44 protein-coding genes and 1 tRNA gene (2 of these 45 running past the window's edge) are annotated in these 57671 nt (G+C 53.2%); 27 read left to right on the top strand and 18 right to left on the bottom strand.

The window, feature by feature from the left end:
* On the top strand, positions 1 to 360 hold the final stretch of the coding sequence (locus BM040_RS08070; protein ID WP_092099987.1) for a TIGR03915 family putative DNA repair protein. 417 nt of this gene lie to the left of the window's left edge; the window shows 360 of its 777 coding nt (coding positions 418–777); its start codon lies beyond the left edge, outside the window; its stop codon occupies positions 358 to 360.
* 167 nt (positions 361 to 527) lie between these two features.
* On the top strand, positions 528 to 896 hold the full coding sequence (locus BM040_RS08065) for a hypothetical protein (RefSeq protein ID WP_245756139.1): 369 nt from the start codon (positions 528 to 530) through the stop codon (positions 894 to 896).
* A 65-nt stretch (positions 897 to 961) separates the two neighbouring features.
* Here the strand turns inward: BM040_RS08065 and BM040_RS08060 are convergent, their stop codons facing one another.
* Positions 962 to 1657, bottom strand: coding sequence for a hypothetical protein (locus BM040_RS08060; protein WP_092099985.1), 696 nt, complete (start codon positions 1655 to 1657; stop codon positions 962 to 964).
* Positions 1658 to 1928: 271 nt separating this feature from the next.
* On the opposite strand from BM040_RS08060, the gene BM040_RS08055 reads away from it, so the two are divergent.
* From BM040_RS08055 to sigZ, 7 genes are all read left to right on the top strand, one after another.
* A complete protein-coding gene (locus tag BM040_RS08055; RefSeq protein ID WP_175491018.1) occupies positions 1929 to 3911 on the top strand; it encodes a DUF3857 domain-containing protein in 1983 nt (660 codons plus the stop codon).
* A gap of 84 nt (positions 3912 to 3995) precedes the next feature.
* A complete protein-coding gene (locus tag BM040_RS08050) occupies positions 3996 to 5915 on the top strand; it encodes a DUF3857 domain-containing protein (protein ID WP_092099983.1) in 1920 nt (639 codons plus the stop codon).
* A 21-nt stretch (positions 5916 to 5936) separates the two neighbouring features.
* Entirely contained in the window at positions 5937 to 6530 is a 594-nt protein-coding gene (locus BM040_RS08045) for a hypothetical protein (RefSeq protein ID WP_092099982.1), read from the top strand.
* A gap of 79 nt (positions 6531 to 6609) precedes the next feature.
* Positions 6610 to 7146: a hypothetical protein gene (locus tag BM040_RS08040; RefSeq protein ID WP_092099981.1), complete on the top strand. Its 537-nt coding sequence runs from the start codon at positions 6610 to 6612 to the stop codon at positions 7144 to 7146.
* Between the two features lie 225 nt (positions 7147 to 7371).
* Positions 7372 to 7788 (top strand): ArsI/CadI family heavy metal resistance metalloenzyme, encoded by a 417-nt coding sequence (locus BM040_RS08035; protein ID WP_092100341.1) that lies wholly within the window; start codon positions 7372 to 7374, stop codon positions 7786 to 7788.
* 86 nt (positions 7789 to 7874) lie between these two features.
* Positions 7875 to 8390, top strand: a complete 516-nt coding sequence (locus BM040_RS08030) for a GNAT family N-acetyltransferase (RefSeq protein WP_092100339.1) — start codon at positions 7875 to 7877, stop codon at positions 8388 to 8390.
* A 2-nt stretch (positions 8391 to 8392) separates the two neighbouring features.
* On the top strand, positions 8393 to 9016 hold the full coding sequence (gene sigZ, locus BM040_RS08025) for an RNA polymerase sigma factor SigZ (protein ID WP_092099980.1): 624 nt from the start codon (positions 8393 to 8395) through the stop codon (positions 9014 to 9016).
* A gap of 660 nt (positions 9017 to 9676) precedes the next feature.
* Here sigZ and BM040_RS08020 read toward each other — a convergent pair.
* Together BM040_RS08020 and BM040_RS08015 are read right to left on the bottom strand one after the other, a co-directional pair.
* Positions 9677 to 11767 (bottom strand): ComEA family DNA-binding protein, encoded by a 2091-nt coding sequence (locus tag BM040_RS08020; protein WP_092099979.1) that lies wholly within the window; start codon positions 11765 to 11767, stop codon positions 9677 to 9679.
* Positions 11768 to 11902: 135 nt separating this feature from the next.
* Positions 11903 to 12736 carry a PorV/PorQ family protein gene (locus BM040_RS08015; protein ID WP_092099978.1) on the bottom strand — a complete coding sequence of 278 codons (834 nt, stop codon included), beginning with the start codon at positions 12734 to 12736 and terminating at the stop codon, positions 11903 to 11905.
* Between the two features lie 304 nt (positions 12737 to 13040).
* Here BM040_RS08015 and BM040_RS08010 point away from each other — a divergent pair, with 304 nt between their 5' ends.
* From BM040_RS08010 to BM040_RS07985, 6 genes are all read left to right on the top strand, one after another.
* Complete coding sequence (locus BM040_RS08010) at positions 13041 to 16181, top strand: SusC/RagA family TonB-linked outer membrane protein (protein WP_092099977.1); 3141 nt, start codon at positions 13041 to 13043, stop codon at positions 16179 to 16181.
* 21 nt (positions 16182 to 16202) lie between these two features.
* Positions 16203 to 17684 (top strand): SusD/RagB family nutrient-binding outer membrane lipoprotein, encoded by a 1482-nt coding sequence (locus BM040_RS08005; protein WP_092099976.1) that lies wholly within the window; start codon positions 16203 to 16205, stop codon positions 17682 to 17684.
* A 24-nt stretch (positions 17685 to 17708) separates the two neighbouring features.
* On the top strand, positions 17709 to 18353 hold the full coding sequence (locus BM040_RS08000; protein ID WP_092099975.1) for an immunoglobulin-like domain-containing protein: 645 nt from the start codon (positions 17709 to 17711) through the stop codon (positions 18351 to 18353).
* 12 nt (positions 18354 to 18365) lie between these two features.
* Complete coding sequence (locus BM040_RS07995; protein ID WP_092099974.1) at positions 18366 to 18878, top strand: lipid-binding protein; 513 nt, start codon at positions 18366 to 18368, stop codon at positions 18876 to 18878.
* A 117-nt stretch (positions 18879 to 18995) separates the two neighbouring features.
* A complete protein-coding gene (locus tag BM040_RS07990; RefSeq protein ID WP_092099973.1) occupies positions 18996 to 21380 on the top strand; it encodes a TonB-dependent receptor in 2385 nt (794 codons plus the stop codon).
* A 6-nt stretch (positions 21381 to 21386) separates the two neighbouring features.
* Positions 21387 to 22433, top strand: a complete 1047-nt coding sequence (locus tag BM040_RS07985; RefSeq protein ID WP_092099972.1) for a DUF4249 domain-containing protein — start codon at positions 21387 to 21389, stop codon at positions 22431 to 22433.
* Positions 22434 to 22520: 87 nt separating this feature from the next.
* Here BM040_RS07985 and BM040_RS07980 read toward each other — a convergent pair whose 3' ends face one another.
* Both BM040_RS07980 and BM040_RS07975 read right to left on the bottom strand, forming a co-directional pair.
* Positions 22521 to 24857 (bottom strand): glycoside hydrolase family 20 protein, encoded by a 2337-nt coding sequence (locus BM040_RS07980; RefSeq protein WP_092099971.1) that lies wholly within the window; start codon positions 24855 to 24857, stop codon positions 22521 to 22523.
* Positions 24858 to 25695: 838 nt separating this feature from the next.
* Positions 25696 to 28029, bottom strand: a complete 2334-nt coding sequence (locus BM040_RS07975) for a S46 family peptidase (RefSeq protein ID WP_245756138.1) — start codon at positions 28027 to 28029, stop codon at positions 25696 to 25698.
* A 94-nt stretch (positions 28030 to 28123) separates the two neighbouring features.
* On the opposite strand from BM040_RS07975, the gene yidD reads away from it, so the two are divergent.
* The 3 genes from yidD (at position 28124) to BM040_RS07960 (ending at position 31446) form a co-directional block, all read left to right on the top strand.
* Positions 28124 to 28345, top strand: coding sequence for a membrane protein insertion efficiency factor YidD (yidD, locus tag BM040_RS07970; RefSeq protein ID WP_092099969.1), 222 nt, complete (start codon positions 28124 to 28126; stop codon positions 28343 to 28345).
* 908 nt (positions 28346 to 29253) lie between these two features.
* Positions 29254 to 30729, top strand: coding sequence for a DUF5687 family protein (locus tag BM040_RS07965; RefSeq protein ID WP_092099968.1), 1476 nt, complete (start codon positions 29254 to 29256; stop codon positions 30727 to 30729).
* A 21-nt stretch (positions 30730 to 30750) separates the two neighbouring features.
* A complete protein-coding gene (locus BM040_RS07960) occupies positions 30751 to 31446 on the top strand; it encodes an ABC transporter ATP-binding protein (RefSeq protein ID WP_092099967.1) in 696 nt (231 codons plus the stop codon).
* A 488-nt stretch (positions 31447 to 31934) separates the two neighbouring features.
* Here BM040_RS07960 and BM040_RS07955 read toward each other — a convergent pair whose 3' ends face one another.
* The 3 genes from BM040_RS07955 to BM040_RS07945 form a co-directional block, all read right to left on the bottom strand.
* Positions 31935 to 32507 (bottom strand): sugar O-acetyltransferase, encoded by a 573-nt coding sequence (locus BM040_RS07955; protein ID WP_092099966.1) that lies wholly within the window; start codon positions 32505 to 32507, stop codon positions 31935 to 31937.
* A 128-nt stretch (positions 32508 to 32635) separates the two neighbouring features.
* Complete coding sequence (locus BM040_RS07950; protein WP_175491017.1) at positions 32636 to 33649, bottom strand: serine hydrolase domain-containing protein; 1014 nt, start codon at positions 33647 to 33649, stop codon at positions 32636 to 32638.
* Between the two features lie 197 nt (positions 33650 to 33846).
* Positions 33847 to 34233 (bottom strand): DUF6334 family protein, encoded by a 387-nt coding sequence (locus BM040_RS07945; RefSeq protein WP_139217781.1) that lies wholly within the window; start codon positions 34231 to 34233, stop codon positions 33847 to 33849.
* A gap of 91 nt (positions 34234 to 34324) precedes the next feature.
* On the opposite strand from BM040_RS07945, the gene BM040_RS07940 reads away from it, so the two are divergent.
* Both BM040_RS07940 and BM040_RS07935 read left to right on the top strand, forming a co-directional pair.
* Positions 34325 to 35347, top strand: a complete 1023-nt coding sequence (locus BM040_RS07940; RefSeq protein ID WP_092099963.1) for an AraC family transcriptional regulator — start codon at positions 34325 to 34327, stop codon at positions 35345 to 35347.
* Between the two features lie 169 nt (positions 35348 to 35516).
* Positions 35517 to 36449, top strand: coding sequence for a DUF1684 domain-containing protein (locus BM040_RS07935; protein ID WP_092099962.1), 933 nt, complete (start codon positions 35517 to 35519; stop codon positions 36447 to 36449).
* Positions 36450 to 36963: 514 nt separating this feature from the next.
* On the opposite strand, the gene BM040_RS07930 is transcribed toward BM040_RS07935, so the two are convergent.
* On the bottom strand, positions 36964 to 37932 hold the full coding sequence (locus BM040_RS07930; RefSeq protein ID WP_092099961.1) for an NAD-dependent epimerase/dehydratase family protein: 969 nt from the start codon (positions 37930 to 37932) through the stop codon (positions 36964 to 36966).
* A 200-nt stretch (positions 37933 to 38132) separates the two neighbouring features.
* Here BM040_RS07930 and BM040_RS07925 point away from each other — a divergent pair, with 200 nt between their 5' ends.
* Complete coding sequence (locus BM040_RS07925) at positions 38133 to 38795, top strand: thioredoxin family protein (RefSeq protein ID WP_092100337.1); 663 nt, start codon at positions 38133 to 38135, stop codon at positions 38793 to 38795.
* Between the two features lie 58 nt (positions 38796 to 38853).
* On the opposite strand, the gene BM040_RS07920 is transcribed toward BM040_RS07925, so the two are convergent.
* Both BM040_RS07920 and BM040_RS07915 read right to left on the bottom strand, forming a co-directional pair.
* Complete coding sequence (locus BM040_RS07920) at positions 38854 to 39273, bottom strand: VOC family protein (RefSeq protein ID WP_092099960.1); 420 nt, start codon at positions 39271 to 39273, stop codon at positions 38854 to 38856.
* A 17-nt stretch (positions 39274 to 39290) separates the two neighbouring features.
* Positions 39291 to 41279: a peptidylprolyl isomerase gene (locus tag BM040_RS07915; RefSeq protein WP_092099959.1), complete on the bottom strand. Its 1989-nt coding sequence runs from the start codon at positions 41277 to 41279 to the stop codon at positions 39291 to 39293.
* Positions 41280 to 41656: 377 nt separating this feature from the next.
* Between BM040_RS07915 and BM040_RS07905 the strand changes: the two genes are divergently transcribed.
* From BM040_RS07905 to cysK, 5 genes are all read left to right on the top strand, one after another.
* A complete protein-coding gene (locus tag BM040_RS07905) occupies positions 41657 to 42157 on the top strand; it encodes a hypothetical protein (RefSeq protein ID WP_092099957.1) in 501 nt (166 codons plus the stop codon).
* A gap of 168 nt (positions 42158 to 42325) precedes the next feature.
* A complete protein-coding gene (locus tag BM040_RS07900; protein ID WP_092099956.1) occupies positions 42326 to 43498 on the top strand; it encodes an MFS transporter in 1173 nt (390 codons plus the stop codon).
* A 322-nt stretch (positions 43499 to 43820) separates the two neighbouring features.
* Positions 43821 to 44519 carry a hypothetical protein gene (locus BM040_RS07895; RefSeq protein ID WP_092099955.1) on the top strand — a complete coding sequence of 233 codons (699 nt, stop codon included), beginning with the start codon at positions 43821 to 43823 and terminating at the stop codon, positions 44517 to 44519.
* A gap of 134 nt (positions 44520 to 44653) precedes the next feature.
* Entirely contained in the window at positions 44654 to 45487 is an 834-nt protein-coding gene (epsC, locus tag BM040_RS07890; protein WP_092099954.1) for a serine O-acetyltransferase EpsC, read from the top strand.
* 38 nt (positions 45488 to 45525) lie between these two features.
* Entirely contained in the window at positions 45526 to 46443 is a 918-nt protein-coding gene (gene cysK, locus BM040_RS07885) for a cysteine synthase A (RefSeq protein WP_092099953.1), read from the top strand.
* A 71-nt stretch (positions 46444 to 46514) separates the two neighbouring features.
* Here cysK and BM040_RS07880 read toward each other — a convergent pair whose 3' ends face one another.
* Together BM040_RS07880 and BM040_RS07875 are read right to left on the bottom strand one after the other, a co-directional pair.
* Complete coding sequence (locus BM040_RS07880; RefSeq protein WP_139217780.1) at positions 46515 to 47303, bottom strand: hypothetical protein; 789 nt, start codon at positions 47301 to 47303, stop codon at positions 46515 to 46517.
* 93 nt (positions 47304 to 47396) lie between these two features.
* Positions 47397 to 47831, bottom strand: coding sequence for a DUF2267 domain-containing protein (locus tag BM040_RS07875; protein ID WP_092099951.1), 435 nt, complete (start codon positions 47829 to 47831; stop codon positions 47397 to 47399).
* A gap of 311 nt (positions 47832 to 48142) precedes the next feature.
* Between BM040_RS07875 and BM040_RS07870 the strand changes: the two genes are divergently transcribed.
* Positions 48143 to 48664 (top strand): hypothetical protein, encoded by a 522-nt coding sequence (locus tag BM040_RS07870; RefSeq protein ID WP_092099950.1) that lies wholly within the window; start codon positions 48143 to 48145, stop codon positions 48662 to 48664.
* Positions 48665 to 48822: 158 nt separating this feature from the next.
* Here BM040_RS07870 and BM040_RS07865 read toward each other — a convergent pair whose 3' ends face one another.
* The 5 genes from BM040_RS07865 to BM040_RS07845 form a co-directional block, all read right to left on the bottom strand.
* On the bottom strand, positions 48823 to 49791 hold the full coding sequence (locus tag BM040_RS07865) for a DNA adenine methylase (RefSeq protein WP_092099949.1): 969 nt from the start codon (positions 49789 to 49791) through the stop codon (positions 48823 to 48825).
* Between the two features lie 182 nt (positions 49792 to 49973).
* Positions 49974 to 50047 (bottom strand) — tRNA-Ala (locus BM040_RS07860).
* A 118-nt stretch (positions 50048 to 50165) separates the two neighbouring features.
* On the bottom strand, positions 50166 to 53627 hold the full coding sequence (locus BM040_RS07855) for a TonB-dependent receptor (protein ID WP_245756137.1): 3462 nt from the start codon (positions 53625 to 53627) through the stop codon (positions 50166 to 50168).
* A gap of 214 nt (positions 53628 to 53841) precedes the next feature.
* A complete protein-coding gene (locus tag BM040_RS07850) occupies positions 53842 to 56955 on the bottom strand; it encodes a TonB-dependent receptor (protein ID WP_092099948.1) in 3114 nt (1037 codons plus the stop codon).
* A 135-nt stretch (positions 56956 to 57090) separates the two neighbouring features.
* A protein-coding gene (locus tag BM040_RS07845) for a C40 family peptidase (RefSeq protein ID WP_245756136.1) crosses the window boundary here: on the bottom strand, positions 57091 to 57671 show its 3' portion. 46 nt of this gene lie beyond the right edge of the window; 581 of the gene's 627 nt are visible here — the last part of the coding sequence; its start codon lies beyond the right edge, outside the window — the gene reads right to left on this strand; the stop codon is at positions 57091 to 57093.

Here is a 57671-nt window from a genome sequence, read left to right as displayed (position 1 = left end):
GGCCTGTACTACGCCACCATCTCCCCAGACTTTAACGTGCTGCCCCTTATCGTGCGCCACTTCGAGAAGCGCTACGCCGACCAGCGCTGGGTAATATATGACACCAACCGCCGCTACGGCGCCTACTACGATTTAAGCCAGGTGGCGCTGGTGAACCTGGAGGTGCCGCCGCACCAGCGCAGCATGCCACTAGCGCCGGAGGCCAGGGACGCGCAGGAAGACAGCTACCAACAACTCTGGCAAGTATACTTCAGCAGCGTCAACATACCGGAGCGCAAAAACCCGAAGCTGCACTTGCGGCACATGCCCAAACGCTACTGGAAGTACCTTTCTGAAAAGCAGCCCCGCGCGCTACGGTAGCAGTTCCCGGCAAGTATAGCCGCCTTCGGGTAAAACTCCCCTGCCATGCAACCTTTATGGCCTAAAATACGTTATAAGGTATATATATTGTTTTTTCAAAGTATAGTGGGCGTGCCGGATTGTTTGCTTTTGCTTGGCTGCCCGCTTCATCCCTACCTTATATTCCAATGAATTCACGCGTACGAAAGAAACTCATTCAAGTAGCTCGCGGCAGAGCGCATCTCATGTCCTACCAGAACCTTATTTATGAAGCCGAGCTAGGCCTGAACCTGGAGAACCCCCACGAAAAATCCATGTTGTCGGAGGTTATTAACGAGATTTCGGAGAGAGAGTATCGAGAGGGAAGACCGCTCCTTAGCTCGCTGGTGCAGGTAAAAGGACAGAAAAACCAAGGTGATAACTTCTTCAGGATGTGCGAGCGCCTGGGCTACGGCAACTGGAAAGAGCTTAAGAAAGACTCCAATTTTATAGAGCAGCAGCGCGAGGCCTGCCGTGAGTTCTGGTCTGAGCAAGATAATTTTGACCAATACCTGTAAGTACAGGCACGTATAAAAGTATAAACCTGGAGGCCGTTGTAAACTTACAGCGGCCTCCAGGTTTTTTATTTGCTGAGCGTGACGTCCTTAAATTCCCCCACCGACGTTACTTCTCCCTCTACCACCATCTTGTACACCAGCGGGAAAATCACTCCAAGCCCCACAGGCTCGTAGACTAGCTCATCGGCAAAGTAGGGGTAACGGCCTTCGCTATCGGAGCGGCTGGAGGTTAGCACCTGGCCGTTTTGCTGATCGATGAACAGGTCTAAGGTCAGCGGATTCTGCGTGGCTCGCTCCTCCACCCGGACAATGTCCACCGGGCGGCCCTGGTAGGTGCCTGCGCGCAGGAACGTATACTGCAGCTGCCTGTTCTGCAGCATGGGTATAAAGTTGAAGAAGAAGGTGCGTTGCAGCGCCGCTGCCTCCTGCGCTGATAGCTCCTCCCGTTTGCCGTTTATACTTTTCCAGTTGCTGGTGGCGTCTATACTTCTCACCTCGGTGCCGGAGGCGGTTTGGGTGCTGGTGCGGATGTGGCGCTTTTCCAGATCCAAAGTATAAAGGGTGTGGCTGGTGTCGCCGCTTGCCGTGGTGCGCACCAACGTATAGCTAAGGTGCCTTGCCTGCCCAAGGGCCTGCTCCCCGCCAAAGGCCTGCACCATGCGGGCTCTGGCCGCCTCGCCTTTCTGTAGGGCATCTGCCGACTGCCCCGGCGCCAAAGTATAACACAAGGAGTACAGCAGGCAAAGTATGGCTTTCTTCATAGTTTTCCGGTAGGTAGTTTATTGGGATAATGATAAACAGGGACGAGGCGCAAATATGCAAAATAGCTTTAGAAGCTGCTACAGCACCTATCTGACTAAATTTTATGATTTCTTTTGATTATATATAGAAATATACTTTTCTTTATAGCAAATTTCAGCGAGAGGTGAGGCTATGAGGCTGACCTGAAAAGTGTTACACCATTCTTTCTGAAGTTTTATGCGCTCTTTAAATTGTACACCAACTTATATTTCGTTCATTTTTTTATTGCCTATGAAAGCAATCTTTACAAAACTGTTCGCATTGGCGCTGGCCTTTGCATCCATTTCTCATTTTGCCTCTGCGCAGGCCGTTAAATTCGGGAAGGTAACCGAGGATGAGCTCAAACTGAGCACTTACGACAAGGATACTTCCGCTGCTGCCGTTATACTTTCCGATTATGGCTTTGCCCGCTTTGAGTACATGGGCGAGCTGAAGCTGGTGGTGGAGCGGCAAATGCGCATCAAAATCTTCAAGAAATCCGCCTACGATCTGGCCGACTTCGTGGTGCCCTACTACCAGCGGGGTTCCGGCAAGGAGCGGGTAGGTTCGATAAAGGGCTTCACCTACAACCTGGAAAACGGCAAGATTAAGAAAGACAAGCTGGAAGGCAGCAGCATCTTCGATGAGAAGACATCAGAATACTGGTACGCCAAGAAGTTTACGATGCCGAACGTGAAGGAGGGCTCTGTGATAGACGTGTCCTATACCGTTACCTCCGACTTCATCTATGCCCTCCGCGACTGGGAGTTTCAGCACAAAGTACCGGTTGCCTGGAGCGAGTTCCGCGCCCGCATCCCGGAGTACTTCGACTACAAGTTCCTGGTGCAGGGCTACCACGGGCTGCACAAGAACGAGCAACTGAAGGAGACCGCCACCGGTTCGGCCAAATCCTCCCCGGACATGCTCAACAACGCCTATGTGTGGATTATGAAGGATGTGCCGGCCCTGAAGGAGGAGAAATACATCACCACCGTGCGCGACTACCAGTCTAAGATTGAATTTGAGCTGCAGCGCGTGCAGTTCCCGGGCCAAACAGCCCGCATCATGACCGGCGACTGGGCCAAGGTAACCTCAGACCTGCTGACAGAAGATAAGTTTGGGGTGCAGCTAAACCGCAGCGCTTTCTTTAAAGAGCAGCTTGCCGGCATCCAGGGCAAGTATAAAACGCAGCCGGAGCAGCTGGCCGCTATTTTCGATCTGGTGAAGAGCCGCTTGAAGTGGAACGGCAGGAACAGTTACTACGCCAACACCACCATCCGCAAGGCCTGGGACGAGCGAGCCGGCAACTCTGCCGACATTAACCTGCTGCTGACATCCATGCTGCTGGAGGCCGGCTTTGATGCGGCGCCTGTGCTGGTAAGCACGCGCAACAATGGTCGTATCAACCCCGCCATGTCGCCGATGATAACCAAGTTTAACTACGTGATAACGCATGTGAAGCTGGATGACAAGGAGTACCTGCTGGATGCTACCGACCCGCTGGTGCCAATTGGCGTACTGCCAGGCCGCTGCCTGAACGGCCAGGGGCGCCTGATAAAGAAAGGAGCTGACCGTTGGGTGAACCTCACGCCGGTAACAAACTATACCAAACTGGTTAGCGCCGACCTGGCTATGAACGCGCAGGGCGAGATTGTGGGCACAGGCCGCGAGTCGTTGGGCGGCTACGGAGCCATTAACATGCGCAGAACCATACTGGACGAGGGCGAGAGCAAGTATACCGAGCGTTTGGCCAAGGAGGTTGGCGACTTCAAACTAACCAAGCCGGAAGTAAAGAACCTGGAGGACCTGAGCAACACGCTGGACATCACCTACAACATCAATGTGAATGGTAGCGGCAGCAACAACAGCATCATTTACCTGAACCCGATGCTGGGCCGTGGGGAGAAGGAAAACCCGTTCAAGCTGGAGGAGCGCCTTTACCCGGTAGACTTTGGAACGCCAATAGACGAGACCTTTGTGTGCAGGCTGGCTATACCTGAAGGCTACGAAATTGAGGAGATGCCGCAAAGTATTGCCGTTAACCTTCCGGAAAACGGGGGCCGCTTTACGTACATGGTGCAGCAGGAGGGCAATACCCTGCAGGTGCTCAGCAGGCTGAACATCAACAAGCCGGTGTTCTACGCGCAGGAGTATGCTTACCTGAAGGAGTTCTACAACCGCATCATTGCCAAGCATGCCGAGCAGATTGTGTTAAAGAAGATAGCAGCTAAATAAGCTTTTAAGAAAGTATAACTGCCGGGCAGCGCTATTCTGGCGCTTGCCCGGCAGTTATTTCATAAACTTTTTAACCAGTCGGCTATGCTACAAACAAACCCAACCTATAAATGGCTGTGCAGCCTGATGTGCCTGCTGCTGCTGCTGGCCCCGCAGGCATTTGCTTCGGATATCACCTCACTGAAAGAGCTGAGCAAGGAGGCCAACGCCATTATCCGTTCCGAAGAGACAGTTTTTACGGTAAACTCTATTAACAGCGGCACGCTCCGCTTTAAAACCACCATCACCATCCTCAACGAAAACGGGGATCACAAAGCCACGCTCTACGTGCCTTACAACAAAATGAGTAAGGTAACCAACATCTCCGGCACCTCTTACGACCGCTTCGGCAAGCGGATAAAGAAGCTCAAGAGCAGCGACATCAAGGACGTGAGCGCCATCAGCAGCATTTCGGTGTATGAAGACAGCCGCGTGAAGATAGCCAGCCTGGAGTACAGCGTATACCCTTATACCGTGGAGTTCGAGTATGAGGTATCGGAGTCTAACATGATGTTTTACCCCAGTTTATACCCGCAGGACGAGGAAAAGCTGGCCGTAGAGAAAGCCTCGCTGCAGGTGCTGGTGCCTCAGGGCTCCAAGCTGCGCTACCTGGAGAACAGCCACGCCCCGAAAGCAAAAGTAACGCAGACGGCCACCCACCAGGCTTATACCTGGGAGGTGAGCAACCTGAAGCCCGTAAGCCGTGAACCCTACGGACCCGCCTTTTCCGAAATGGTACCCATGGTACTAACAGCCCCCAACGAGTTTGAGGTGGACGGTTACCGCGGCAGTATGGAAACCTGGAAAGACTTCGGCCTCTGGATAAACAAGCTGAACAACGGGCGCGACAAACTGCCTGCCGAAACGGTGGCCAAACTGCAGCAGCTTACGGCCAACGCCAAGAGCACCGAGGAAAAAATCAGGCTGGTGTATGATTACATGCAGGGCAAGACGCGCTATGTGTCCATTCAGTTGGGCATTGGCAGCTGGCAGCCTTTCGAGGCCAGCTTCGTGGACAGCAAGGGCTACGGCGATTGCAAGGCCTTGTCTGTTTATACCCAGGCCATGCTGAAAGCGGTAGGCGTGGACTCCTACTACGCGCTCATCAGGGCGGGGGAGGGAACGCCGGACATTAAAACCGAATTCCCGAGCAGCCAGTTTAACCACGCCATACTTGGCGTGCCGATGGCGCAGGACACGATGTGGCTGGAGTGCACCAGCCAAACAGAGGCCGCCGGCTACAACGGCAGCTTCACCGGCGACCGCCACGCCCTGCTCATTACGCCGGAGGGTGGCAAGCTGGTAAAGACCACCGCCTACGGTGCCAACGATAACCTGCAGATCAGAAGTATAAGCGCGAAGGTGGATGAGGCCGGAGGGGCCGTTGCCAAGGTCAGCACCCGTTACACCGGCATCCAGCAGGAGTCCCGCGACCGGGTTATCACGAACCGCAAGCCTGAAGACCAGCGAAAGTGGCTTTACGAGAATACCTCAGCCCCTCCCTTCGAGATTGGCAAGTATAGCCTTACCCAGAAAAAAGACCGCATCCCAAGCGTTACCGAAGATCTGGAGCTAAGCCTGCGGCAGTGCGCCACCATCAGCGGCAAGCGCATGTTCATCAACCCAAACCTGATGAGCAAGTGGACGCATGTGCCCAACCAGAAGGAAAAACGCCTGACCGATGTAGTGCGCACCCTGGCCTACCTGGACGTGGACACGGTGGAGATTGAGGTGCCTGTTGGCTATACTGTGGAGTACCAGCCCCGCGACGTGGAGCATAAATCGGTGTTCGGGGAGTATAGCGCCACAGTAAAGGTAAACGGGCAGCGGCTGACTTACGTGCGCCGCATGCAGATGAACAAAGGACGCTTTGCCCCGGAGTCGTTCGCACAGTTGGTCGAGTTCTATAACAAGATCATCAAATCGGACGCGGAGCAGGTGGTTTTTGTGAAAAACGTGCAGTAATGCGAAGCATAAGCCCAACCTATGAAAACGTTGCAAAAGGTAATTTGGGGGCTGCTTCTGATAGGCCTCTGTGCGGGTTGCATGCACCAGAACAGGCTCGGTGAACTAGCCGAGAAGAGCGGCAACTTGGAGCTGGCGGTGCGCAACTTCAGCCAGGATTACCAGTTCGGGGACTGCTTTCTGTACCAGGAGGGCGATGAGCAGTACATGCTCATCGTGACGGGCGCGTATGCGGGGGAGTATACCACCTTTATGCCGGTGGCCGTGCCTGCCGTGGATAGTATAGATGAGTTTACGGTAGGTAAGTTTATGGTGAACTACTACTCCCGCGAGCCCAACATGCTGGATGCCTTGCTGGGTGGTGAGGCACAACAGGGGGGCTTCGGCTTCTCGGTTTTTCCGGAAGACCTGCCGCTGCTGCGGCAAAGCCTCCGTTACCTGTTCACGGTAAACCTGAACCCGGAAAAGGTGCAGGAGTATGGCGGCACCTCCCTCATCCCCGATCAGCCGCTGGGCTATACTATTAGGTTTTGCTTGGAGTTTGAGGCCATGCAGCGCAACGCCCCCGGCAGGCCTTCGGTAGTAAAGCTGCCGCTGGAGAGCTTGTGCATGTGAAATGACTAAAGAGAGGGGGAGCAGCTGCATTTATACTCGCTAGCCCAAAGTTATGTAGCACTTCAATTACAGAAAACAAGTGAAAGCAGCTTATCTTTTTCTCATCGTTATCGCTTTCTGTGGCTGCAAAACGGTAGGAAGAAGTGCAGTAGGCGGTGAGGAAAGGACTTATGCTAATCAAGGTGAGTATGAAAATCTCCTCGCTGAACAACATTTCAATCAGGATTACGAGGTCAGGCAGTATCAGAAATTCAATGGAAATATTGTCAAAGATTCACTTAGCGGACACAACATCGTCTACTTCGACAGTTTAAGAGTGATACTGAATATTGAAGACGAAGTATACAGGGGAGTTTTTACAGAGGGGATTTTAAACCCTAGACATCTTTATTATAGCCAGTCAATGCAGTTATGTTGCTTTAAAGAACTGACTCATCTAAATAAGAATGGCACGAAAAGACGGTTTAGGTTTTGGGTTTTTGAGGAGGGTATGGCTAACCCGCTGGAATATCTTATTGAGCTTACAAATGGTACAGCAACAAGCCAAACTACTTTGTCAGAGTTTCTGAACAAAGCAGTAGTGACTCATATTTCAGAACCAAGAGTAATCATCTAAAGGAAAGCACTGCATAACCCTGCACAGCTTTAACCCTTGCTACGCTGCGGGCTTACGCTGTACAATCCGCTTGCTGTAGTTCTTAACTCCGCCAGCGCAAACCTTTCTGCGCTGGCGGAGTTTTTTTACCAGGACAGTAAATATTTTCCTGAAAGCTGCGTCTTTTAAGAAGTGGCCCCGTCATCAGGGTGTAACAAGAACAAAACACCTGAAAAAGACAAAGCCATGAAACGATTTCACGTAAACGTAAGGGTAAAAAACCTGGAGGAGTCCACCGCTTTTTATACCGCCCTCTTCGGAACCGGACCTACCGTGCTAAAGCCAGATTACGCTAAATGGATGCTGGAGGACCCACGCGTGAATTTCGCCATCTCGCATCACCCGGAGAATGCCGGCATTGAGCACCTGGGCATACAGGCCGAGAGCGAGGAAGAACTAGGTGAAGTATACGGCCGACTGAAAAAGGCCAAAGGCGCCATCCGGGAGGAGGGCAAGTGTACCTGCTGCTACGCCAAGTCCGAAAAGTCGTGGATTACCGACCCACAAGGTGTAGACTGGGAAGCGTTTTATACTTTCGGAGAGTCCACCGTGTATGGAGAGCCTGCTACCAAGTGCTGCCCCGAAGCCGCCGATGCCATTTAGTACAGAATAGACTAAGAAAAACAAAATCAGCAGCAGGTATACGTTTATATTTGCTGCTGATTTACATTGATCCCACACCTAAAATTATGGAAACCTCAACCCAACACGCAGTGCGGCTAACAGAGATGCTGCCGGGGCACTATCCGCAGGTAAAGGAAATCTACGAATTGGGCATCGCCACGAACAACGCCACCCTGGAAACCAACGCACCGGAGTGGGAGGAGTGGGACAGCAAGTATATGAAGAGCTGCCGGCTGGTCGCTTTGGCTGAGGATGGATCTGTGGCTGGTTGGGGCGCGCTGACGGCCGTGTCGGGCAGGTGCGTGTATAGTGGGGTGGCCGAGGACAGCGTGTACATCCACCCGAAGTATAAAGGCAGAGGCATTGGTAAACTGCTGCTACAGCAACTGGTGCAGGAGTCGGAGCAGGAGGGCATCTGGACCCTTCAGGCGGGTATACTCAAGGAGAACGCGGCAAGTATAAAACTGCACGAGCAGTGCGGGTTCAGGATAGTGGGGCTGCGCGAGCGCCTGGGGCAACTGCACGGGCAGTGGCGCGACATCTGCCTGATGGAAAGGCGAAGTAAAATAGTAGGTGTATAAGTATGGATAACTGCTGCATCAACCCCTCCACTAATTTGCCGCAGGATAGCTGCGCGGCCGTGGCTCCGGCCTTTTTAGCGTATGAAGCGCAGTTACGCGGCTTTGTGCTGAAACGCGTGCAGGACAAGGCAGAAACCGACGACATCCTGCAGCAGCTTTACCTGAAGCTCTACAAAAACTGTGAGCAGCTGCAGGGTGTGCACAACCTGAAGGCTTGGCTCTTCCAGATCACCCGCAACACCGTACACGACTTTTTCAGGGAAAACAGCCGCCGGCAACCACTGGCAGAGGAAGCAGAGTTGCCCGAGCCGGAGGACTTGTCGGAACAGAACCGGCAGGAGGTAGAGGCGCTGGTGGAGCCCTTAATCAACCTGCTGCCCACTGAGTATGCCGAGGCCCTGCGCCTAAGCGAGCTGGAGGGCGTGAGCCAGAAAGAGATTGCCGAGCGTTTGGGTATTTCCTACTCCGGAGCTAAATCCAGGGTACAGCGCGGGCGCGAGAAGCTGAAGCAGCTTTTTCTGGAGTGCTGCCACCTTGAGCTCAGCCACAATGGGCAGGTACTGGGCGCGGAGGTAAAGGCCAGCTGCGCGCCATTGCAGGAGCGGGGGAGTTGTTGTAAGGAATAGCCTTTGGCTAAACTTGGCAAAAAAGCTTGGTTGTGGCTGGCCCTGGTAAACTGTTAACTACCCTTAGCCTCCCAGAGGAGTGTACTTCAACTATCCTTAACCCTTTTCTAAAGTATAAATTAGTTCTATTCTTTGCCGGGTCCAACCACCCCTACCCCTCCTTGTCTAAGGTGGGGAGCTTGTAACTGCTACTTCCAAAGTATAAATCGTATAGCGTCAGTTCTCGCGCGGACAGGTCGCGACCTGTCCCTACAAAGTATAAACCCACCCCAGCCCCTCCGAGGAGGGGAATTTATACTTACTTCTCTCTCTGTCATCTGGAGCTGCGCGAGAGACCTAATGGGAATTCTAAACAGATTTCTCCCGAAGGTCGAGATAACAAAAAGCAGCGGCTATCGAACTGATTCCCAGCCTTTGGGTTGAGCGCCTTCTAGATTTCCGGTGCCGCAGGCAGCCTGAGGCACGAGGGCAGGAAATGTAGACAGCGCGATGCCCGAAGGCGAGGCCTCCCGGCCTAGGAGGGCAGAAAGTATAGATGCAACAGTAGCTTAAGTAAGGCTGGAGGATGAACGGCAGCTAGTAAGGATAGCTCGGTTCAAATAGAAGGAAGCAGGGGCTAGGGAAGTATAGACAGGCAAGGATAAGCTAGCAACCAAGTAACTAAAACCTATACCTCACCTGCACTTTCACATCTGATCTTCTAGGTCCTTCAATCATCTCCAGACCACTGCCTATACTTTGCTGGTCGCGGTAATGCGTGAGGCCATACTTTAGCCACACGTCCAGATCGCGGAGAGGGCGAAGCTGGAGCAACGTATAAAAGCGGGTGCCGCGGCCGCTGAAGGCTGGGATGGAGAAGGCGTAGAGCACGTCGCGCTCGTAGGCATACTGGCGGGTATCGTAGCTATCGGTGTCGAAGAGGGCGTAGCGGGTGCTGAGGCGGAGTTTACTGAAGGTGAAGTTCACGTCCTGCGAGATGAAGTACCCTGTTTGCTGCGGCGACTCCTGCGCATAAGTGCCAAACTGTACCCGCGACTTGAGGTTGAGCGTGCGGGTGGGCGAGGTTTCGAAGTATAACAGGTAGTTGCGCCGCTCTGCCTGCGCCACATAGTCCATGGCGGTGATGTTGCCGCTCAGGTTACGGCCCTTGCTCTCGTGGCGCATCTGCGCATACAGGCTGCTCTGGCGGTTGGGTCGGAAGTATAAGTGCACCAAATACTCATCGCCATGCGAGGGGGCATCCACCAGGTAGCGCAGCCACGGAAACCGGAACCTGTCGTAGTAGGCGGTAACCTCCCACTTCGGCAAGGGCTTTATCTTGATGCCGGTGTAAAAGCCCTGCTCGTTGATGTTGCGCGTGCCCTCGCCGAAAGCACTGCCATAAAAAGTATGGAAATCGCGGGCGTAGTAGCGGTACAGCATCGAGAGCTCCACGTTCCGGGCCAGGTTAGCGATGAGCCCGTTTATACTTCCCAAGCCGCCGCTTTTGCTCATGGCTGTCTCGCCGAACAAGTATACATTCTGCCAGGTGTAGCTGTAGTTGGTACCCAAGTTATAGTTATGGGTTCCGCCAAACTCGAACCGCTGGTAAGGTGCCCCTGCCTTGCGGATAGCAGCATTATAATGCGTGCCCAGTGCCGTAACGCCTATAGAGAGAGTTTTGTCCGCAGATCGGTACTGGGCGCTGCCACCGTATACTTGCTCCCGCACGGCGTCTTTGTTAGCCAGTTCGGTGGGCGTGCGGTGGAAACCTGAAGTCTGAATACCGGTAAAAACCTGCTCTTCTCTGTCGAGCGTGTCGAGTTGGGTTTGGAGGTTAGCGTCCACGAGCTTGTTCGAGTAGAACGCCGTCACATCTATACTTCCTAAAGTATACGTTACCGCCCCGCCACGCATAAAGGCATACTCCAGCACCGAACTATAGGGCCGAATGCCCAGGTTCGGCCTGCTGACGGTGGTAATCGTCTCGCCGCCCTTGCCCACGCTATAGCCCGAGGAGAGCAGCAAGCCCTGCCCGAACTGCAGCTGGTAGTCGCCCAAAGCAATGGTTTTAAAGCGCCCTTTGTTGTAGAGCTGTAAGTGCAAGGTATAGAAATCGAAGCCGTAGCGGCGGGTGCTGGGGCTCCAGGTAAATTGCTCGCCGGCGTCCTTCTCGGCCGTAATGCCAAAGCTATAGTCGCGGGCATGACTGATGCGGTAGCGCAAGTATAGCTTCTCCGGCGAACCCAGGTAGCGGGTGGTGGAGCGGCTGGTACTGTCGATGGAAGTATAACCGCGGCGCTGTTGCAGCGTGCGCTCGTAGCGAAGTATAAGTGCGTTGTTGTCCTCCCCGACCATGCGTTGCCAGAGCGGCCGCGCGTCGGATTGCAGGCCCGCGTCCGGCACCTGCACGAAGGGCAAGAGGCGGTAAATGGTGGCCAGATCGAAGCCCGGAATGGCCTGCAGTTCGTAGATGCTCAGCAGTTCTCCGTTCTCCTGCAGGTAATTAAAGAAGGCTACAATCTGCGGGCGCGACAGCAAGTATAGCGAGGCCAGTTCCTCCGGTGTGGTGCGATTCAGATTAACTGGGCGCTGGTAGTACTGGAAAAGGGTTTCGTAGAGGTCTTCGTAGCTGATGCTTTCATCGTCCTGCTCGGCAAACAGCTCCTGCACCAGCAAGTCCAGGTCTATACTTTGGCGTGGGTAGTTCTGGGCCAGCAGCGGAGACAGGCACGGCAGCATGCAGCAAAGTATAAAAAAGCCTCTTCTCATAAGCGCGATGACGAACGACTATTAGACAAAGGATTGTTTGATAAAAGACAAAAGGTGAAGTATAAAACCACCTCTTCACTTTCTAACTTCCAAACCTTCTAACTTTCTAACTCCTAAACTCCCCAACTCTCTACCTCACTGGCTTTGCCTGGAGAAAGTATAGCCCACCGATACACGGTGGCTGTTGCCGATGGGTGTGGTGGAGCCGAAGGCATAATCTACCTGCAGTTGCCTGGCCACAAAGCCTGCCCCGAAACTCAAAGTGCCGGTTAGGGTGCTGAAGCCGGAGCGAAGTATAAATCTGTCCTGCAGGAGCGCATACTCGGCCCCGGCCTTAAAATCAGCATTATGGTCTATGTTTTTCTCTGTCTCGGCGGCCAGCAGCAGGCGCGAGGTGGGGCGGTAGGAGAGGCCGGCTTTCATGATGGTGGGCAGGCGCTCATCCTCGAAGGAGGCTAACCTGGCTTGGTTCAGGTTAAAGGCATAGGCACCAAAGTATAAATCAGGTACTATCTCGCCCTGCACCCCTGCTGAGAAAGCCACTGCCTTTTGGCTGCCATACTCCTGCACGGCTACCTGCCACACATCAGCCTTGGCCCCCAGACTGAACTGCCCCAGCTTGTGCGCCACGCCCAGCCCGGCGTGCTGCTGGCTAAAAAGCGCATCCCCAAACCTGCTCAGACTCAGGCCATAAGTGCCATACGTTTGGGTAGGATAAACAGCCTGCAGGGCAACCGTGGTAAAGGCGCGCTCCCCAAACCTGTTCGCCGCATACACGGCCAGGGCAGGCGCCGTGAGGTTAGCCATACCTGCCGTATTATTCGCCACCGACCACACATCCGCCACCGCCACCGAAGTATAGCCCATGCCTGCCGTACGCGCCCCGAAATTGCACAGTTCCTGAGCCTGTGCATGCCGCAGCGCGGAGGTGAGAAGTATAAAAAGTATAGCAGTGTAATTGTGCTTCATTTCATCAGGAATAGCAGAAGGATTCTATCTTTATTAAGTGCTATAGTGTTCTATATAACTACTTGATATTGTATTATATGGATTCATACTTGTACGGAGCAGATTGTTTAAATGATTTAGGGAATGTATAGAACCGCTGAATTAGGATAGATTTTTAGCGACTAAAGAAATTGGTGTGTTGACATCGAAAAGATGTTTATTGGTATTGATTTATTGTATAATTGTATTATTTAGATAGAGGCGCCGGAGGGGAAGTACGTAGAATTAAGCTGTAACAGTTTGTTAAACAGCTAAAAACGTGCTTATGAAAAAGGTTCTACTACTTAGTCTAATGCTGGCGTTGCTTTTGCCACTGTTGGGCTATACTCAAGGAGCCAGAACGGTGTCGGGACAGGTAACGGATCAGGAGTCCGGACAGCCTTTGCCTGGGGTGGCGGTGATTGTACAGGGCACAACCGTGGGTACTACAACCGGTGCCAGCGGGGAGTTTACACTTAATGTTCCTGAAAACGCTAATACGCTGGTTTTTCGCTTCTTAGGGTATGCCGAGGTGGTTCGGGAAATAGGGAATGCCACTACTATTAATGTAGCCATGGGGCTGGACTCCGAGCAGCTGCAGGAAGTGGTGGTAACCGCCCTCGGCCGCGAGGAGGAAGAAAGAACGCTGGGTTATGCCACGCAACAGGTGGGCTCAGAGCAGATAACCCAGGGCCGCGAACGCAGCGTGGCCAACGCACTGCAAGGGAAGGTTGCCGGTGTAAACATCCAGAGTCAGGGCGGAGGCCCGGGTGCCTCCACGCGTGTGGTAATCCGTGGCGCCAAATCCATCTCGCAGAGCAACCAGGCCCTTTTTGTGATAGATGGTATCCCTGTGGATAACAGCGCCAGCGGAACAACTGACGCTCTGAATGCTGGTGTGGACGTGGGTAACCGCGCCAACGACATCAACCCGGATGATATTGAGTCTATCAACATCCTGAAAGGCCCGGCTGCAGCGGCGCTTTACGGTGCCCGAGCCGCCAACGGGGTAATCATGATCACAACGAAATCAGGCAGGGGAGCCACTAAAAAGGCGGAGATCACCTACCTGACCTCCTATACTGTGGAGGATATCCTGCGCTACCCGGAACTGCAGAACCGCTATGGCCAGGGCTTCTTCGGTGCACCGGACCTGCTGGAAAACACCAGCTGGGGCCCACGCTTTACCGGAGAGCTTTTGCCATGGGGCCAGATAATAGACGGGCAGCAGCGCGTGAAGCCATACTCTGCGCTGGAGGATAACATTAAGGAGTTCTTCGACTACGGCTATAACTGGACCAACACGGTTTCGCTATCCGGTGCTGCCGATAATGCCACTTACTATGCGTCTTACTCTACAACACAGCAAGAGGGTGTGGTACCAACCACCGAGTATAGCCGCCATTCCCTGGCCGTAAAGGGTAGCACCAAGCTGCTCAACAAGTTTAACTCCACTGTGTCTCTTACCTATACCAAGTCTGGGGGCGACTTTGCCTTAACCGGGCAGGGTAACTCGGTTTTCAACCAGATTATACAGACGCCGCGCGATATTCCGGTACGTGAGCTGGAAGACCTGGAGAGTCCCTTTAACGATGAGGCGGGCTTTTACTCCCCCTATACCATTAACCCCTACTGGTCGCTGAGAAACCAGACATACGAAAACGAGGTGGACCGCCTGTTTGGTAACATCACCCTGGGGTATGATATCATGGAGGGCCTTAACGTGACTTACAGAATCGGTACAGACTTCTATACAGACCGCCGTAAGCAGTTTATGGCCATCCGCAACGTGCAGGGGCAAAACGCCGCGAACAACGACAACGGTATGTACGCAGAGCGCCAGGTCTACTACAGGGAAGTAAACTCAGACCTTATCGTGAGCTACAACAGGGACTTGTCTGATATCCTGACACTGGATTTGCTGGTTGGTAACAACATCAACCAGCGGGAAAACGACGACCTGACAGCCACTGCCGACGCGCTGGCAAACAACGAGTTCAGGTCCCTGAGCAACATTATCGGTACGCCGCTTACCGTTAGTTTCCGCGATAAGAGAAGGCTGGTAGGTATTTACGGCTCTGCCAAGCTGGGCTACCGAAACTTCCTTTGGCTGGAGGTAACTGGCCGTAACGACTGGTCTTCTACCTTGCCCATAGACGATAACAGCTTCTTCTATCCGTCTGTAAACCTGGCTTTTGATGCGGCGGAGGCCTTTGGCTTGGCTGAGACCACACCAATCAACTTCGCCAAGATCAGGGCCAACTACGCTAACGTGGGTAACGATGCGCTGCCTTACAGCACACGTTCGGTGTTTGTTTCGGGCAACATCAGCGACGGTTTTGCTGGCACAGACCTGAACTTCCCGTTTGCCGGCTTGCCTGGCTTTGAGGTGAGCAACGTCATTGGCAACGCTAACCTGGAGCCGGAGAACACGAGTTCCTGGGAGGTGGGGGCCGATATGCGCTTCTTTAACGAGCGCCTGCGCGTGGACGCCGCCTACTATAACTCCAAATCAACAGACCAGATCATCAACGTGCCGCTTTCTTTCGCGACAGGCTTCGGCTCTGCATTCCTTAACGCAGCCACCATCCGAAACGAGGGCGTAGAGCTGTTGGTAGGAGGTATCCCAATTGAGATAGGGGACTTTAGCTGGGACATCAGTGTGAACTTCACCAAGAACGAAAACACTGTAGAGGACGTGGCTGGCGATAATGAGATTTCCTTAGGTGGTTTGTCTTCAGCGGCCCTGGTTATCTCAGAAGGAAGGCCGTATGGTACATTCCTGGCAGAGGACTTCCTGCGCGACCCGCAGGGACGCATTGTGGTGAACCCTTCGACCGGACGGCCCCGCCTGGCGACCGAGCAAACCTACCAGGGCAGCATACAACCTGACTGGCAGGGCGGCCTGGTGAATACCTTCCGCTACAAAGGCCTGCGCATGTCGGTGGTGTTTGATACACGGCAGGGAGGCAAGATTTACTCCAGAACCCGGGGTACCCAACGCTTTGCCGGTACTGCCCCTGAAACGCTCTTCAACGACCGTCAGCCATACATCATCCCTAACTCTGTGGTGCAGGTAGGTAACAGCGATGAGTATATTGAGAATACCACACCGCTCACCAACTCCAACCTGTACGAATACTGGGGTAACCTGCCGGAAGGCACCAACATCATAGATGCCTCATTTACCAAGCTAAGGGAGGTAAGTATCTCTTACAGCCTGCCCAGGGCCATTACTGAAAAAACCTTCTTCGGTAACATAGAGGTAGGCCTTTCCGGCCGTAACCTGGTGCTGTGGACGCCGGATGAGAACACCTACATAGACCCTGAGGTGAACAGCTTTGGCAACGGCAACCTGCAGGGCTATGAGTTCAGCAGTTACCCAAGCACCCGCTCCTGGGGCGCCAACCTCAGAGTTACTTTCTAAAGAACCGAAGACGAGAAAATCATGAAAAAGCAATTTATAAAAGGGCTTGCTGTATTATTGGCCTTGTCTCTCGGCTTTACAGCTTGCGACGACTACCTCGACATAAACGTGGACCCCAACAACCCGCCAACCTCTACGCCGGCACTGACCCTGCCGGCGGCACAAGGGGAACTGGCCTATGTGCTGGGCAACCAGTTTCAGTTTTTGGGCAACTTCTTCGCCCAGCACTGGACCCAGGCCGGCGCCGCCAACCAGTACTGCGACCTGGAACTCTATGAGATAACCTCCTCAGACTACGATGCCCGTGTGTGGGGTGAGTTGTACGCCGGTGCCCTGCAAGACTTCCGGTTTGTGAGCGACCAGGCCAGAGAGGATGGCGACCGAAACGCGGAAGCGATTGGCCGCATCATGGAAGTGTACACAATGCAGGTGATTACAGACGCCTGGGGCGATGTACCTTATACCACGGCATTGACCGGGTTGGATGACCCGAACCCATCCTACCAGGCACAACAGGAGATATACGACCTGTTTATCGTGCAGCTGGATTCGGCTCTGGCGCTGATCGATGAGGGGGCTGATACGGAGGTCGGTAGTGCTGACCTGGTGTATGGCGGAGACATGGGGCGCTGGCGCAGGTTCGGCAACACGCTCAAACTCAAGATTTACCTGCGTCAGGCATACGTTCGGCCAGATGTTGCCCAAAGCGGCATTCAGGCTATGTATGCCAGTGGGGCGGAGTTTCTGCAGATAGGCGAAACCGGCGACGTAGAGTTTGCTGACCAGACCCAGAACCGGAACCCTTTCTACCAAACTCAGGTGGTGTTCCGGGGCGGGGTGGACGTGGTAGCCAGCAATACCTCCCTGGAATTCCTGCAGGAGACCAATGATCCACGGCTCAGCGACTTTTACGCTCCGGCAGAAACGGGCGCGGCAGCAGGAAGCTTTGTCGGTGTAGACCAGGGCGTGGAATGTACCCCTGACAGGACTGGTAACCAATCCAACTCTGTGTCGAAGCCTGGGCCGGCAGTGGCCAGTCCTACCACCGCGATTCCCTTTATAACCGCCGCCGAGAGCTTCTTCCTGCAGGCTGAGGCTGTGGCACGTGGCTGGACTGGTGGTGCTGGTGGCGATGCGGCCGAACTGTACGCCCAGGGCATTAGGGCCTCCTTTGACTACCTGGGAGAGGATGTGGCGCAAGTAGATCAGTTGCTGCAACAGCCAGGAGTAGCCTATCCGGTTGGGGCCGATGTAGAGGCGCAGGTGGAGCAAATTATTACGCAGAAGTGGGTTTCCTTTAACGGGGTCCAAGGTTTTGAGTCCTGGACAGAGTACAGGAGAACAGGATATCCAGGCTTTATAGACCCTTCTGCGGCATCTAACCTGGCTGCCGGAGTAATACCCAAGCGCCTGGTGTACCCAAACACGGAATCGATCCGAAACCAGAATTACCCGGGCCTGATAGAAATCAGCATACCGGTGTGGTGGGACGTGAAGGACTAATGTGAAACATAAACTTGAGGAAAGATGAAAAGCATCAATAAAACCTTCATGGCAGCCATGCTCTCGGTGATGGCGCTCCTTTTGCCTGGCTGCGAGAAAGATGATGAAACGGCAAATGTTTCGTTTGTAACTACTTATCCTGTCGTCACGCTGCTGGGAGACCAGTGGGAGGTGCTGCAGGTTGGGGAAACCTTCACGGATGCGGGGGCAGAGGCTTTTGAAGGCGAAACAGCCATCGATTTTACCACCTCTGGCTCTGTCGATACGAGCGTGCCCGGCGTTTATGTGCTCACGTATACCGCTGTCAATCAGGATGGATTCTCCACATCGGAGAGAAGGTACGTGGGTGTTGTTACGCCCGAAGCAGCTGCCATCGATTTAAGTGGGCAGTACCAGCGCACCGTAGGCGACCGGGGAATCTCTACCGTGACACAGATTGAACCCGGCTTGTTTGAAACGAATAATGTCGGAGGTGTTGCTGCTCCGGGGCCTGCCACTACGGTCAGGTTTTACCACTACGATGTTGGCATGATTGGGGTTCCTCCGCAAGATGTGCAAGGCAGCGAATTCGCCGCGGTTGATGCCACCGTTATTCCGGGGGTAAGTTACAGCTGGGTCGTTATAAACTCTGGCTATGGTACCGCTCTTCGAACGTTTGTTAAACTATAAAACCGAATCCATATGAAGCTGAAATATACTTTGTTACTGACCCTGTTTCTGTCGCTGGGCGTGTTTAGTGCCTGCGACGACGATGACGATGATGACATAGACTACACGGCAACCTACCCCATCTCGGGAACCTGGAGTGTTACCTTTAATATAGAGACAGCTCCTGGGCAGTTTGAGCCGCTTACGGATCTAACCGAAGTGCTGATTTATAATACGGCCGCCAACGTGCCTACAGAGGTTTGGATAGACGATGAGGGAAATGTTGCTGATTTTAAGGTTAAAACACCTATTAATATCGGCAATTTAACCTTTGGCGGGGAGAACCTGGCAAACGATTACGAACCCACACAGGTAACCATCACCGATGGGCAGGTTTTCCTCAATGCCGTGGAAGTCAATAATGTGCTGCGCGATAGCATTTACTTCAGGGTATCGTTCAGTGACGATGAGGACGCTGAAGGCAATCCCGATCCCTTTGGCACCATCTACCATGTGTACGGCCACCGCAGCTCCGGATTTGAATAAAGGTTTGTGCAGTTGGCAAAAGGAAAGGCAGATTCTGAAAAGTCTGCCTTTCTTATTAACCTGAAAGTATAAGCAGTTCAGCTTGTTCCCTATTTTTTCCATCAACCTGTCTTGTATATGCGGCTGCTCGCGGTTTGGCTTACTGTGGCTATGCTGATGCTCTGCGAGCCTCTGGTGCTGTATGCTTATGCCTTGCCTCAGGCAGGTGGCTTTACCGTACGCGGCACTGTACGGGATGCGCAGACAGGAGAGGCCATTGCCGGCGCCGCTGTGCTGGCGGAAGGCAGTAGCACAGGTACTACCACGGATGCGACTGGCACCTTTAGGTTATACTTGCCTGCCGGGAGTAGCACGGTGGTTATTTCATACCTGGGCTACGAGCGGGCCACTGTGCGCGTGAGCAGTGGCAACACTACGCTGAAGGTGCCGTTGGCGCGGTCGTCGGTGCAGCTGTCGGAGGTGGGGGTAGTGGGGCAAAAGCCGGTGCATGATAACATCCGCAGTGTGCAGAGCGGTATCACGAGCCTCAACATCAATACCATTAAATCGGTGCCTGCCTTTCTGGGCGAGGTGGACGTGGTGAAAAGTATAAAACTGCTGCCGGGCGTAAGCTCGGTAGGCGAGGCGGCGACGGGCTTTAACGTGCGGGGCGGAAGCGTGGACCAGAACCTTATACTTTTGGATGGCGCGCCGCTGTTTAACAGTGCCCATTTGTTTGGCTTCTTTTCGGTTTTCAACCCCGATGCCGTGGAGGATGTGACGCTGTACCGGGGCGGCGTGCCGGCGCAGTATGGCGGGCGCATCTCCTCGGTGCTGGATGTACGGATGCGGGAGGGTGATAGGGAGAAGTTCGCGCTCAACGGAGGTGTGGGACTTGTCTCGGCCAGGCTGGCGGTGGAGGGGCCTATCATCCAAGACAAAACCTCTTTCTTGGTGGCCGGCCGCAGTTCCTACTCCGACTGGTTGCTGCGCAAAATGCCCAACGCCAATATCCGCAACAGCCATGCTGCCTTTTACGATGCCTCTGCCAAGATCAGCCATACGTTTAGTGAGCGTAATAAACTCGCTGTCTCCGGCTACCGCAGCTTCGATGAGTTTGGCTTCTCGGGCGACACGCTCTACAACTGGACGACCAACGCTGCCACGGCCACCTACACGCGCCGCTTCAGTTCCAGCCTTTCCATGAGCCTGATTGGGGTGTACACAGATTATACTTTCAAAGTGAAAACCGAGCAGCGCGTGAATGCCTCGGAGTACAGCAACGGCATTGAGCTGAAAAGTATAAAGGCAGACTTTGCGCTGGCTACCGGCAAGCATGCGATTCACTTCGGAGCAGCGGCCCTGGATTATACGTTTGAGCAGGGCAGACTAACGCCAACTTCGGCTGAGTCGCAGGTGCTGCCGGTGCAGCTGCAGCCGGAGCAGGCGCTGGAGAGTGCCCTGTACTGGAACGATGAGGTGCGGCTCTCGCCTAAGCTCTCCCTCATGTATGGCCTGCGCTACTCGTTTTACGCCAACTACGGGGCCGGGCAGGTATACCGCTATCAGCCAGGTGTGCCCAAACAGGAGCGCACCATTACGGATACTTTAAGCTATAGCCGCGGGGAGGTGATCGAGAGCTACCACGGAGCCGAGCCACGCTTTTCGGTGAATTATTCGTTGAACGAGCGCAGCGCCATCAAGCTAGGGTATAACCGCCACCGGCAGTACCTCCACCTTATCTCCAACACCACCACTATCTCGCCCACCGATATCTGGAAGAGCAGCAACACGCATATAAAGCCGCAAATTGGGGATCAGGTGAGCCTGGGCTACTTCCGAAATTTTACAAAAAATACGATAGAGGCTTCGGTAGAGGGATATTACAAGCGGATGGAGCACATGCTGGACTATAAAAATGGGGCGGATTTATACTTGAACCTGACCCTGGAGGCGGATTTGTTGGCAGGCGAAGGCAGGGCCTATGGCGTGGAGGCAAGCATCAGCAAGGTAAGCGGGCGGCTGACCGGTTGGCTCAACTATACGTACGCCCGCACCGAGATTGCCGTAAAAGGCGCCACGGCAGAGGAAACTGTGAACAAAGGAGAGTATTACCCGGCCAGCTACGACAAACCGCATACTTTAAACCTGGCCGCCAGCTACGAAATGGGCAAACGCTGGCAGCTGGGCGCTACTTTTACCTATAGCACCGGCCGCCCCATCACCGCGCCGCTCGCGCACTACGTTATCGGCGATTTTATCGTGCCCCACTTCGGAGACCGCAACCAGCAGCGCATCCCCGACTACCACCGGCTGGACCTGTCGCTCTCGCTCTTGCCAGACAAGGCTAGGAACAAGCGCTGGGAGGGCACCTGGAACCTCTCGCTCTACAACGTGTATGGGCGCAAAAACCCGTACTCGGTTTTCTTCCGGCAAGTGTACGGCTCCCCGCCCAGGGCTTACCGGCTTGCGGTGGTGGGCGTGCCGCTGCCCTCTATTTCTTATGATTTCAAGTTCAGGTAACGCGCCATGAAAAAAGCAGTCATCTTAAGTATAATTTTGCTGCTGGCAGGCAGCTGCATTGACCCGCTGGACCTGGACATTGACGACCAGGCGGAACAACTGGTGGTGGACGGCATGATCACCAACGAGCCGGGACCCTACACCGTGCGCCTAAGCCGGAGCAAACCCTACGATACTTATGCCGACAGCTGGAGCGCCACAGAAACAGGGGCCACTGTTATACTTTCAGATGACCACGGAAACCAGGAAACACTCACCGAAACAGCGCCAGGACTCTACCAGACCAGCGAAGGAGGCATGCAGGGACAGCTGGGCTATACTTACACGTTGAGCATCCGCACGAAAAGCGGGCAGTTCTATACTTCTCTCCCCGAAACGCTCCGGCCCGTGCCGCCCATCGACAGTTTATACTTTGAGGTACGCCCGCAGCAGATCCTCAACGAGGCGGATGTGGAAGAAACCATTTACATGGTGGATGTATTGGTGGACGCCCCAGACCCGGCACAGGAAAAGAACTACTACCTGTGGCAATGGACGAGCACCTTTCAGGTAAACACCCAGCCCTGGGATTATGCTGAGAAAATAAGGGGTGTGCGGGTGCCCATGCCCAAAGATTGCTGCGAAGTATGCTGGATTACCAGCCCCACCGGCAGCGTAAACGTGCAGGACGACAGGCTAATAAACGGCGGCACCCTGAGCCGGCATCTGGTAACCAGCATCCCCGTGACAGAACAGGCCTTTGGCACCAAGTACCACCTGGAGGTAAAGCAGCTCTCCGTTTCAGAGGCCGCCTACGATTACTGGCGCATCCTGAAGGCACAGATCGAGAACGGGGGAAGTATACAGGACCCGCCTCCCGCTACTATCATCGGAAACATCACCAATTTAGCCACAGGAGAACCAGCGCTGGGCTTTTTCGGGGCTTCGGCGGTAACAAGGCGCAGCCTGGATGTCCGGCGGGAGGATTTGGGCGTGCGGGTGGGGCAGTACATTTTTCCGGATGACTGTCGGGTGATTGCCAACAGCACCACAGAGCGGCCGGCATTCTGGTGAAAGTATAAAGGTTGTATTATCTAAAACGAGAAGAGGGGCTACAGTAAACGGCAGCCCCTCTTTTATGCTTGGTTTATACGTTATAGCCTACTCCACGCTAAGCTCATCCACCAGCAACCAGGTTTCGCGGCCGCGTACCGTATACTGGTCGGGAGCTACGCCTACGTTGCGGGCAATTACCTTTACGAAACGCGCCTTGGTAGCCGGGAACTCCGCGGCAATCGTTTTGCGCATCATGCCTTCTTCCTTCCCCGCATTGCTGATCACCTTTACGGTTTTAAAGTTCTTGCCATCCTCCGACACGGCATACTCCACCTGCGTGGGCAGGAACACACGGTAGCCAATGTGCTGCACGTAAGAGCTGCTGATTTTGGAGATGGACTGTACCTGCTCCAGGTCGATCACGGCTTCCAGGTCATCCTTCAGGTAGCCCAGCCAGTGGCCATCGTAGTGGTCGGTGGTGCCGTAGAGGCCGTTTACCAGGGCAGCTGTGCCCGGCGAAAAGCTACGGTGCGGCTCCTTGGCCAGCGTTACTTTTCGGTTGAGGGCTTTGTGTGCATCAAATACCCTGGTGGTGGCCTGGCCTATCAGCTTACCATCCTGAAAAGAGCCTGCCTTTATGACGGCAGCTTTCGTCAGTTCAAACGGCCCGGTATACTTCCGGGATTTGGCAGTTGGCTCAGAGCCGTCCAAAGTATAATAAATGTCCGTGCCAGCGGCATCCGTGGTAAACGTAACCCTGGCAGCCTTGCGCTCCGGAACTACCTGTAGTTGCTGCTTCACCTGGAAGGCGCTTTTGGCGTAGTTAATGCCCATGGCATCGTAACGCTGGTACTGCTGCTGCATACGCGCCTTAAAGTCATCCCAGTTTTTCAGGTTTACCGGCGTCCAGAGAACTTCTGACAGCGCCGCAACGCGCGGGAAAGCCATGTACTCTACGTGCTTGGTATTGGGAATATACTCTGTCCAGATGTTGGCCTGGGCGCCCAGGATATACTTTTGCTCTTCTTTGGAGAGCTCTGCCGGCGTAGGGTTGTAGGAGTAGACCCTTGCAAGCGGGTTATTGCCGTGGATGGTCACAGGCTCCAGTTCACGGTCGCCCTGGTAGTGGTCGAAGTATACATAATTGCCAGGCGTCATCACCACGTAATGCTTCTGCTTGGCTGCCTCGATGCCACCTTTCTCGCCGCGCCAGCTCATTACGAGGGCGTTGGGGGCCAATCCGCCCTCCAGAATTTCGTCCCAACCAATGATAGTGCGGCCTTTGGCGTTCAGAAACTTCTCCATGCGCTGGACAAAGTAGCTCTGCAGCTCATGCTCGTCCTTCAGGCCTTCATCTTTGATGCGCTTCTGGCACTTAGGACATTCTTTCCAGCGGGTCTTTGGGGCCTCGTCGCCGCCGATGTGCACGATCTGGCTCGGGAACAGGGCCAGCACCTCGGTCATCACGTCTTCCAGAAAGGCGAATGTCTGCTCGTTACCGGCGCAAAAAATATCATCAAAAATGCCCCATTTGCCTTCTACTTTAAACGGGCCGCCGGTACAGGAGAGCTCCGGGTAAGCCGCCAGCGCCGCCACTGCGTGGCCTGGCATCTCAATTTCAGGCACTACCGTGATGTAGCGCTCCTGCGCATACTTCACTACTTCTTTTATCTGCTCCTGCGTGTAGAAACCGCCGTGGCGTTTGTTGTCATAGGTCTGGGGTAGATCCCAGTAGTGGCCGATTAGGGTGCTGTCGCGCCAGGCACTGATTTCGGTGAGTTTCGGGTGCTTCTTGATCTCGATGCGCCAGCCCTGGTCGTCGGTCAGGTGCCAGTGGAAGGTGTTGAGCTTGTGCATGGCCAGGTAGTCGATGTACTGCTTCACAAATTCTACCGGCATAAAATGACGCGTCACGTCCAGGTGCATGCCGCGCCACTCGTAGCGGGGTTTATCGGCTATGCGCACTGCAGGAATCGTTACCGGCGCCTTGGTAGGCTGAGGCGGCAGCAACTGCTTTATACTTTGCGTACCGATAAAAAGGCCGTTTGGCTGGTTGGCGGCAAGTATAATTTGTTCTGGTGTTACTTCTAACGTATAGCCTTCCTTGCCCAAGGTATCCGTGGCAGCAGTAAGGCTGAGCTGGATGATGTTCTTGGCCTTTTTCTTTGCGTCTTTCTGGATGACCTGCGGCTGCACACCGGTGGCAGTTTTTATACTTTGCGCCAGCTGGTCGGCTATACTTTTCAGCTCCTCGTTTTGGGCCGGTACGTGGATTTTGGTGTCGGCATTGAGGGTAAAGTGGCCGCTCTGGGACGTCAGGTGCTGTGGTTTCGGGATGATGGAGATGGCCGGACCGGCTGTTTGATTTTGAGCCTGTGTACTGCTGAGACCTAGTAAGAAGGCCATGCTAAGCAACAGGGGAAAGGTTTTATTAAATCTCATGAAAAGTTAAGGTGTTAGAACATCAAGAATAAGGAATATTTGATAGAAATACCAGCGGGGGAGAGTTTGGGAGTTAGAGAGTTTAGGAGTTAGAAAGTTGGGAAGTTAAAAAGTTAGAAAGTTGTTTTAGGACTTGCAGGGTTTGGTAGGCTTCGAGTTTATGAGGTTGGCTATACTATATTATTTGACTGAATCAGGATTTTCAGGATTAAGGGATGAACAGGATTGTAGGACCGGGCCCAACCACCCCTGGCCCCTCCTTAGCTAAGGCGGGGAATTTGTAACTGCTTTGGCTAAAGTATAAGCGCTGTAGCTGCTGTCTATGCAAAGTATAACCCACCCCTGGCCCCTCCGAGGAGGGGAATTATACTTGTCTCTCTCCTTGTCATCTCGAGCAGCGCGAGAGATCTAGCGGGAATTCTAATCAGATCTCTCCCGAAGGTCGAGATGACAGTAGTAGCAGCGGCTATCGAACCTATCCCAGCCTTTGGGTTGAGCGCCTTGTGCATGTTGCGGTGCCCGCTAGGGCAGCCCGCAGCGGAGCGAGGAGCAGCTTCAGGCACACCGCGCGATGCCCGAAGGCGAGGCCCCCCGGCCTAGGAGGGCACCAAAGCCAGAGGTGCAACTGTAGGCTTGTGGGAACTATAGGAGGAACGGCAGTTTGGAAGTATAGCTTGGTTCAAGTTATGAGAAGCGGCGGCTAAGGAAGTATAGGCAAAGTATAAAGTATGGCTCAAATGGACAAACAACCGCAGACTGACGCTATGCAACAAGCATAAAAATAGCAGCGGCGCTGGGGCATCCCCAGCGCCGCTGCTTATACTTTATCAGGAAAGGCTTAGTCTTTCACCTGCAGTTTCACTCTGGCTTTGCCTTGCTTCTTATCAACCTTAAACTCGGTTTTGCCTTGCTTCAGGTTTTGCTGGGCTTCTTCAACTACAGCGTTCAGCAGCTCAGCCTGTGGAGAGGCGGCTTCTTCTACCTTAGCTGTCGCAGCTTCGCTTGGGCCGGGGTTCTCACCGTCCACAATCGTCATCTCGTTGATCAGGTTGGTGGCGCCTGCATACTTTTCGATCAGGAAGAGCACGTAGCGTGAGTCCACGTTGATGCAGCGCTTGTAGTCCGGGTCGTACACCAGGTCGCCGGTCATAGCTTCCCAGTTGCCGTCGAAGGCCAGGCCGATGAGCTCGCCTTTGCCGTTGATTACCGGAGAACCGGAGTTACCGCCCGTGATGTCGTTGTCGGTGATGAAGTTAACCACCAGTTCACCTTTGGAGTTGGCGTAGCGACCGTAGTCTTTTGCCTCATACAGTTGCTTGAGCTTGGCCGGGATGATGAACTCCTCGTTGTTCGGATCTTCCTTGGCCATGGTGCCTTCCAGCGTAGTATAGTAGTTGTACAGCACGCCATCCTGTGGGCTGTAATCCTTCACTGAACCGTAGCTCAGGCGGATGGTAGAGTTGGCATCCGCGTAGTATACTTTGTCCGGGTTCATCAGGCGCAGACCGGCTACGTACAGGCGATTGGCTTTGGCTAATTTCGCCTCGCTCTCGGCTAATTTTGGCGCGATGTTGTTTCTGTAGTTATCTACAATCGCGTTCACGATCTGGAAAGCCGGGTCGTTATCGAGCGCCTTCTGCGTTGGGTTCTGCAGGAAGCTGTTAAGCTTCTGCTCGTTCACCACAATTGAGTTGCTGTACACGTGGTCGGCCAGTTTCCCGAAGTTGCCTTTATACTTTTGCACCAGCTTTTTGAAAGACTCCGGCTGCTGGTCTTTGGCGATGTCGTCGTAGTAGGCTTTCATCAGGGCCGCAAATACTTTCTTATCCGCTGGCAGGTAGTAGTCTTTGAAGAAAGCATCTACGCGTGGCTTCACATCTTCAGCGGCTTTCTTAGCTGCGGCTGCGTTACCTGATTTAAGGGCAGTATACACTGGCGTCAGGCGGTAAGCCATCAGCAGCGCCTCGGTGCCCAGAACGGCCTCGTTCAGGTACACCGAACCTAAGTTATACTTCTCGATGGTGGTATAGGCATCAGCAATATCGCTCATCACGTTGCCATAAGTAGCTTTGCGCTCGGCGTCGGCATTTGCCCAGGCCTGGAACTTGTCCTCGTCGGCAATTTTACCTTCGATGGTGCGCATGCGCTTGATGCCCTCGTTCTGGCCGATAGAGTACTTGTAGTAGTTAGATGTAGAGGCATACTTGGAGGCATACTTGATGCGGGTAGCATCAGCCTTGTCCATCTCCTCTTTCCAGATATCGAGCTTCTGCTCGCGCAGTTTAATGCGGGAGTTGTTCAGCTGGTTTACCTCCAGTTTCAGGCCGTGCGAAGTCATGAAACGCTTGGTGCGGCCCGGGAAGCCGAATACCATGGCAAAGTCGCCTGGGTCTTTCTCTCCGATGTTGATGGGCAGGTGGTGGGCTGGCTTGTAAGGCACGTTGCTCTTGCTGTAGGTGGCAGGAGAGCCATCTGGAGCCATGTACACGCGGAACATCGCGAAGTCACCAGTATGGCGCGGCCACATCCAGTTGTCGGTATCACCACCGAACTTACCAATAGAAGATGGCGGAGCACCTACCAGACGCACGTCGGTGTAGCGGTTGTATACGAACAGGTAAAACTCGTTGCCGTTGAAGAAATCACGCACATAGGTTACATACTTGCCGTTCTCAGAGGCCTCTTTGGCCAGTGCCTGCGTGCGCTGCGCAATCAGTTGGGCGCGCTGCTCTTCCGGTGTGTTGTTGTCGATACCTTCGAGTACCTTGCCGGTCACGTCGTCCATGTAGTGCAGGATGTCTACAAACAGGCCTTCGTTTGGCAGCTCCTGATCTTTAGAAGTAGCCCAGAAACCGTTGGTCAGGTAATCGTTTTGCGGGGTGGAGTGTGATTGGATCTGACCGTAACCGCAGTGGTGGTTGGTCAGCAGCAGGCCCTCTGGTGAAATGAACTCGCCGGTACAGAAACCACCGAACTGCACGATGGCATCCTTCAGGCTCGAATTGTTTACAGAGTAGATTTCTTCGGCCGTCAGCTGAAGTCCCTGTTTCTGCATATCCGTGTGGTTCAGACGCTTGATGAGCATCGGCAACCACATACCTTCGTCCGCCTTCGCCGCAAACGGCGTGCTCAGCGAGACTAAAAGTAGGAGTGAAAGGATTCTTTTTAACATGGAAATTTGTTTAGATTAGTTTAACCGAGGCAAATTTAGCAAAAGTTGCTGCCTTTTGCTGTAAATCATACGCGGTGCTCGCCGCAAAGTAGTTATGACCTGGATATTTAAAAAGTTGGTGCTGGCGCTGGTGTGGGTGTACCAGCACATGATTTCGCCGCTCACGCCGGCCTCCTGCCGCTATACGCCTACCTGCTCGCAGTACGCCGTGGATGCGGTGAATAAGTATGGCCCCTTTAAAGGCGGCTGGATGGCGCTCAAGCGGATCGGGCGTTGCCATCCCTGGGGTGGGAGTGGGTATGATCCGGTGAAGTAGTATACTTAATATCCTTATCTATTCTATCTGGAGCGCGTTTACAACTCGTGTCTACTGTAGTGTTGGGTTTGTAACCCAACTGGCTTGAAAAGCCATACTTTATACTTTGCCTATACTTTTATACTTCGGTTATAATAGCTGTTATACTTTCATAGCCACCGCTTCCCGCTTACTGAACCAAGCTATCCTATCTAGCTTCCGTTCATCCTATAGTTCTCACAAACCTTAAGTTGCATCTCTGACTATGGAGCTCTCAAGCCCGAGAGGGCTCGCCTTCGGGCATCGCGCTGTGTTCCCTCCTTGCCTCGCTTCGCTCAGCATGCCCTTACCGGGCACCAGATCTCACAAGGCGCTCAACCCAAAGGCTGGGAAGCATTCGATAGCTACGGCCACTACTGTCATCTCGACCTTCGGGAGAGATCTATTTAGAATTCCGGATAGATCTCTCACAGCTACGCTGGCTCTTTTCGGCTCTCGCCTCAAGAGTACTCGAGATGACAGAGTAAATGGAAAGTATAATTCCCCTCCTCGCAGGGGCTAGGGGTGGGTTTATACTTGTAGGGACAGGTCGCGACCTGTCCGCACGAGAACCTCAGCTATAAAACTTATACTTCAGCAGCAGTAATAACAGGCTCCCCTCCTTAGACTACCGAGAACGGGAGTTCGAAGGTAGCGAGCGTAGTTCTGAGGGGCAAGGGGTGGTTGGACCCGGAATCACAAACGGTAATATGAGGCAGTTGCTCTCAGAACAGTCACAACCAAGAGACTTAACACCTAACCCCGTTTCATCGAAACCATGGCCTTGTAAGTATAAATTATACTTGGGTTTGTCTAAATATAAGCAGCGGCATTGGAGGCTTTCGCCATTTTTGAAGTATATTTAAAAAACGCTATTCTATATCCTGCCTATGCTATTAACCTTACTCACACACCAGTGGAAAGCCGATGTCCGTTCTTCCGTGTTTCAGAAGGGCCTGGCGCTCAACATCATCATGGGGCTGCTGATTTTATACTTTGGCGGCATCTTCCTGTTTCTAGGCTTTAACATTGATGATATCCTGCTGAAAGTATTCCCGAGCCAGGATCCGGTGGCGGTGTTTAACGGCGGCATGCTGTACTACTTCCTGATGGACCTGTTCTTCCGGTTTATGCTGCAGGAGATGCCTGTTTTGGCTGTGCAGCCTTACCTGCACCTGCCGGTTGGCAAAAACAGGCTGGTGCACTTTGTGCTGGTTAAGTCTGTTTTCAGTTTCCTGAACGTGCTGCCGCTGCTGTTTATGGTGCCCTTTATGGTGTCGGCGGTAGTGCCGGCGTATGGCGCGGGGGTAGCCTCGGTATGGCTGCTGGCGCTGGTGGCGCTTACGCTATTCAACAATTTTGTGCTGCTATACTTTAAGCGGCAGCTAGCGGCCAAGCCGCTATACACACTGGCCTTTGGCGTAGTGGTTTCGGCGGTGATGCTGCTCGATTACTTCGACCTGCTCTCGCTGAACGTGGCTTCCAGGGCAGCGTTTGGGCAGTTGCTGCTGCAGCCCTGGCTCGTGGCGGTGCCTTTGTTGCTGGTGGCGGTGGCGTATACGTTCAATTTCCGCTTTCTGAAGGAGCATACCTACCCCGAGGAACTGCAGGTGCGCAAGGCTACCAAGGTTTCGGGCAGCAACATCGCCTTCCTGAGCCGCTTTGGCGAAATTGGAAAGCTGATAGAGCTGGAACTGAAGCTGATCTGGCGCAACAAACGGCCTAAATCCACCCTGGTAATGTCTGCTTTTATACTTTTCTACGGCGTTATCTTTTACAAAGAACCTTACATGGACGGCTATGCCATGCTGATATTTGTGGGACTGATGATGACGGGCATGGCTATGTTCAGCTATGGCCAGTTTGTGCCAGGCTGGCAAAGCACCCACTTCGATGCCCTGCTGACGCAACGCATCTCTATTTACCAGTTCCTGAAAGCCAAGTACTGGATGTTTTTGGCTGTTACTCTGTTTGCCTACTTGATTACGCTGCCCTACGGCCTGCTTGGCTATAAGATTCTTATCATCAACACAGTGGCACTGCTCTACAATATCGGGGTGAACGTGTTTATCATCTTCTATTTTTCAGCTTACAACACCTCTCGTCTGGACCTGAGTCGTGGGTCAGCCTTTAACTGGCAGGGGGTGGGAGCCTCCAAATTTGTGATGATGCTGCCCCTCATCATTATCCCGCTGCTCATTTACATGCCCTTTGGTTTGATGGATGTGCCTTATGTTGGCTTGGCAACCATTGGAGGGTTGGGTTTGCTGGGGCTAATCTTCCAGAAACAGCTGCTGCAGTGGTCGGCAAGGTGGTTTATGAAGCACAAGTATAAACTGGCCACGGGTTTCCGCCAGTCTGAGTAAGAACGTTTAAAAACAAAAGATATGCTAACGGTTAAAGATTTACAGAAAGTATACAATGGCACGGTGGTGGTCAACATCCCGGAGCTGACGATATATGCCGGCGAGGCGATTGGCTTGGTGGGCAATAACGGGGCCGGCAAAACCACACTGTTCCGCCTGGTCTTGGACCTCATCCGCCCAACCAAGGGCGAAGTGTACGCCAAGGACGTAAACGTAGCCAAAAGTGAGGACTGGAAAGCATACACCGGTTCTCACCTGGACGAGGGTTTTCTGATCGACTACCTCACGGCGGAGGAGTACTTCAAGTTCATCGGCGACCTGCACGGCCTCTCGGATGGCGACATTACCGAGCGCCTCCTGCCGTTTGTGGACTTGTTTAACGATGAGATCCTGAACCAGCGCAAGTACATCCGCGACTTCTCGAAGGGCAACCAGAAGAAAATAGGCATTGCCGCCGCCGCACTCTCCAACCCGGAGCTGCTGATCCTGGATGAGCCTTTCGCCAACCTTGACCCCAGCTCCCAAATCCGCCTGAAGAACCTGCTGCGCCACCTGCGCGACCAGAAACGCATGACCATGCTCATCTCCAGCCACGACCTGAGCCACGTGATTGAAGTATGCGAGCGCATCCTGATTCTGGAGAAAGGCCAGCTGGTGCAGGACATGCAGACAAACGAGAATACCCTCCGCGAGCTGGAGACATACTTTACCGTGTAGTTTGGCGGAGCTTATACTTTACACCAGAGCCGGTGCAGGACTAAAACCTGCACCGGCTCTTGCTTTTATACTTTAGGAAGAAGGCGCGGCTGTAAAAAACACATGGCGCGAGCGTCCTCGCTCGTGACCGGCTATAGGCTGGGCCTCCGGCCCAGTCGAATCACATACTCGACATCATCGCAGGGAGCAGACTGTGTCCTTGAGGGCAGGGGTATTCCATTCTTCGTTTTTGTCATCCTGAAACGATCTTGGTTGCAAGTAGCAAAGGCTTAACCTTACTTCTACCAAGATTCTTAACAGAACGACAGTAGGTTTTGGGCTTGTGTGTTAGAATGAAATGGCCCTACCCCTGAGAGGACTACGGAGGTGTTTATACCTGCTTGTTCACCCGTTTTTGCGCACATTAGCAGCCCGTTTAGTAGCTTTACACCCCTGGGGTCCCTCAATAGTGTGCCTAAATCGTATAGAATGCTTGTTTAGAGCATAAGTTACCCATTAGCCTCCTCCTTCAAATGCCTGATGACCCTGCAGGGATTCCCGGCGGCAAACACATCGTCCGGAATATCGCGGGTTACCACGCTGCCTGCCCCGATAACCGAGCGGCTGCCTATACTTACGCCGGGGCAAATGACCACACTGCCGCCTACCCACACATCCTCGCCAATGGAAATGGGTTTGGCATATTCCACGCCTGAGGACCGCTCCACATGGTTAATGGGATGGGTAGCAGTATAAATCTGCACGTTAGGGCCGAACATCGTTCTGCTGCCGATGGTCACCTGCGCCACATCCAGCACCACGCAGTTAAAGTTAAAGAACACCCGCTCGCCGACCACCATGTTATAGCCATAGTCGCAGTAAAAGGGCGGCTGCAGCCACAGCCCCTGCTGTGCATTAGGAATAAGTTCTTTGAGGATGCGGGTGCGCTCTTCTACCTCGTCCTCGCGGCTGTCGTTCAGTTCTTTAATCAGCAGCCTGGTGCGCAGCCTGTCATCCACTAGCTCCTGGTCCAGCGGGTCATAGAGCTCACCGGCAAGCATTTTTTCTTTTTCGGTCTTCATGGGAGGGGTGATTTGGGAGATTACCTGAAATGGTTTCAAGCAGGTACGGTTTATATGACGACAGGTTAGCTGGTGCAGGCGAAAGTATATTTCCTGAAACGAGATTTTCTTCCTCTCCTGATTTTACCCTACAGCTGATTCAGAATCTTAATCATAGTCTGGAAAAGAATGCTGGGGCTGCTGGTCTGGTTAATGGAGCCTGTGATGAAAATAGCCTTCTCGGGAACGTAGAAGGCAGCCGTGCCTACCGAGCCGCAGTGCCCAATCATGTCGGGGATGGGGTTGAACGGGGAGAGCAGCCAGGGAGTATAGAACTTCTGCAAGCCAATGCCATACTTGAAGGGGAAGAAGATGCTGTTCCATCGCTCCAATTCCTGCAGCTGCGCTTTGGGGTAGAAATGCCCGCTGAAGAAGGCTTTCAGAAAAGTCATCAGGTCTTGCGTCGTGGATACCACGTCATACTTGGAGGAAGCAAAATAACGGGGTAGGACCACGGGCGTATCCTTCACATAAATAGGAGGCAAGGTTCGCGTTTCGTCCGGCTGAATCACAAAGGTTTGCTCCAGCTGCAGCTCCTCAAAAAGGCTTGTCAGGAGCTCGTGAAGGGGCCTGCCGGTTACCACCTCCAGTATACTGCCTAGTAGCCGGAAGTTGGTGTTGCCGTAGCTGGCTTTGCCGCTCAGGCCCGGGCGGAACTTGGTCTTCATGCACTTTACCTGCGCGACTACCCGCTCAAGAGGCCAGGCTTCGTCCGCTCCGCGCAGCAATTCCTCCATTACCTTAGGTCCCTCCGGTCGTTTGTCGATAAGGTAACAGGGCAGCCCCGAGGTTTGAGAAAGCAGGTGGAGGATGGTGATTTCTCCGGTATACTCCACGCCCTTGTGCACATGCAGGCCCTGCAACAGGTCAGTTGGCAAGTAAGCAGCTATCCTATCCGTAAAGCGCATTTGCCCTTCCCTTATCAGCCGCAGAGCTAGGGCTGCCAGGAGCATCTTGTTGATGCTGGCAATATAAAAAGGCGCATTAAGAGCCATGTTGCCCGAGGCACTCGTCAGCGTGAAGGCTCCATCCGGCGACGCGACCTGAAAAGTAGCCCCATAAATGTGCTTCTTTGCGGCAGCGCCTGCCACAAGTTTATCCAAGGTTGCCTGGGTTAGGCGAGGTTTTGCTGCAGTTAGCATAAAGTGTGGATTTTAAACTGAAATTTATTTTGACAACGCCTTTCATCCAATGTCCAATCACTTGCAGGGCGGCCGGTGCGAAGGTTTCCTCCAGTTGCCCATACTCTGGCGGGGAGCCGGTTCTGGCCGTCTGGAAGAAGGGATTGAGTTTTATAGGTTTAGCGGTACCTCTGAAAAATGGTAAGCTTTAACTGCGATGCCTCCGCCAGCAGCTGCACGTTTGTCCCCTCCTCATCGTCAAAAGCCAGCTGAAAGCCATCCTCATAGCCGTACTGGTTCGTCATCCGCCAGAGCCAACCGATTGTTTTGCGCTGGTTGGCGATTTGCGTGAAGCTGTACTGCTGCTCCATCGCCCTTACGTCCAGCTCCGGAAGTATGGAAAGTATGATTTCGTCGGTGTCCTCCTTTACCCCAACCGCCAGCCATCCGTCCTCCAGTCGGAACACCACCTGCTGCAGCCAACCAAACTCCAGTTCGTGCAGGGCGAAAGCCTCCAGTACCACTTTACCCGGGAGCGCATCAAAATCTAAGGGATTGTTTTCCACCGTACTCAAAGGTACAAATTATACTTTACCAAAGTATAGCTGCATCTGAGCAAGAGTTTGATTAATTTTACTTTCTCCATACTTTGCACCCATGAACCAGCAAGACCACTCGCTCGCGGCGCCCTCGGTGGGGCTGCTTTTACATGTGCTGCGCCAGCAGGGGCAGGACGTGGAGGCCATTTGCCGGCAGGCGGGGCTGGACCCGCGGCTGGTGCAGGATGTGAACGCCCGCATCCCGGTGGAGACGGTGCAGGACCTGTGGAACGCCGCCATTGCCGCCACCCAAGACCCGGACCTGGCCCTGCACGTAGCGGAAAGTATAAACCCGACCTCCATGGGCACGATTGCCTACGTGATGATGAACGCGGCCACGCTGCACGAGTCGCTGCTGAAGCTGTGCAAATACCAGGATATTATCTGCGGCGCCATCCGCACGAGCCTGGAAGTACAGGGGCGGCAGGCGCTCGTAAAATTGCAGGCGGATAGTCCGGCGCTGCAGAACCCACGCAACGCCCTGGACTCTGAGCTGGTAATTTACAAAAACGCTTTCTCAGCGCTGGTGGGCCAGGAGCTGAAATATAAACAGGTGCTGTTTGTGTACCCAAGGCCGGAAAGAATACAGGAGCATGAGCGGATTTTTGCAGGAGCCGAGTTGGTGTTCTCTGCCAAGTATAGCGGGCTCGTTTTTGAGGCTGAGTATTTGCATCTGCCTGTAGTGACGGCCAACCCGGAGCTGAACCAGTTCTTCGAGAAGTATGCCGAGGAGTATCTGCAGAAACTGCGCGAGCCCCAAACCGTGCGAGAGCGGGTGCAGCGAGAGATTGCCCGGTTGCTGAAAGGCGAAGAGCCGGGGGTGAACACGGTGGCGCGCAGCCTGGCTATGAGCGTGCGCAGCCTGCAAGGCAAACTCCGGGAAGAAGGCACCACCTACCAGGCCCTGCTCGACGAAGTGCGCAAGCAAATCGCCGTAAAGCACCTGCAGGACAACCACAGCACCATCACCGACATCGCCTACCTGCTCGGCTACTCCGAGCCCAGCGTATTTTCCCGCTCCTTCAAGAAATGGACTGGCCTGCCGCCAGCGTCTTACCGACAGCAAATGGCTGTGGCTTGACATTTTGTTAGTGGATAAATCGTTGCCCTCGCTCGCCTTAGGCGAGCGAGGGCATTAAGTTTTGAGTTAGGGTAGTTCACAGGGGCAGGCGAGGCTATTAGAAGAATAAATCCCATCATAAGTTCCTACCTTTGCGCCCGCATTCGATTTAGACCTAGCGCCCATCACCATGAAAAAGTACCTTATCGCTGCCACACTGGCGAGTTTTATACTTTCCTCCTGCTCCCAAACCCAAACCGAGACTGAGACACAAAGTATAACCGCGGCTTTGGAGGCTGACTCTGCATATGTGGCCGGTATAGACGCCTGGCATGCCACGCGGGTTGAGAACCTGCAGAAAGAGGACGGCTGGCTGGCCTTGGCCGGCTTGTATTGGCTGGAGCCGGGCAGCAACAGCTTTGGCAGTGCCGAGAGCAATAAAATCGTGTTCCCGAAGACTAAAATAGCGGCCCAGGCAGGTAGCTTTATACTGGATGGGGAGGTGGTGAAGCTGCAAGCTGGCAAAACCGCTGACATAACCGTAAACGGCGAGCCTGTGCAGCAGGAGGCGGTGGTATATACTGCTGCGATGGAGCAACCTGCCGTGATGCGCCACGGCTCGCTGAAGTGGGTGGTGATAAAGCGCGGCGACAAGTATGGCGTCAGGCTGTGGGACGCGGAAAGTGAGGGGCTTCGCACATTTGAGGGCCTGGAGCGTTACCCAGTACAGCCGGAGTGGCGGCTGGAGGCTAGGCTGGAGCAGCCCCCGCTGCCCAAGCAAATCGCCATCACAAACGTGTTGGGACAAACCTCGCAGGAGCCTTCGCCAGGGGCGGTGGTGTTTACCATAAACGGCCAGGAGTACCGCCTTGATGCACTGGAGGAGGGAGAGGAACTGTTTATCATCTTCGCCGATAAAACCAATGGCACCGGTACCTACGGCGCCGGCCGCTATATCTACATGCCCAAGCCAGATGCCAGCGGCAAAACCTACATCGACTTTAACAAGGCCTATACCCCGCCCTGCGCCTTCACGGGTTACGCTACCTGCCCGTTGCCCCCCAAGCAGAACATCCTGCCCATCGCTGTGCCCGCCGGCGAGAAAAGCGGTGAGAGTTTATGAAAGTTAGAAAGTTAGAAGGTTAAAAAGTTAGAAAGTTAACTTTTCTGAAGTATAAACGAGAGCGGCTGGTACTACTTAAAGTGCCAGCCGCCCATGCTTTATACTTTGCCGTTTCCTGCCGCAAGTTTAGCGAAGCGCAACTTGTGGCTGTACATGGGGCAAGTTTGTAACTTGCTTTCTGCGGAGCAGAAAAGTATGAGTTAGCAGATACTTTATACATTCATTGGCCTTAGCTAAAGTATAACCAGCGCCTTTCCCGCCATTGTTGGTGTTATCACCAACAATTCATACTTCGGCAGACTCTAGAGTCGTACTATAATTACAACTTAACCAAGGTATATAGTATAGCAAGCCTTTATAGCCCTTGCTTTTTCAAAGCAAAGCAGTTGCAAACTGCTGCCATACCTAGCCACAAGTTACGCTGCCGCTAAACTTGCGGCAGAAAGTATAAACTCAGAAAGCACTCCCCACTTTCTAACTTTTTAACCTTCTAACTCCTCAACTCCCCAACTCTCTAACTCCTAAACTCTCTAACTCCTCTGTGCCACGCCAGCGTTTCGGCGATGGCCTGCTGCATGGGGGTGCGCTTTATGTTAGGCAGGGTACGGCGCAGTTTGTCGTCGTTTAGCAGGATGGTGTTTTGCCAGAGGTAGCTCATTTCGCTGATTTCGCGCATGTCTGCTGAGAACAGGCCCATCAGCTTAAATAACCAACCGGGGTATACTTTATACTTTGCCTTGGAGCCCGCTATTTCAGCAATCTGGGCTTGCCACGCTTTTATGCTGGGTACTACCTCCCCGGCAAAATTATATTCGTTATAAGCTTCCTGCGGGGGTAATTTAGCCAGCTCGTAAAAGGCGCGGGCGGCATCGGGGGTATACACCAGCTGGTGGGGGATGTCGTTGCGGTAGAGCCAGGGCATGGGCTTATGGGTCAGCGCCCCCCGGAAAATAGGTGCAATTCCCTCGTTTAGCACGTTCGGGCCCCAGAAATCGGGGAGGCGCAGGTTGATAACGCGGCACTTGCCTTGCGCGGCAGCCTGCCGTAGTAGTTGCTCCAGTTTTACCCGGATTTGTCCCTTTCTGGTAGAGGGTTGCTGGGGACTGGTTTCGGTGATGGAGCGGATTAATCCAAAATTATATATGTTTCCCGGGAAAAAAATCGTAGCTTTGCTCATGGCTGCGGCCTCTATCACGTGCTGCGTGACACGCTCCATATTGCCTTGCCACTTTCCGTAAGGGTAGTTCACCCCGTGGAAGATGTGCGTTGCTTCTGCTCCCAGCTTTTTTAGCAGTTCTCCGTCCTGTGCATCTCCCTCTACCAACTGCAGCGTGGGCCAATTGCCAAATAACTTTTGGGCCTTGTGCCGGTTACGCACCAGCAGCGTTACCTGCTCCTGGTTTTGCAAAAGCTCCTGGGTAAAGGCATAGCCGATGCTGCCTGTGCCACCGAGCACTAAAAATCTGAACTTGTCTGTTGCCATGGTTGCTGTAGGTTTTAGTTTACGCTACAAAAGTATGGCAGCCAGCCCGTTTAGTGCTTGACAGATGCCGCAAACAAGTTGACGATTTGCGCAAATTGCAAAAAAGGCAGCGCGCCTGCCATCTGGAGCAGAGGAACTATATAGGCGACAAATTTGTATATACAACAATAGAAGAACATAGAACCATGACAGAACAAACTATGACAGCTAACACAACAGAGCAATCCGTTATCACCCCCGCACATCTGGCAAAAGCCATTAACTATACGCAGTACCGCGACCTGATTGACAGGCTGCTGGCCGAGAACAAGACTACCGGCACCAACCATTCCGAAGCCATGATAGCCTATACCCGCATGAACGCGCAGCGCATGCGCCGCGTGGAGAAAACTGTGCTGCTGGAGGATGAATTGGTGCAGGTGATGCTGAGCGTGCAGACGCCTATGACGTGGGTGATTCTGACAGAGGCTTGGTGTGGTGATGCTGCACAGAGCTTGCCGGCCATCGTGAAAATTGCCGATGCCTCCCCGCTGGTGGACGTAAAACTGCTGCTGCGCGATGAGAACCTGGACGTAATGGACGCCTACCTGACCAATGGAGGCCGCTCCATCCCGAAACTGATTGCCTTCAGAACCGATACCATGGAGGAACTGGGCACCTGGGGACCACGCCCTGAGCCGGCTCAAGTGCTATACCAGGAGATGAAGGAGCAGAACCTGCCCTTTAATGAGTTTGCCGAAAAACTGCACGGCTGGTATGCCAAAGACAAAAGCCGCACGCTTCAGAAAGAGTTCATCGAGCTTATCCGAACCTGGGCCAAGCTTACAGCGCCAGAGGACGTAAACGTAGACCGCTGCTCTTAATCGAAGTATAAAAGTATAAGAAGTATAAAAGGCTGCCCATTTAAGGCAGCCTTTCTTTTTATCCGATACCTGGCGTGGGCATGAGCACCAGGCGCCAGCCGTCGGGGTCTTCGATGGTGGTGGCGCCTTTGGCTTTCCAATAAGGGTTTTCAGGTTCCACGGCCGGGTAGCCCATTCGTTCCAGTCGCTCGACTATGGTGTTTATACTTGGTCTGTCCGGGATGTAGAGCACCAGCAGGTTATCCTTGGTGGGCGCAGGGCAGGGGCTGCCGTGCTGGTGCTGCGTAAACTCCAGGTGGTACCCCAATCCCGGAAGCCCTACCATCACGCCATCGTAGCCGTTGTGGTTCTCAAACCCTCCGAGCCTGCGCAGCCCCAGGCCTTGGCAGTAGAAACGCACGACCTCCTGCAATTTATCGGTGGGCCGCGCGATGCGCACCTGCGCGATCGGAAGCGCCTCTGGCCAGCTCTCTTTCATCTGCTTAAAATATAAAACTACCTTGCCGAGCTGGTGACCACCGGCTGCAGGTTCAGCACCTCCACACTCACAATCTTATCGCCTACCTCCAGGCGGTGCACCACGTCCATGCCGTCTATCACTTTGGCAAAGATGGTGTAGCGACCGTCCAGGTGCGGGGCCGGGGAGTGGGTGATGAACCACTGGTTGCTCTCGGTATCCTTGCCGGCGGAGGCCATGCCCACGTAGCCCTCGTAGTAGTGCAGGGGGGTAAACTCGGAGCGGATGGAGTAGTCGGAGCTGCCCCAGCCATCGCCGCGCTTATCGCCACCTTGCGCCACAAAGTTCGGCACCACCCGGTGGAAGTATAAATCATTAAAGAAACCCTGCTGCGTGAGCTCCACAAAGTTAGCCACCGAACCCGGCGCATCCTCCACAAAAAGCTGCATGGTGATAGAGCCTTTCTCGGTACGAACCAGCACCTGTTGGTTAGGATGGATAGTCTTCACCAGTTGCCAGTCAATGGGGTGGGTGAAGGGGTTCTGCGGAATAACCGTCTCCTGCTTGCCGCTCAGGTAATCAATTGTTTTCTGCAGCTCGATGTTCGTTTCCATGTCGCGAGGCAGCTGCAGTTTTTCCTGTGCCTGGGTTAGGAAGGCAAAGTTACTGTACTGGCTGCGCAGATTCAGCTTGGGGTCGCGGATGGCGGCGGCGGCCATGCCTACCAAAGCCACATCGCCGGAGGCAACCGCATGCTTAAAGATGTCGGCAAAAGCCGGCTCCAGGCGCTTGGGGAAGTCCGGCTGCTGGCGCATCAGAATCAGGGCATCCATGCCGGTGGTGGCAATCACAGGTTCCTCGGCCAGAAACACCTGCTCGGCAATAAACTCATAGTTGTTCACGTCGCCGGAAAGGGCTTTGAGCAAATGTGCCTTGTCGTAGGCGGAGCGGGCATTCTGGTACTGCTGCTTGAAACGCGGGTTCAGGTACACCCGGTTCTGCGGCTGGCTGTTCTTCAGGATGACCCAAATCACGTTGCTGCGCACGCGTGCGTCGAGCAGGTTGGGCAGCACATCCTGCAGCATCTGTACAGGCACCCCGGCATTGTTTACCACCAGAAACTCGGAGGTGGCAATGGCAGTGTTCACGTTCTGGTCCTGCAGGGCGGCTACTATGGCCTTACTGATTTCGGAGAACTCCAGCCCGCTCATGGAGCGCACGGCACTCAGGCGCACGCGGTAGTCAGGGTCACTCTGCGCGATGTTGGACAGAAAAGTGGCTTTGTCCAAGGCGCGAACTTTGGCCAGCGCCTGCGCGGCAGCCATGCGTACTTCCGGGGCTTTGTCGGAGGTGGCGGTGTTCAGGACCTGCTGGCGGTGCTGCGTCAGGTCCAGCCTTGGCGTGCGGGCCAGGAAATGTGCGGCTGCCAGGCGCGCCTCATACAGGGTAGCGGGCGTTAAGAGTTCAATTGCTTTCTGCACTACCTGCGGGGTATGCTGCTGGCGCATGCCTAGCCGGTAAATGCCCCAGGCCTGCCCGGCCAGCGCATCAGGGTTGGGGGCTTTATACGAGGCCAGAAACTCGGCTGCCCTGCCAGTGCCCACTTTGCCCAGCGCTTCCAGCAGCTGCGCCTGCACTTCCGGGGTCTGCTCCTGCTGCAGTTGCTCCAGGATGTCTGCCTCGGCCTGGCGGTGGCCCAGCTGTCCCAGCGCGTAAGCCGATGCGCCCCGCACGTTGGCTACAGAGTCCTGCAGCGTTTGCAGCAGGGCCTGCAAGGCGGCGGTGTCCTGCACCGAGGCGAAGGCCATGGCCGCATGCTGGCGGTAAGCGCTGTTCGGGTTGCTCAGGTAGGGCAGCAAGTCGGTGGTATTGCGCTCGTCCTGCAAGGTGTAAATCTGCTGCAGGGTGATGTCTCCGAACTTATTGTTGGCCGGCTCGGTGGTGGTAGTGCCACTGCGCTGCAGCGGCAGGTATTGGCAGGAGGCCAGCGTGCCCAAGGCAAGCAGCCAGGTATAGCGTAATTTCATAGTAAATCAGATTAAGCGCTTTAAGTTACTAAAATGTGCCGACATGCCGCAGCCGTTGCCATTTTGATTAATGTATAGGTTTTTATACTTTTAGGAAGTGTAACTGCAGCAGCCCTTGTTCAAGGGCGCTCAGCTTTTGCTTTTTTGAAGCAGCTATACTTTGCCGGCGTGTTAGAAAGTGCAGAAATTGCCACGCAACTTGCCTTGATTTGCGAGGAGCAGCGGGTGGGGAGACAGCTTAGTTGGACAAGTATAGTTAAATACAAACTTTGTAAAATTATATTCGTAATTACCGAACAGGAGCACGAAGAAGATTGGAGGAGCGTGCCAGGCACCGCTAAAGTATAGGCTTTCATTAACATCCAAGGATAAAAAACATGTATGTAAATCTGTATCCGGGAAAGCAGCTTCGGAACGCTAAAAGATCCATGCTTCTGGTAGGCTTGTTCCTATTTATAGGTGGAGGCTATGCGCTGTTACGGGAGTTTTTCTGGATAGAGGAATTCAGGCAAGGTTGGGCTCTGGCAAGCGCCGGCCTGATGCTGCTGGGGGTGTTGCCGCTCGCCTATGGCACCGAACTGCTCCACTTCAAGGATGCCTTCTTCTTCATGACACCGCAGCGCCTGTCTTACCGCCTTACCTTGTTTGGCTCCGAAAAGGTGATAGAGTGGGCCCAGGTAGAGGAGCTCCATATTACTAGGCACGTCATCAGTTTCCTGCTGGCAGGTGGCCATGTGCAGCGCCTGCGCCTGCACGCCATACAGGATGCGTCCCTGGCCCGCCACGTATCGCGCAGCATCCACCTGGCCGCCATGGAAAAAGGCATCATGATAAACGGCGTAAAACCCTCTCCCTCAGAGCCGGCGCTTCAAGTATAAAAAATCCATTTCAGCCTGCCTTGAGAGCATCAGTAATTCCCCTATCACTGCGCCATACTTTCCGGTAAGCTATACTTTTCCGTCTGGTTCAAGTCGTCCCCTGTTATCCCGCTGCAGAATTAGTACAATACCTAAACCTTTGCCAAATTGCGGCCTCAAGTATAAACTATGGCTGTTGAGACAAAGCGTGTGTATGGGGTGCAGTTCTGGTTGCTCTGCCTGAGTTCTTTTCTTTTCTTCTCCAGTTTTAACATGATTATCCCGGAGCTGCCTGACTACCTGAGTAGCCTGGGCGGGGAGGAGTATAAGGGACTTATCATAGCGCTCTTCACGCTCACGGCTGGTCTTTCGCGGCCGTTCAGCGGGAAGCTGGCCGATGAGATAGGACGCGTGCCGGTGATGGTGGTAGGGGGCGTGGTATGCGTGGCGGCTGGCTTGATGTACCCGCTGGTGGGCACGGTGGCGGCCTTTTTGCTGCTGCGCTTTGTGCATGGTTTCTCCACAGGCTTCACGCCTACGGGCACCTCGGCCTACATAGCCGACCTGGTGCCGGTGGAGCGCCGGGGAGAGGCCATAGGCCTGCTGGGCCTGTCGGGGAGTTTGGGCATGGCGGCGGGGCCTGCCTTGGGAGGCCTGATTGCCAGCGCCTACGGTGCCAATCCGATGTTCTTCGCCTCTTCGGCGGCGGCGTTGCTGTCGGTGGTCGTTATCTGGCGCATGCAGGAAACCGTCCCCAAACCGAAACGATTTACATGGAGCATGCTGCGGATTTCCCGTAGGGAGGTGCTGGAGCCACGGGTGCTGATGCCTTCCCTGGTCATGCTGCTCACCTCCTTCGGCTTTGGTACGGTGCTCACCATTATCCCGGATTTCAGCGCGCACCTGGGCATACAGAACAAAGGCCTTTTCTTCACTTCCTTCACCTTGTCTTCGCTCGCTATCCGTTTTCTGGCCGGCAGAGCCTCCGATACCTATGGCCGGGTGGTGGTGCTGCGGGTGAGTGCCGCCCTGCTGACGCTGGCCATGGTGGTTATCGGCTCCGTGTCTACAGATACCGGCTTGCTGCTGGCCGGGGTGCTGTTTGGCGTGGCCACCGGCATGAACTCACCCACCATCTATGCCTGGACCATCGACCTGAGCCACCCCGAGCACCGCGGGCGCGCCATGGCCACCATGTACATTGCCCTGGAAGCGGGCATTGGCCTGGGAGCATTGGGTTCGGGATGGCTGTATGGCAACCAGAGCAGCAACTTTACCCTAGTGTTCTGGGCGGCGGGAGCCTTCTCGCTGCTGGCCTTTTTATACTTGCTGCTGTTTGTAAAGCGGGTGAAGGAAGTATAACATAATTTATACTTTAGCGGGATGCGTCCTAGGAAGTATAAGCTATACTTTCTGATGGTTAACTATTTGTGTTACAAGATGCTGTGTTTTGAAAGTTGCATAGCGGCATCACCAACTCCACTCTGAGGAAGCATACTTCTTCTGGAAAATTGCACTTATTTTTCATCCGTTTCTCAAAATGCCCCGTAATAACACAACATCACCGTTCTAATATTTTCCCCTAAAACCGCTTTAACATCATGCTGTGGCTGTTTATTCTCCAAATAGCCGGGGAGAGGACTGTGCCTTTTAAATATTTCAGTGTTATTAAAAATTGTGTAGTATGAAGAAGTTTACATCTAATGCCTTGGGTTGTTTGGTGCTTGGCGTGGTGCTGATGGGCTGTGATAAAACAGAGGAGATGGATACAGCCCCGATGGCTGCCATACAAAGCAAGAATTTCGGCACAGACCCCTCCAGCTGCGAGATTATTGAGTTCGACGAGTATAGCCCGACTGAGGCAAGTTTGGGCGCCGTAACGACGGTGTACAGCCAGGACACCCCCGTGCGCATCCGGGCGCAGTACCGCATAGGCGATGGCCGCTACTTTAACCACAACACGGCGCTGCTGTTCGACACCGGCGCTCCTGACCACCTGAACAAGGAATTCAGAACACCAAACGCGTCCGCCATACGCCCCATGGGCCAGGTGCTTACTGTAGGGCGCGGCAACAGCAACGTGGCCCTACTGCATCACAAGGGCAGCCGCATCGAGATAGACTTCTCCGCCATGGGCAGCATCAACCTGAAAGGGATACATGTACTGGACATCACGGAAGAGGAGGCCGGCTCTAAAATAGAACTGCTGGACAAGGATGGCAAAATCATTAACACCCTGCTGCTGCCGGTAACGGGGCCTTACGGGGCCACCCGCCTGCGCGTGGATACGCCGGGTGTGGTAAAACTGCGCGTGGTGTTTGGCAAAGAGAGCAGTCTGCGCGGTGGCGGCGCCATCGACGTGATAGAGTTCTGCCGCGAATAGGTATACAGTTCGTATAAAGGGGAAGGGGAGTCTTACGGGGCTCCCTTTTTTATTTTAGGGCGGATAAGTATAACAAAAGGGCTTTTTTCTTGTTCCGGATTAAACACCAACCCCTGCCATACGTTCTATACAGCATGAACAGCCAGTTTCTCAGTACTTTATTTCGCAGCCACCACAGGGCCAAGCACCAGGTACCGGCCTCTGCCATGTGCCAGCTGGTAGAAGGTGTGCTGCAATTGCTCTTCCCGCCGCTGGCCGATGTGCGCTTCGAAACGGTGGAGGAACTGGAAAAGTACAGCAATAACCTGAAGGTGAACATGATGCGCATCCTCACAAGTATGGAGCAGGACCTGCCCATGCGCCCGGAGGAAGTGGCGGAGAAGATGATGCAGGAGCTGCCGCACATCTACGAGCTGCTGCTGATGGATGCCGAGGCCATTGCTGCCGGCGACCCGGCTGCGCAGAGCAGAGAGGAAGTGATACGCACCTACCCTGGCTTTAAGGCGGTAGCCATCTATCGCATGGCGCACGTGCTCTATAGGCTGCGGGTGCCCCTGCTGCCGCGCGTGCTCACCGAGTATGCCCATGCCCTCACCGGCATCGACATTCACCCTGGCGCACAAATCGGCACGCACTTCTGCATCGACCACGGTACCGGTGTGGTGATAGGGGAGACCTGCGTTATCGGCAACTATGTGAAAGTTTACCAAGGCGTTACACTGGGCGCACTGAGCGTGGACAAGGCGATGGCTAGGATAAAGCGGCATCCTACCATTGAGCACCATGTGGTGATCTACGCCGGGGCCACCATACTTGGCGGCAACACCGTCATCGGGGCGCACAGCATTATCGGGGGCAACGTGTGGCTTACGGATAGCGTGCCGCCTTACTCACGCGTGTACCACCAACCCCAGGTAAACGTACGCCGGTCTGAAGAGCCCGTCGATGCACTGAATTTTTCCATCTGATAAAGTATAAAACCAAAGTATAAACAGGAAACTCACATATGAAAGTAAATTCAATACTCGGAGCCATTGGCAATACGCCCCATGTGCGCATCAACAAACTTTTTGACAAGGATGTGGAAGTATGGATGAAGCTGGAGCGCGCCAACCCCGGCGGAAGTATAAAAGACCGTATTGCGCTGGCCATGATAGAGGATGCCGAGCGCCGCGGTGTGCTTTCCAAAGGAAGCATCATCGTGGAGCCAACCTCCGGTAATACTGGCGTAGGCCTGGCTATGGTGGCTGCCGTTAAAGGATACGAGCTGATTCTGGTGATGCCGGAGTCGATGTCGGTGGAGCGCCGCCGGCTGATGGCTGCCTACGGTGCCCGCCTGGAGCTGACGCCGCGCGAGAAGGGCATGAAGGGAGCCATCGAGCGCGCGCAGGAGCTGGTGCAGGAAAACGACAATGCCTGGATGCCCATGCAATTCGACAACGAGGCTAATACCCAGATACACATTGAGACTACGGCGCAGGAGATTCTGGAGGATTTTCCGGAGGGGCTGGATTACATCATAACCGGCGTGGGTACCGGAGGGCATATCACGGGGGTAGCCAAAGTGTTGAAAGACCGCTTCCCGAACCTGAAAATATACGCTGTAGAGCCTGCTGCCTCGGCGGTGCTGAGTGGCGGGGCACCGGGGCCGCACCCGCTGCAAGGCCTGGGAGCCGGGTTTGTACCAAAGATTCTGGATACTACCTTGCTGGACGGCGTGGTTCAGGTACAGCAGGACGAGTCCTATGACTTTGCCCGCCGTGCTGCCCGCGAAGAGGGTATTTTCATAGGTGTCTCGTCGGGGTCGGCGCTGGCTGCTGTGAACAAGAAGCTGCAGGAGGAGATTCCGGCCGGGTCCAGGGTGCTTACTTTCTGCTACGATACCGGCGAGCGCTACCTGTCGGTAGAGGGGCTGTTTGTGTAACCTATAAACCGCCTACCGGCAAGTATAAAAAAGGCCCGTCGCTATACTTTGCGGCGGGCCTTTTTTATACTTTAATCACCGGTTACCAAGGCTGTCATTTGCCACTGGCCGTGCTTGTTTTTGTTGAAGATGGCGCGATACCCCACGGGGCTATGCACGTCCGACCGGTTCAGGTATCCCTGCAGCTCGCCGTCGGCATTCTGCACATGCCACCATTCCTTCTGCGGTGCCCCTTCCGGGTACGATTTGCCGTAATCCACTTTCAATATAACCTGGTGCAGGGAGCAAACCGCATCGGCATTGGCAGCCGGGTCGGCCCGAAGTATGGCATTGTCCTTTATCACGGCAATATGCATAAAGGCATCAATAGAGTCGGGCCAGTTGCTGTAGACATAGGGTAGGGCGTAGAGCTCTTTGTTATCTGCCAGCGGGTATCCCCCGCCAAGCCGGATCAGGTGCTCCAGCTGCAGCCATACTTCCGATTGCTTGTCCTCCAGGTGCCACTGCTCTGCAAAGTCCTGCCAACCGCCGTTGTCGCCAAAACCGATGCGGATATTGGGGTCTACTAGTTTCTCCAGTTTCTCTGCATCCTGGGTTAGCACGGCGTCTTCGAATTGTTTCAGGTAGGTCTGCAGAGAGGCCTCTGTCACCACCGGGCTATCGGGAGGGAGCAGCAGCGGTGCCTCTACCTGGCAGGCTGCCACGGTTGGGGTGGCCGGTGCCGGTGAGGGTTGGGCAGTGTCCTGAGCAGCAGTGTCCTGCACGACGGCCGTGCTTGGAGCGGTGACAGGCTCTGATTCCTGCTGCCTGCAGCCGGCAAGTATAAGTATAGAAAGTATGGCTATATAAGTATGCTTCATGGGCTGAAGATATATAAAAAAGGCGACGTTCACGCATATTCTGCGAACGCCGCCTTTCATACTTTGGGTGTACTGCTGCTTAAGTTTTATACTTTACACTTCCAGCAGCTCCTGAGCTTCCTCGTGCATAGCCTGCCTCACCTTCTGCAACTCCTCCGGCGATACGCAATGGCGCAGCGCTTTAAACACGTCCTGGAAACATTCCATCACATCGCTGTCGCTCAGAAAATCATTGTTGGCGGCAAAGGCGTTCTTGCTCCGTATAAAGTCGATCCATTCCTGGTTATCCCGTATCTTCACGGGCACCTTCGCCGGGTCGTACTGATCGAAATAGTAGCCTTTCCAGAGAATAGGCAGTTGGGCGGCAAAATGCACCGCATCATTTACCGGCAGCCTGTCTCGGATGGCCTGCAGCACGGCCCGGAAAACACGACCTGCCTGGTTCATGTCTTCTGTACCCAACTCCTCTGCCACTTTGGTTAGCAGGTTCATCGCGTCCTTCTTGTTGTCCTCAAAACCGAATGCCATAGCTACCTCCTTTTTTTAGTGAAACACGTGTCTTATGAGTTACGGCTCAACGTGGCCGTAGTTATTTAAACCTAGTATAGGCCCTAAAGTTATCTGCCGGGGATTGTAGAGGGGTGGGGAGGCTGATATAGAGACAAATCTGTGCCTCGTCCTGAGCCAGGCTGATGGGGCTGGAGTGAAGCTATGTGGGATTATCCTTTATGATGTTTACAGAGGTATACTTGTTTGTATTACGTCCGTAAACGGTAGCTATTCCTTTGAGGGAATGCTGCCGGAAGTCATAGGTTTAACCAACTAAACGTTACTGTGCTATGTCTACATTAAGACGATACTCCATGCGTGATGCCTCTGAGATAGCCAACAGAGCCGCTTCTGCTATAGAAAGAAAACTATGGAGCCAACCGTCAACAGTAGATGTTGTGAATGTGGAGGACGATGCGGCGTATCAATCCAAGGACATAGATATTTTATGGCGCAGAAAGCTGGAGGATGGTAGCATCAAGACTATTAAGATAGAAGTAAAAGGCGACAGGCACTATTACACTGGCAATTACTTTCTGGAAACGATAAGCAATGAAAGCAAGGGTACGCCCGGGTGCTTTATGTATACAGAAGCCGACTTTGTTTACTATTACTTTGTAGATGAGGGAGAACTGCATATTCTGCCCATGCCAGCTACCAGAGATTGGTTTAAGAAACACCTGAGTCAGTTCAAAGAAAGGAAGACCTCCACGCCGGTTGGAAATGGAAAGCACTATGTTACAGTAGGCCGTTTAGTGCCCCGGCACGTTGTTTTAGCCAATGTTCCGGGCGTAAAAATCCTAAAGCTCTAGCTTAGGCTAACCCATCATAAAACCATAACTACCCAAGAAGTATGGCAGGTCTGCGAACACTAAGTCCGCCTTTACATTAAGCTTCGGTAAAAGCTCGACACAATCCCCTGAGAAAAGGGTGAACTTTTCATCCTGTGAAGTATAGTAAGGCTTCGGCATTAAAATAAAGAAGTTTGCAGCATTCCCTTATTGGCGGTAGAGATGTCGCCTAAAACATTGTCATTTGATATAAGCAGCTCAAATATCTCTCCACGGCCACTACCCTTAGAATTGATAGCTCTTTTGGCTTTTACTCTTTCAATAGTATAGCCCTTATAAAGCTCCTGGAAGAAAGTATTCTGATCGTCGTTGTTGGTGGTGTCAGAGTTGCTCTGCACAAAATATGCTTCCCCGGCATTTACCACGTCACAAAAAGCTTTGAGCCGCAGCTGATCCTCGTCTATGAATCCTTCCTTGGCATAGGAGTTAAACGACGCGGTGGAGCTGATGGGCTTGTAGGGCGGGTCAAAGTAGAAGAAGGCATCTTCGTCGATGTACTTTCCGGTTTCCGCGAAGTCGGTGTTTAATATCTCTACCTTTTGCAAAGCCTGGCTGTTTGCCCGAATAACCGGGGCGTTACAAATCGTGGGTTTTGCAAACTTACCGAAGGGCACGTTGAAGTGGCCTTTGGAGTTAACCCGGTACAGGCCATTAAAGCATGTCTTGTTCAGGAAAATCATCAGCGCACTTTTGCGCACAGGATTATCTGCCAGCTGGTTGAACTCCTCGCGCTTCTCTAAAAAAAGTGACTTTCTGTCTTCTTCGGCTGCGTAACTAAAGTACCGCTGTTCAAGTGCTGCTAATTCAGCTATGAGCTGTTCCGGTGATGATTTGATGGTCTGGTAGCAATCAGTTAGGACATGGTTGATGTCGTTGATTACAGCATGCTTCACATACTGGCCATACGCTCTAAGCATGAAGAACAGCACAGCGCCACTGCCAGCAAACGGCTCGATAAAATTGATGCTCTTTTTATTTTGCAACCGCTGGATCACTTTCGCTTCGATGGCGGGTAACAATTGTGTTTTGCCGCCGGCCCATTTGAGAAAAGGCTTTATGTCAGCTTGCCTTGCAGAATCTGTAGTCATTACTGTTGGTAAAGAATGTACTACAAAAATACTTAATTTCTATGAGGAGTTGCGCTAGGAAGAGGCGGATTCGTTTTTCCAGCTACCGATGTAATAACGGTCAGTTCTGCTTGAGTAGAGGACGTAAGTACAAAAGGAGATCTGGAAAACAAAAAAGGCAACTACTAGTGTAGTTGCCTTCGTGGAGAATATCGGAGTCGAACCGATGACCTCTTGCATGCCATGCAAGCGCTCTAGCCAGCTGAGCTAATCCCCCGCATTGTGGACACAAAAATAGCACAAATATTTTAGATGCAAAACATCTGGTAAAAAATATGTGAAAGAAAAAGGGGCAGCTACTGCTGCCCCTTTTATTATGGAATTGTTTATACTTCTTAGTTGAAGATGTAACGCACTCCCAACTGCATGTACCAAGTAGTGCCGGTAGTGGTAAGATCTCTTACAGCTTTTGTAGGCAATACGTTCTTACCTCCTTCAGAGACTGTCCTCATTTGGAAGGCTGGTGTTGCAGTAGCCCTGTACACAGCATTTCCTCTTGAGTCTACAGCATTCGGAGCAGGTGTTAGCAAGCCCTGTGCATTGTTCAGTGTTTGCTGAACGCCCCACTTAGAGTTAATAAGGTTACCTACGTTCATGATATCTGCACTAAGTTGCAGCGTGTTACGCTTGCCTCCAATGTCAGTGAATATATCCTGCAGGATTCTTACATCAAAACGGTTCAGCCAAGGCAGCAGCGCTCCATTACGCTCAGCGTATTTGCCGCGTCTTTCGCTCAGGTAATCATCGTTATCGATGAAAGCATCGAAAGCCTCACGCTGCTGTGCTGCAGAGAATAAAACAGCACCGCTCTTGTCTTTAATATCCTCAAAGGCTATCTCTGATGCCTGGCGCGGAACGTACAGCAGATCAGCATTCAGACCGTCACCATTGATGTCGCCATTATAGGTGTAAGAATAACGTCCCTGATGAGAACCGTTATAGAACAGCGATATAGTTGTAGCCAAGTGGTTGATGTACTCCTTACGGAAAGAAAGATTGGCTACTACGTTATGAGGTATTGCGTACTGTGAGTTGTAAAGAATTTGCTCGTTCGGGTTATTGATTGATGGACTGCCGCCCCACGCTGAGGAAGCGTTAGAACCCGGGTTTCCTGAAATATCCTTGGATTTTGTATAAGTATAGTACACTGAACCAAAGAATCCGCTACGTGCTGGCAGAGAAAGTCCTACTGTTGTGTTGTAAGAGTAGCCTTTTTCATCGGTGTTGGTTAACACCACGCCTGTGTTAGGGCCTACTTTAGAGTTGTAAGCAGCGTCTTTGCTGTTCAGGAACAGATCTCTGTTATCACCAGCATTGTTCATCTGAGCTGGAGCCTGAGTTACTCTGTTAGCACCAAACTGGTAGGCTGCATTGATATCTTTTGTATACATCAGGTCTACAGTTGCCACTAAAGGAGTGCCTGGGATGGTATAGTCTGCTCCTATGCTGGTTCTCCATACCTTAGGCATCTTAAAGTCACGGTCAACTAGCGCAAAGCTTGACGGAACACCTGCCTTTGGTGTTTTAATAAATACATTTGAAGCACTTGCTGGTGTATTGTTCAACCAGTGGTAAGGATTGGGGTTAAATCGGATGTCTCCGATCCAGCCAGCCACATCAGCGTAGCTTCCTGGCTCCACATTATTTTGAATCACACCTGAGTTCGATGGCATGTTAGTGAGCCACACAAATGGCACCCGACCAGTAAAGAATCCTGTACCACCGCGAATTTGTAATGAGCCGTCACCAAGGGCATCATAGTTGAAGCCAATGCGTGGGGACAGCATTATTCGTGACTTAGGCCACTCGCCTGTTGTGTAGTGCTTAGGTTTGCCATCTGTGCCCAGCAACTCTAACGCATCGATTGCTGAGTTGGCAGTCAGGTCGTTCATGTAGATTGGCATGTCTGCGCGTACGCCTAAAGTAACATCTAAGCGCTCGTTCACTGTATACTTATCCTGTACATAAAGGCCAGCAGTACCAAGTTTTATAGGAGCATATGTGTCTTGGCCTTCATATGGGTAAGTAAGGCCAAACATGATCGGAGCCACCTCATTGGCAGTGCCGGTAGTAAGGAAGTCCTCTACAGAAGCGTAACGGTAGTAAGAAGTACCTAAACGGATGTACTGGTTACCAAACTTCTGAGACTCAAAGCTGGCACCCGCAGTGATGTTGTGCTTGCCAGCTAAGTAGGTCAGGTTGTTTACGATGCTGTAATTGTCATTCAATACGTCGTTACCATATGTAAACAGCTCATAACCAAAGGTCATGTAGTTGGAATTGGCACCTGTTCCATCCCAGATGTCCACCATAGGGAATATTTCACTTGGCGAGGTACGTGTGTCCTGAATACGGCTGAAAGTAGCCAGCAATTGGTTTGAAATACGCGGGGAGAGTGTGCTATTCAATTCTAATGAAGCCGAGCGAACAATGTTTTCAGTATTATACATCGTTTTGCTGAAAGCGATGGATTGGTCGCTAACACGGTTATTAGAAGAGCGAGGGTAAGGTCCTGAGCTTCCATTCACAAGGGAAGCAGCTTCACCTTTTACCTGGTTATAACGCACAGCTAATTTATGCTTGTCGCTGATGTTCCAGTCGATGCGGGCAAGGAAGTTAAAGCTTTCGGTTCCGTTATCTCTTGCATAGCCTTCATAAGAGCCTGGGTCATAGCCCCACTGGTTGATCAGGTGGTTACGAACAGCTTCTAAGTCTGCTCTGGAGGTTCTGGCGATGTTATTGTCCGGATCCGCTACACCATCTTCGGACGCTCTCCAAAGGTTAACTGCGAAAGGGTTAGTGCCTTTGTTCTCTACTTTCTCTCCATTGACAAAGAAGAACAATTTATTTTTGATGATAGGACCTCCTAAACGGAAACCAAGAGTCTTGCTTGAGTTGTCATCTCCTTTGTCGATTTCGTTCCCATTAACTTTACCACCTGTGAAGTCTTGGTTACGGAAGAAGCCGTACACTGAGCCAGAGAACTCATTGGAACCGCTACGTGTAATGGCGTTGATGCCTGCACCTGTAAAGCCAGACTGGCGCACATCATAAGGAGCGATGTTCACCTGTATCTGCTCAATCGCATCCAGAGAAATTGGCTGAGAGTTTCCACCAGGGAGCGGGTTGGTATTCAGGCCAAAACCATTATTAAAGTTTGCACCGTCTATTTGTACGTTGTTGAAACGTCCGTCACGACCGGCAAAGCCATTTCCATTAGCCTGTGGTGTAAGGCGGGTGAAGTCTGTAATACTTCTGGAGATAGTTGGAAGAGACTCGATCTGCTTTGATGTAACGTTCGTAGCAGCACCTGTCTTCTGCGCGTTGAAAACTGAGCCTTGATCAGCGGTAACTACAATCTCCTGTAAGTCTGTACCACCTTCAGATAGCGTAGCGCCTAATTGATAAGGTACACCTAATTGGAGGTTGACGTTACTGTAATTTCTTGGCTGGTAGCCAATGTAGCTTACCTCAATTAAATAAGGGCCACCCACACGCATGTTCGCGATGTTGAACTGGCCCTCGGTGTTGGTGGTAGAACCGTACGTGGTTCCGGAAGGCTGGTGCGTTGCCCTAACCGTTGCTCCGATCAGTGCCTCACCGTTTGCGTCCTTCACAGTGCCGTTAATGCTACTTGTTGTTACCTGGGCTTGTGCGCCCACCATGGTTAACAGCGCTAGCACTGCTGAGAAGAGGAATTTCTGAAAGAAACCCTTAAAGTGATTGGATGTAACTCTTTGCTTCCTACTGCACCTGATGCTCTCTGTGTGCAGCGGAATACTGTAAAAGTTTTTCATAAAGAAGGGGTTGATTGATTTTGCCGCAAAGGTAACTCCTAACAGATGATAAATCCCAACAATAATGTTAACTAAATATTAACAAAGTATAGAGCCTGCTGCTAAACCGTTCATAGGACCTTTAAAGGCAAATTTTATCATTTTATGAGTGGCAGAAAAAAAGAAAAAGGCAGAGAAAACTCTGCCTTTTTATACTTATACAAGTAGAATATATTTAATTAAAGATATACCTCAGCCCCAATTGCCCCTGCCACCTGGAGTCGAACTGGGAAACGTTGTAGATGCGGGTGTTGGGGTTAAAGGTAAAGGTCGGTGCCCCGGCTGCGTTGTTCCCTGCAAAGCGAATAAGCTCGTTGGCGTTGTTGTTCACGAAGTACTGACGGCCCCAGTCGCGGCTAAGCAGGTTGCCCACGTTAAAGATATCGAACGTGATCTGGAGCGTATGGCGGTTTTCGCCCGCATTGAGGTAGAAATCCTGGAAAATGCGGACGTCGAACTGGTGCGTCCAGGGCATGCGGCCACCGTAGCGCTCGGCATACTGCCCGCGCCTGTCGCTCAGGTAATCATCCCCGCTTATCAAAGCGTCCAGTGCCGCCCACTGCTCCTCCGGTGAGTAAGTGGTACCGCTTATCGTTACAGGCACCAGATTTATTTCGCCCTGGTTGCGGGGGATGTAGATCAGGTCGTTGGCAATGTTGCCGTCGCCGTTCAGGTCCCGGTTGTAGACAAAGGTAATAGGCAGACCAGATTGACCCTGGTAGAAAAGCGAAATGCCTGTGGCGGCATTTTCACCATAGCGGAACGTATAACCGCCGTTACCGACGATGCGGTGTCGTACGTCGTAGCGGGAATACTCTAGTTGCGGGTCGTTCGGAAAGTTGACGATTTGGTTAAACTCATAGTTTGAGAGGGCCGTGGAGCTGGTGCCGCTGTTCACATCCTTCGACTTGCCGTAGGTATAGGCAAGAGAGGTGGTGAGCCCGTTTGCGAAGTCCTTGCGCAGCTGGCCGGTTAAACTATACCTGTAGCCTTCGTCGGTGTTATCCAGAAGTATAATATTGGTATAGTCCGGGTTGATGCGGCGGGCAGAGGGGTATACAAAGCGGTTGTCTGCACCGGGCAATGTTCCGCTTGGCTCCACCAGGTTCAGGTCGAGGTATACTACGTCGTTGAGCGTTTTGGAGTAGATACCCTCTATCGTGGCCACTATCCCATAGGGGAAAGTATAATCGAAAGCAAGGTTGCTACGCCACACGCGGGGTAGCTTGAAGTCGTCGTTTATCACGTTTACCTCCACCGTCTGCACAGGCGGGCCGGCAGCGGTTTGGTTGCCGGGGTCAGGTATAAATTCGGCAGGATTGCTCACATCTATTGTCCCAAGTATGGTGCCGGTGTTCACGAACTGGTTCGACATCCACACAAAGGGTACACGGCCGGTGAAAATGCCCGTACCGCCGCGTATTTGCAGGGTCTGGTCCTGGGTAGGGGCGTAGTTAAAGCCAAAGCGCGGGGCCCAGAGCAGCTGGCCGCTGGGCGTGCGGTCGGTTCTCAGGCCGGGGTAAATGCTGGCAAAGTCATTCTCCAGCTCTGTGTTGCGTGCCGGCTTATCCGGGAAAACGGGAATGTCCACGCGCAGGCCCAGTGTCAGTTTCAACCTGTCGGAGGCGGTATACTCATCCTGCACATAAAAGCCCAACTGGGCTGCGTTAAACTCAGCTGCAGGACGGGGATCGCTTGTGAGGGAGTAAGTGGCCCTTACGCGTGCGGGTCTGTTATTTATAAAGTCCTCGATGGAGTTAAATTCCCAGCGCCCGTTTAAGTTGTTGATAAACAGGTTCCGGAACTTGAAGAACTCGTTGTGGGTACCTACCGTGAAGTTGTGCTTCCCCCAAAGGTAGGTGAGGTTATCGGTGAACTCGAAGATATCCTGGTCCAGCTCGTTGGCCGTAGAGGAGCGCTCTGAACCGAAAACCAGCGTGCCCACCGGATCGAAAATGGTTACCTGCGGAAAAAGCTGGCCTAACGTTTCCCGGAAGTCGCGGATGCGGGAGTAGCCGACAATCAGGTTATTAGACCAGTTGTTGGAGAAGCGGCTATTCAGCTCAGCGACCGTGGTGTTGGTCTTGCTGTTGAAGCGGTAGGCGTTGTTGCCGAAGCGGGCCTCGGAGCGGCTGCGCGAGTAGGAATCCTGAAAAGCATCTACGTAGTTGTGGCGCAGCGTCAGCGAGTGGTTGTCGGTGATGTTCCAGTCGAGGCGCACAAACAGTTTGTCGCTTTCCGTGTCCCGGTCAAACCCGCCGAAAGAGCCCACGTCGTAGCCGTAGGTTTCCTGCACAAAAGAGGCCACCTGCTCGGCCGCGCTCAGCGGAATCTGCGATTCAGCCGAACCAGGAGCGAACCGAACGGGCTCGGTTACCCGGGTGGCGTCGTAGTTGGTGAAGAAGAACAGCTTGTCGCGGATAATTGGGCCGCCGATGCGCACGCCATATTGGTAGTTCTTAAACTCATCGGCCTTTTCCCGGGGACCTTCCACTGCCTTGCCGATAATGTCTTCGTTGCGGCCAAAGCCATACACCGAGCCGGAAAACTGGTTGGTGCCCGAGCGGGTGATGGCGTTGATGCCGCCGCCCGTGAAGTTGCCTTGCTTCACATCGTAGGGCGCAATCACCACCTGTATTTCCTGTATCGCATCCAGCGAAATGGGCTGGGTACCTGCCTGACCGCCCGGCGTGCCGCTTCCCGACAAGCCGAATACGTCGTTGTTCACGGCGCCATCGATGGTAATGTTATTGTAGCGGTTGTTGGTGCCACCAATGGAGTTGCCCGTGGCCTGTGGTGTGAGGCGCGTAAAGTCCTGCAAGCTTCGGCTCAAAGTGGGCAGGCGCTCTATCTGCTCCCGCGATACGTTGGTGGCCGCGCCTGTACGGTCCTGGTTAAACACATCGTTGCGTTCGCCCAGCACCTGTACTTCGCCCAACTCGCGGCTACTCTCCGAAAGGGTAAAATCCACCCTGGCCGACTGGCCCAGTGCTAGCGAGACGTTCTCGGTGCGTTGTTCCTGGTAACCGACATACGAGGTCCGGACGGTGTAGGGGCCGCCCACGCGCATGTTCTGGATGTTGTAATAGCCCTCCGTATTGGTGGTGGATACGTACTGCGTGTTGGTAGGATTGTGGACCGCGATGATGGTAGCACCTGGAAGCGGTGTCCCGCTCTGGTCACGCACCGTGCCGTTCATGGCGGCCGTTGTGGCGCCCTGGGCCCACACTGACTGCACCTGAAGTATAAAAAAGATACTTAGGAGAAAGAATGAGTAAAGAAGTTTCATAGTACATAATAACTTGTTGAACAACAAATGTTTAGTTCAGTTATTAAGTACGTTGGCTGTTATATTTTAAGCAATATTTTATTGTACAAAATGTAAATAGTTATATAGGCGGACTCTGATGTGCTGAGGTGATAATTAGAAGACAGGCGGGCGCACGGCCTTGATAAAGATCTTCTGGTAGTGGTCGGAGTAAAGGTTATTCTCAATCACGCCCAGCGAAGTGGAAGCATGTATAAAGCGCACGTCATTCGATCCGTTAACCTCGGTTACCATGCCCACATGTGTGATATTGCGCCGGTTGGGTCCAAAGAAAACCAGGTCACCTTCGCGCAGTTCCTTCGGCTTCACCTCGGTGCCAAAGCGGCTCTGCTCCTCAGAGGTGCGCGGCAGGTTTACGTCTATACTTTGGAAGGAGGTGCACAGCAGCCCGGAGCAATCCATGCCCACGCGGGTGGTGCCGCCCCAACGGTAGGGCACGCCGGTAAAGGAACGCGCCGTTTCAATCACGGTGGCGATGTTGTTGTCCAGGTCGCGCTTGGGAATGCGGGTACGGCTGGTGCGGTCTTTGGAGGTTCCTGCCACGCTGCTGCCGTTATCGCCCCGGCCCCTGGCCTTTTTGGCGGCGCGCTTGGCAGCTGCAATTTCACGGGCCGATTTGTACTCTTCGCCGCGCTTGCTAAAGGTAGGGCTCGACGTCTGGCAGGAGGCTACCACCA

The sequence above is a fragment of the Pontibacter chinhatensis genome (assembly GCF_900113285.1).
Classification (GTDB): domain Bacteria; phylum Bacteroidota; class Bacteroidia; order Cytophagales; family Hymenobacteraceae; genus Pontibacter; species Pontibacter chinhatensis.
The sequence above is the reverse complement of the archived record's forward strand: the minus strand, read 5'-3'. Positions and strand labels throughout refer to the sequence as shown.

Bases quoted from the DNA above. Each gene is read 5' to 3' on its own strand.
- BM040_RS08065 (WP_245756139.1), top strand. From the start codon at position 528: ATGAATTCACGCGTACGAAAGAAACTCATTCAAGTAGCTCGCGGCAGA.
- BM040_RS08060 (WP_092099985.1), bottom strand. From the start codon at position 1,657: ATGAAGAAAGCCATACTTTGCCTGCTGTACTCCTTGTGTTATACTTTG.
- BM040_RS08055 (WP_175491018.1), top strand. From the start codon at position 1,929: ATGAAAGCAATCTTTACAAAACTGTTCGCATTGGCGCTGGCCTTTGCA.
- BM040_RS08050 (WP_092099983.1), top strand. From the start codon at position 3,996: ATGCTACAAACAAACCCAACCTATAAATGGCTGTGCAGCCTGATGTGC.
- BM040_RS08045 (WP_092099982.1), top strand. From the start codon at position 5,937: ATGAAAACGTTGCAAAAGGTAATTTGGGGGCTGCTTCTGATAGGCCTC.
- BM040_RS08035 (WP_092100341.1), top strand. From the start codon at position 7,372: ATGAAACGATTTCACGTAAACGTAAGGGTAAAAAACCTGGAGGAGTCC.
- BM040_RS08030 (WP_092100339.1), top strand. From the start codon at position 7,875: ATGGAAACCTCAACCCAACACGCAGTGCGGCTAACAGAGATGCTGCCG.
- sigZ (WP_092099980.1), top strand. From the start codon at position 8,393: ATGGATAACTGCTGCATCAACCCCTCCACTAATTTGCCGCAGGATAGC.
- BM040_RS08020 (WP_092099979.1), bottom strand. From the start codon at position 11,767: ATGAGAAGAGGCTTTTTTATACTTTGCTGCATGCTGCCGTGCCTGTCT.
- BM040_RS08015 (WP_092099978.1), bottom strand. From the start codon at position 12,736: ATGAAGCACAATTACACTGCTATACTTTTTATACTTCTCACCTCCGCG.
- BM040_RS08010 (WP_092099977.1), top strand. From the start codon at position 13,041: ATGAAAAAGGTTCTACTACTTAGTCTAATGCTGGCGTTGCTTTTGCCA.
- BM040_RS08005 (WP_092099976.1), top strand. From the start codon at position 16,203: ATGAAAAAGCAATTTATAAAAGGGCTTGCTGTATTATTGGCCTTGTCT.
- BM040_RS08000 (WP_092099975.1), top strand. From the start codon at position 17,709: ATGAAAAGCATCAATAAAACCTTCATGGCAGCCATGCTCTCGGTGATG.
- BM040_RS07995 (WP_092099974.1), top strand. From the start codon at position 18,366: ATGAAGCTGAAATATACTTTGTTACTGACCCTGTTTCTGTCGCTGGGC.
- BM040_RS07990 (WP_092099973.1), top strand. From the start codon at position 18,996: ATGCGGCTGCTCGCGGTTTGGCTTACTGTGGCTATGCTGATGCTCTGC.
- BM040_RS07985 (WP_092099972.1), top strand. From the start codon at position 21,387: ATGAAAAAAGCAGTCATCTTAAGTATAATTTTGCTGCTGGCAGGCAGC.
- BM040_RS07980 (WP_092099971.1), bottom strand. From the start codon at position 24,857: ATGAGATTTAATAAAACCTTTCCCCTGTTGCTTAGCATGGCCTTCTTA.
- BM040_RS07975 (WP_245756138.1), bottom strand. From the start codon at position 28,029: ATGTTAAAAAGAATCCTTTCACTCCTACTTTTAGTCTCGCTGAGCACG.
- yidD (WP_092099969.1), top strand. From the start codon at position 28,124: ATGACCTGGATATTTAAAAAGTTGGTGCTGGCGCTGGTGTGGGTGTAC.
- BM040_RS07965 (WP_092099968.1), top strand. From the start codon at position 29,254: ATGCTATTAACCTTACTCACACACCAGTGGAAAGCCGATGTCCGTTCT.
- BM040_RS07960 (WP_092099967.1), top strand. From the start codon at position 30,751: ATGCTAACGGTTAAAGATTTACAGAAAGTATACAATGGCACGGTGGTG.
- BM040_RS07955 (WP_092099966.1), bottom strand. From the start codon at position 32,507: ATGAAGACCGAAAAAGAAAAAATGCTTGCCGGTGAGCTCTATGACCCG.
- BM040_RS07940 (WP_092099963.1), top strand. From the start codon at position 34,325: ATGAACCAGCAAGACCACTCGCTCGCGGCGCCCTCGGTGGGGCTGCTT.
- BM040_RS07935 (WP_092099962.1), top strand. From the start codon at position 35,517: ATGAAAAAGTACCTTATCGCTGCCACACTGGCGAGTTTTATACTTTCC.
- BM040_RS07930 (WP_092099961.1), bottom strand. From the start codon at position 37,932: ATGGCAACAGACAAGTTCAGATTTTTAGTGCTCGGTGGCACAGGCAGC.
- BM040_RS07925 (WP_092100337.1), top strand. From the start codon at position 38,133: ATGACAGCTAACACAACAGAGCAATCCGTTATCACCCCCGCACATCTG.
- BM040_RS07920 (WP_092099960.1), bottom strand. From the start codon at position 39,273: ATGAAAGAGAGCTGGCCAGAGGCGCTTCCGATCGCGCAGGTGCGCATC.
- BM040_RS07915 (WP_092099959.1), bottom strand. From the start codon at position 41,279: ATGAAATTACGCTATACCTGGCTGCTTGCCTTGGGCACGCTGGCCTCC.
- BM040_RS07905 (WP_092099957.1), top strand. From the start codon at position 41,657: ATGTATGTAAATCTGTATCCGGGAAAGCAGCTTCGGAACGCTAAAAGA.
- BM040_RS07900 (WP_092099956.1), top strand. From the start codon at position 42,326: ATGGCTGTTGAGACAAAGCGTGTGTATGGGGTGCAGTTCTGGTTGCTC.
- BM040_RS07895 (WP_092099955.1), top strand. From the start codon at position 43,821: ATGAAGAAGTTTACATCTAATGCCTTGGGTTGTTTGGTGCTTGGCGTG.
- epsC (WP_092099954.1), top strand. From the start codon at position 44,654: ATGAACAGCCAGTTTCTCAGTACTTTATTTCGCAGCCACCACAGGGCC.
- cysK (WP_092099953.1), top strand. From the start codon at position 45,526: ATGAAAGTAAATTCAATACTCGGAGCCATTGGCAATACGCCCCATGTG.
- BM040_RS07880 (WP_139217780.1), bottom strand. From the start codon at position 47,303: ATGAAGCATACTTATATAGCCATACTTTCTATACTTATACTTGCCGGC.
- BM040_RS07875 (WP_092099951.1), bottom strand. From the start codon at position 47,831: ATGGCATTCGGTTTTGAGGACAACAAGAAGGACGCGATGAACCTGCTA.
- BM040_RS07870 (WP_092099950.1), top strand. From the start codon at position 48,143: ATGTCTACATTAAGACGATACTCCATGCGTGATGCCTCTGAGATAGCC.
- BM040_RS07865 (WP_092099949.1), bottom strand. From the start codon at position 49,791: ATGACTACAGATTCTGCAAGGCAAGCTGACATAAAGCCTTTTCTCAAA.
- BM040_RS07855 (WP_245756137.1), bottom strand. From the start codon at position 53,627: ATGAAAAACTTTTACAGTATTCCGCTGCACACAGAGAGCATCAGGTGC.
- BM040_RS07850 (WP_092099948.1), bottom strand. From the start codon at position 56,955: ATGAAACTTCTTTACTCATTCTTTCTCCTAAGTATCTTTTTTATACTT.